This window comes from Buchnera aphidicola (Macrosiphum gaurae) (assembly GCF_005080965.1).
Taxonomy (GTDB): Bacteria; Pseudomonadota; Gammaproteobacteria; order Enterobacterales; family Enterobacteriaceae; genus Buchnera; species Buchnera aphidicola_S.
This window is the reverse complement of record NZ_CP034867.1, coordinates 173,014-230,684: the sequence shown is the minus strand read 5'-3', so window position 1 is coordinate 230,684 and position 57,671 is coordinate 173,014. Positions and strand designations below refer to the sequence as shown.

At 25.7% G+C, this 57,671-nt stretch carries 48 protein-coding genes, 1 other RNA gene and 2 pseudogenes (2 of these 51 only partly in view); 20 read left to right on the top strand and 31 right to left on the bottom strand.

Translation table 11 applies throughout. The features are described 5' to 3' along the window. Together speE and speD are read left to right on the top strand one after the other, a co-directional pair. On the top strand, positions 1 to 108 hold the final stretch of the coding sequence (gene speE, locus D9V72_RS01055) for a polyamine aminopropyltransferase (protein WP_158354718.1). Its footprint begins 753 nt before the window's first position; the window shows 108 of its 861 coding nt (coding positions 754-861); its start codon lies off the left edge, out of view; its stop codon occupies positions 106 to 108. A 27-nt stretch (positions 109 to 135) separates the two neighbouring features. Next, complete coding sequence (gene speD, locus D9V72_RS01050; RefSeq protein ID WP_187308303.1) at positions 136 to 939, top strand: adenosylmethionine decarboxylase; 804 nt, start codon at positions 136 to 138, stop codon at positions 937 to 939. Positions 940 to 1,054: 115 nt separating this feature from the next. Here the strand turns inward: speD and lpdA are convergent, their stop codons facing one another. The 4 genes from lpdA to D9V72_RS01030 all read right to left on the bottom strand — a co-directional run bounded on the left by lpdA (position 1,055) and on the right by D9V72_RS01030 (position 7,668). Next, positions 1,055 to 2,476: a dihydrolipoyl dehydrogenase gene (gene lpdA, locus D9V72_RS01045; RefSeq protein WP_158354714.1), complete on the bottom strand. Its 1,422-nt coding sequence runs from the start codon at positions 2,474 to 2,476 to the stop codon at positions 1,055 to 1,057. A 51-nt stretch (positions 2,477 to 2,527) separates the two neighbouring features. Then, positions 2,528 to 3,745, bottom strand: coding sequence for a 2-oxo acid dehydrogenase subunit E2 (locus D9V72_RS01040; RefSeq protein ID WP_261979226.1), 1,218 nt, complete (start codon positions 3,743 to 3,745; stop codon positions 2,528 to 2,530). Between the two features lie 13 nt (positions 3,746 to 3,758). Then, on the bottom strand, positions 3,759 to 6,428 hold the full coding sequence (aceE, locus tag D9V72_RS01035) for a pyruvate dehydrogenase (acetyl-transferring), homodimeric type (RefSeq protein WP_158354712.1): 2,670 nt from the start codon (positions 6,426 to 6,428) through the stop codon (positions 3,759 to 3,761). Positions 6,429 to 6,621: 193 nt separating this feature from the next. Beyond that, a complete protein-coding gene (locus D9V72_RS01030; RefSeq protein ID WP_158354709.1) occupies positions 6,622 to 7,668 on the bottom strand; it encodes a GMP reductase in 1,047 nt (348 codons plus the stop codon). 54 nt (positions 7,669 to 7,722) lie between these two features. On the opposite strand from D9V72_RS01030, the gene coaE reads away from it, so the two are divergent. Beyond that, complete coding sequence (gene coaE / locus D9V72_RS01025) at positions 7,723 to 8,373, top strand: dephospho-CoA kinase (RefSeq protein WP_158354707.1); 651 nt, start codon at positions 7,723 to 7,725, stop codon at positions 8,371 to 8,373. A 25-nt stretch (positions 8,374 to 8,398) separates the two neighbouring features. Here coaE and D9V72_RS01020 read toward each other — a convergent pair whose 3' ends face one another. From D9V72_RS01020 to truA, 4 genes are all read right to left on the bottom strand, one after another. Then, positions 8,399 to 8,779, bottom strand: coding sequence for an NUDIX domain-containing protein (locus tag D9V72_RS01020; protein WP_158354705.1), 381 nt, complete (start codon positions 8,777 to 8,779; stop codon positions 8,399 to 8,401). 48 nt (positions 8,780 to 8,827) lie between these two features. Next, the gene (gene secA, locus D9V72_RS01015) at positions 8,828 to 11,452 is read right to left on the bottom strand and encodes a preprotein translocase subunit SecA (RefSeq protein ID WP_158354703.1); all 2,625 of its coding nucleotides are present in this window, start codon (positions 11,450 to 11,452) and stop codon (positions 8,828 to 8,830) included. 221 nt (positions 11,453 to 11,673) lie between these two features. Then, complete coding sequence (gene mrcB, locus D9V72_RS01010) at positions 11,674 to 13,941, bottom strand: penicillin-binding protein 1B (protein ID WP_315984296.1); 2,268 nt, start codon at positions 13,939 to 13,941, stop codon at positions 11,674 to 11,676. Between the two features lie 95 nt (positions 13,942 to 14,036). Further along, a complete protein-coding gene (gene truA, locus D9V72_RS01005; protein WP_158354699.1) occupies positions 14,037 to 14,837 on the bottom strand; it encodes a tRNA pseudouridine(38-40) synthase TruA in 801 nt (266 codons plus the stop codon). Between the two features lie 403 nt (positions 14,838 to 15,240). Between truA and dksA the strand changes: the two genes are divergently transcribed. From dksA to panC, 3 genes are all read left to right on the top strand, one after another. Beyond that, on the top strand, positions 15,241 to 15,696 hold the full coding sequence (gene dksA, locus D9V72_RS01000) for an RNA polymerase-binding protein DksA (protein WP_158354697.1): 456 nt from the start codon (positions 15,241 to 15,243) through the stop codon (positions 15,694 to 15,696). Between the two features lie 117 nt (positions 15,697 to 15,813). Beyond that, positions 15,814 to 16,605 carry a 3-methyl-2-oxobutanoate hydroxymethyltransferase gene (gene panB / locus D9V72_RS00995; protein ID WP_158354695.1) on the top strand — a complete coding sequence of 264 codons (792 nt, stop codon included), beginning with the start codon at positions 15,814 to 15,816 and terminating at the stop codon, positions 16,603 to 16,605. Between the two features lie 15 nt (positions 16,606 to 16,620). Beyond that, a complete protein-coding gene (panC, locus tag D9V72_RS00990; protein WP_158354692.1) occupies positions 16,621 to 17,478 on the top strand; it encodes a pantoate--beta-alanine ligase in 858 nt (285 codons plus the stop codon). 24 nt (positions 17,479 to 17,502) lie between these two features. On the opposite strand, the gene hpt is transcribed toward panC, so the two are convergent. Next, positions 17,503 to 18,039, bottom strand: a complete 537-nt coding sequence (hpt, locus tag D9V72_RS00985; protein WP_158354690.1) for a hypoxanthine phosphoribosyltransferase — start codon at positions 18,037 to 18,039, stop codon at positions 17,503 to 17,505. 649 nt (positions 18,040 to 18,688) lie between these two features. On the opposite strand from hpt, the gene thrA reads away from it, so the two are divergent. From thrA to thrC, 3 genes are read left to right on the top strand one after another with little or no spacing between them, the layout of a single operon-like run. After that, on the top strand, positions 18,689 to 21,139 hold the full coding sequence (gene thrA, locus D9V72_RS00980) for a bifunctional aspartate kinase/homoserine dehydrogenase I (protein WP_158354688.1): 2,451 nt from the start codon (positions 18,689 to 18,691) through the stop codon (positions 21,137 to 21,139). Positions 21,140 to 21,156: 17 nt separating this feature from the next. Then, the gene (gene thrB / locus D9V72_RS00975) at positions 21,157 to 22,086 is read left to right on the top strand and encodes a homoserine kinase (protein WP_158354686.1); all 930 of its coding nucleotides are present in this window, start codon (positions 21,157 to 21,159) and stop codon (positions 22,084 to 22,086) included. Between the two features lie 3 nt (positions 22,087 to 22,089). Further along, on the top strand, positions 22,090 to 23,379 hold the full coding sequence (gene thrC / locus D9V72_RS00970) for a threonine synthase (RefSeq protein ID WP_158354684.1): 1,290 nt from the start codon (positions 22,090 to 22,092) through the stop codon (positions 23,377 to 23,379). A gap of 77 nt (positions 23,380 to 23,456) precedes the next feature. Here thrC and ychF read toward each other — a convergent pair whose 3' ends face one another. From ychF to D9V72_RS00955, 3 genes are all read right to left on the bottom strand, one after another. Next, positions 23,457 to 24,545, bottom strand: coding sequence for a redox-regulated ATPase YchF (ychF, locus tag D9V72_RS00965; RefSeq protein WP_158354682.1), 1,089 nt, complete (start codon positions 24,543 to 24,545; stop codon positions 23,457 to 23,459). Positions 24,546 to 24,591: 46 nt separating this feature from the next. Then, positions 24,592 to 25,122, bottom strand: a complete 531-nt coding sequence (gene pth / locus D9V72_RS00960) for an aminoacyl-tRNA hydrolase (RefSeq protein WP_158355415.1) — start codon at positions 25,120 to 25,122, stop codon at positions 24,592 to 24,594. Between the two features lie 183 nt (positions 25,123 to 25,305). Beyond that, entirely contained in the window at positions 25,306 to 25,917 is a 612-nt protein-coding gene (locus D9V72_RS00955) for a Fe-Mn family superoxide dismutase (RefSeq protein ID WP_158354680.1), read from the bottom strand. Positions 25,918 to 26,136: 219 nt separating this feature from the next. Between D9V72_RS00955 and rnt the strand changes: the two genes are divergently transcribed. After that, positions 26,137 to 26,784, top strand: coding sequence for a ribonuclease T (gene rnt / locus D9V72_RS00950; RefSeq protein WP_158354678.1), 648 nt, complete (start codon positions 26,137 to 26,139; stop codon positions 26,782 to 26,784). 161 nt (positions 26,785 to 26,945) lie between these two features. On the opposite strand, the gene grxD is transcribed toward rnt, so the two are convergent. Then, positions 26,946 to 27,272 carry a Grx4 family monothiol glutaredoxin gene (grxD, locus tag D9V72_RS00945; RefSeq protein ID WP_158354676.1) on the bottom strand — a complete coding sequence of 109 codons (327 nt, stop codon included), beginning with the start codon at positions 27,270 to 27,272 and terminating at the stop codon, positions 26,946 to 26,948. A 131-nt stretch (positions 27,273 to 27,403) separates the two neighbouring features. On the opposite strand from grxD, the gene ssrA reads away from it, so the two are divergent. Next, positions 27,404 to 27,770: a transfer-messenger RNA gene (gene ssrA, locus D9V72_RS00940) on the top strand. Positions 27,771 to 27,808: 38 nt separating this feature from the next. On the opposite strand, the gene D9V72_RS00935 is transcribed toward ssrA, so the two are convergent. Together D9V72_RS00935 and nadK are read right to left on the bottom strand one after the other, a co-directional pair. After that, on the bottom strand, positions 27,809 to 28,117 hold the full coding sequence (locus D9V72_RS00935) for an outer membrane protein assembly factor BamE (RefSeq protein ID WP_158354674.1): 309 nt from the start codon (positions 28,115 to 28,117) through the stop codon (positions 27,809 to 27,811). Positions 28,118 to 28,256: 139 nt separating this feature from the next. Next, entirely contained in the window at positions 28,257 to 29,135 is an 879-nt protein-coding gene (nadK, locus tag D9V72_RS00930; RefSeq protein WP_158354672.1) for an NAD(+) kinase, read from the bottom strand. A gap of 116 nt (positions 29,136 to 29,251) precedes the next feature. On the opposite strand from nadK, the gene grpE reads away from it, so the two are divergent. Further along, positions 29,252 to 29,821 (top strand): nucleotide exchange factor GrpE, encoded by a 570-nt coding sequence (grpE, locus tag D9V72_RS00925; RefSeq protein WP_158354670.1) that lies wholly within the window; start codon positions 29,252 to 29,254, stop codon positions 29,819 to 29,821. 74 nt (positions 29,822 to 29,895) lie between these two features. Here the strand turns inward: grpE and ung are convergent. Further along, positions 29,896 to 30,556, bottom strand: a pseudogene (ung, locus tag D9V72_RS00920) (uracil-DNA glycosylase). A gap of 77 nt (positions 30,557 to 30,633) precedes the next feature. Here ung and D9V72_RS00915 point away from each other — a divergent pair. Further along, complete coding sequence (locus D9V72_RS00915; protein ID WP_158354667.1) at positions 30,634 to 31,227, top strand: peroxiredoxin; 594 nt, start codon at positions 30,634 to 30,636, stop codon at positions 31,225 to 31,227. A 110-nt stretch (positions 31,228 to 31,337) separates the two neighbouring features. On the opposite strand, the gene D9V72_RS00910 is transcribed toward D9V72_RS00915, so the two are convergent. Beyond that, positions 31,338 to 32,072, bottom strand: coding sequence for a DUF2076 domain-containing protein (locus D9V72_RS00910; protein WP_158354665.1), 735 nt, complete (start codon positions 32,070 to 32,072; stop codon positions 31,338 to 31,340). Positions 32,073 to 32,328: 256 nt separating this feature from the next. On the opposite strand from D9V72_RS00910, the gene gyrA reads away from it, so the two are divergent. From gyrA to yfaE, 4 genes and pseudogenes are all read left to right on the top strand, one after another. Next, positions 32,329 to 34,833, top strand: a complete 2,505-nt coding sequence (gene gyrA / locus D9V72_RS00905) for a DNA topoisomerase (ATP-hydrolyzing) subunit A (RefSeq protein ID WP_158354663.1) — start codon at positions 32,329 to 32,331, stop codon at positions 34,831 to 34,833. Between the two features lie 98 nt (positions 34,834 to 34,931). Then, complete coding sequence (nrdA, locus tag D9V72_RS00900; RefSeq protein ID WP_158354661.1) at positions 34,932 to 37,217, top strand: class 1a ribonucleoside-diphosphate reductase subunit alpha; 2,286 nt, start codon at positions 34,932 to 34,934, stop codon at positions 37,215 to 37,217. 68 nt (positions 37,218 to 37,285) lie between these two features. Beyond that, entirely contained in the window at positions 37,286 to 38,416 is a 1,131-nt protein-coding gene (nrdB, locus tag D9V72_RS00895) for a class Ia ribonucleoside-diphosphate reductase subunit beta (RefSeq protein ID WP_158354659.1), read from the top strand. A 1-nt stretch (position 38,417) separates the two neighbouring features. Continuing rightward, positions 38,418 to 38,680 (top strand): annotated as a pseudogene (gene yfaE / locus D9V72_RS00890) (class I ribonucleotide reductase maintenance protein YfaE). Positions 38,681 to 38,717: 37 nt separating this feature from the next. Here yfaE and pta read toward each other — a convergent pair. Both pta and D9V72_RS00880 read right to left on the bottom strand, forming a co-directional pair. Beyond that, the gene (pta, locus tag D9V72_RS00885) at positions 38,718 to 40,847 is read right to left on the bottom strand and encodes a phosphate acetyltransferase (RefSeq protein ID WP_158354657.1); all 2,130 of its coding nucleotides are present in this window, start codon (positions 40,845 to 40,847) and stop codon (positions 38,718 to 38,720) included. A gap of 47 nt (positions 40,848 to 40,894) precedes the next feature. Beyond that, entirely contained in the window at positions 40,895 to 42,112 is a 1,218-nt protein-coding gene (locus D9V72_RS00880; RefSeq protein WP_158354655.1) for an acetate kinase, read from the bottom strand. Positions 42,113 to 42,194: 82 nt separating this feature from the next. Here D9V72_RS00880 and nadE point away from each other — a divergent pair, with 82 nt between their 5' ends. Next, entirely contained in the window at positions 42,195 to 43,001 is an 807-nt protein-coding gene (gene nadE / locus D9V72_RS00875; protein WP_158354653.1) for an ammonia-dependent NAD(+) synthetase, read from the top strand. A gap of 6 nt (positions 43,002 to 43,007) precedes the next feature. Here the strand turns inward: nadE and sirB1 are convergent, their stop codons facing one another. The 3 genes from sirB1 to prfA form a co-directional block, all read right to left on the bottom strand. Further along, positions 43,008 to 43,817, bottom strand: a complete 810-nt coding sequence (gene sirB1, locus D9V72_RS00870) for an invasion regulator SirB1 (RefSeq protein WP_158354651.1) — start codon at positions 43,815 to 43,817, stop codon at positions 43,008 to 43,010. 144 nt (positions 43,818 to 43,961) lie between these two features. Next, positions 43,962 to 44,795, bottom strand: coding sequence for a peptide chain release factor N(5)-glutamine methyltransferase (gene prmC, locus D9V72_RS00865; RefSeq protein WP_158354649.1), 834 nt, complete (start codon positions 44,793 to 44,795; stop codon positions 43,962 to 43,964). Then, complete coding sequence (gene prfA, locus D9V72_RS00860) at positions 44,792 to 45,877, bottom strand: peptide chain release factor 1 (RefSeq protein ID WP_158354647.1); 1,086 nt, start codon at positions 45,875 to 45,877, stop codon at positions 44,792 to 44,794. The genes prmC and prfA overlap by 4 nt, the downstream gene beginning before the upstream one ends. A 234-nt stretch (positions 45,878 to 46,111) precedes the next feature. On the opposite strand from prfA, the gene ispE reads away from it, so the two are divergent. Together ispE and D9V72_RS00850 are read left to right on the top strand one after the other, a co-directional pair. After that, positions 46,112 to 46,984, top strand: a complete 873-nt coding sequence (gene ispE, locus D9V72_RS00855; RefSeq protein WP_158354645.1) for a 4-(cytidine 5'-diphospho)-2-C-methyl-D-erythritol kinase — start codon at positions 46,112 to 46,114, stop codon at positions 46,982 to 46,984. A gap of 65 nt (positions 46,985 to 47,049) precedes the next feature. Then, positions 47,050 to 47,997, top strand: a complete 948-nt coding sequence (locus D9V72_RS00850; RefSeq protein WP_158354643.1) for a ribose-phosphate pyrophosphokinase — start codon at positions 47,050 to 47,052, stop codon at positions 47,995 to 47,997. 74 nt (positions 47,998 to 48,071) lie between these two features. Here D9V72_RS00850 and D9V72_RS00845 read toward each other — a convergent pair whose 3' ends face one another. The 9 genes from D9V72_RS00845 to nuoH form a co-directional block, all read right to left on the bottom strand. Further along, positions 48,072 to 48,290, bottom strand: coding sequence for a CvpA family protein (locus D9V72_RS00845; RefSeq protein ID WP_158354641.1), 219 nt, complete (start codon positions 48,288 to 48,290; stop codon positions 48,072 to 48,074). Between the two features lie 287 nt (positions 48,291 to 48,577). Beyond that, positions 48,578 to 49,819, bottom strand: a complete 1,242-nt coding sequence (gene folC / locus D9V72_RS00835) for a bifunctional tetrahydrofolate synthase/dihydrofolate synthase (RefSeq protein WP_158354637.1) — start codon at positions 49,817 to 49,819, stop codon at positions 48,578 to 48,580. A gap of 766 nt (positions 49,820 to 50,585) precedes the next feature. Continuing rightward, positions 50,586 to 52,049, bottom strand: coding sequence for an NADH-quinone oxidoreductase subunit N (locus D9V72_RS00830; RefSeq protein ID WP_158354636.1), 1,464 nt, complete (start codon positions 52,047 to 52,049; stop codon positions 50,586 to 50,588). 6 nt (positions 52,050 to 52,055) lie between these two features. Continuing rightward, positions 52,056 to 53,573 carry an NADH-quinone oxidoreductase subunit M gene (nuoM, locus tag D9V72_RS00825; RefSeq protein ID WP_158354635.1) on the bottom strand — a complete coding sequence of 506 codons (1,518 nt, stop codon included), beginning with the start codon at positions 53,571 to 53,573 and terminating at the stop codon, positions 52,056 to 52,058. 100 nt (positions 53,574 to 53,673) lie between these two features. Continuing rightward, entirely contained in the window at positions 53,674 to 55,509 is a 1,836-nt protein-coding gene (nuoL, locus tag D9V72_RS00820) for an NADH-quinone oxidoreductase subunit L (protein WP_158354634.1), read from the bottom strand. After that, positions 55,506 to 55,808, bottom strand: coding sequence for an NADH-quinone oxidoreductase subunit NuoK (gene nuoK / locus D9V72_RS00815; RefSeq protein WP_158354633.1), 303 nt, complete (start codon positions 55,806 to 55,808; stop codon positions 55,506 to 55,508). The genes nuoL and nuoK overlap by 4 nt, the downstream gene beginning before the upstream one ends. Positions 55,809 to 55,838: 30 nt before the next feature. After that, positions 55,839 to 56,354, bottom strand: a complete 516-nt coding sequence (gene nuoJ, locus D9V72_RS00810; protein WP_158354632.1) for an NADH-quinone oxidoreductase subunit J — start codon at positions 56,352 to 56,354, stop codon at positions 55,839 to 55,841. A gap of 10 nt (positions 56,355 to 56,364) precedes the next feature. Beyond that, positions 56,365 to 56,907 carry an NADH-quinone oxidoreductase subunit NuoI gene (nuoI, locus tag D9V72_RS00805; RefSeq protein WP_158340496.1) on the bottom strand — a complete coding sequence of 181 codons (543 nt, stop codon included), beginning with the start codon at positions 56,905 to 56,907 and terminating at the stop codon, positions 56,365 to 56,367. 23 nt (positions 56,908 to 56,930) lie between these two features. Further along, positions 56,931 to 57,671, bottom strand: the 3' portion of a protein-coding gene (gene nuoH, locus D9V72_RS00800; protein ID WP_158354631.1) for an NADH-quinone oxidoreductase subunit NuoH. 228 nt of this gene lie beyond the right edge of the window; 741 of the gene's 969 nt are visible here — the last part of the coding sequence; the start codon falls outside the window, past its right edge; its stop codon occupies positions 56,931 to 56,933.

Here is a 57,671-nt window from a genome sequence, read left to right as displayed (position 1 = left end):
ACACGCATAAAATATACGAAATTAACTTTTAATTACTATAATGCTAAAATTCACATAAGTAGTTTTCATTTACCTCAATACATTCTTAATGCATTAAATAAAATTTAAAAATCCTTTCATAGGAGAGCAATTAAATTGCAAAAACTAAAATTATATGGCTTTAATAATTTAACTAAAAGCCTAAGTTTTTGTATCTATGATATTTGCTATGCGAATACTAACGATTCACGTAATAGTTATATTGCTTATATTGATGAACAATATAATGCTATTCGATTAACTAAAATTTTAAAAGAAACTTGTTCAATTATTGGTGCTAATGTTTTAAACATATTTCATCAAGATTATGAACCTCAAGGCGCAAGTGTTACAATTCTGGTATGTGAAGAACCTATTAATATAGAAAAAATTAATGTTTTAAACAGTAATATTATATCATCTTCTGTACTTGCACATTTAGATAAAAGTCATATTTGTGTACATACATATCCAGAGAGTCATCCTCAAAGCGGTATTTGTACTTTTCGAGCTGATATAGAAGTTTCAACATGTGGAATTATATCACCTCTCAATGCTTTGAATTATCTTATACATCAATTAGAGTCAGATATTGTTACAATTGAATATCGTGTTCGAGGATTTACTAGAGATATTTACGGTATAAAACATTTCATTGACCATAAAATAAATTCGATTCAAAATTTTATGTCAAATGATATAAAATCCATGTATGATATGGTTGATGTAAACATATCTCAAGAAAATATTTTCCATACTCGAATGTTATTAAGAGAATTTGATTTAAAAAATTATTTATTTAACATTCATCTAGAAGATTTAGAAAAAGAAGAACGTTCTTATATTGTTAACTTACTCTGGAGGGAAATGCGTGAAATCTATTATGGGAGAAATATATCTATGATAGATTCTTCAGAATAACATATTTTTTTAGAAAAAGAAAAGATTATAGAAGCTTAATTTCTATAATCTTTTCTTTTTCTAAGAGAAATTTATTAATGCAAAATAAAAATAGAATATTTTAAAAAATCAATAATTATTTGTGAAACTTAGAATTTAATACATCTGTTGCTGTGCCTTGAAAAATTTCTGAAGATAATCCGATAGATTCATATAAAGTAGGATGAGCATGAATAGTCAATGCAATATCTTCAGCATCGCACCCCATTTCAATAGCTAGTGCAACTTCACCAATTAGTTCACCGGCATTTGTGCCTACTATAGAACCACCAATAATTTTATTATTATCTTTATTAAAAATTAACTTTGTTATACCTATACTAGAATTTGAAGCAATAGCTCTACCTGATACGCTCCAAGGAACAATTGCAACTTTATAATTTATATTTTCTTTTTTAGCTTGCGTTTCATTCAATCCTACCCAAGCAATTTCCGGTTCTGTATATGCTATCGATGGAATAACTACAGGTTCAAAATAATGTCTTTTACCAGCAATAACTTCTGCGGCGATATGACCCTCATGTACTCCTTTATGAGCTAACATAGGTGTACCAGTAACATCACCAACAGCATAGATATTAGGTATGTTTGTTTTTAACTGATTATCTACTTCAATAAAACCAAAACTATTGATTTTCAATCCTATTTTATCTAATTTTAATCCGTCAATGTTAGGAATCCTTCCTATCGCTACTAGCACAGCATCATAAAACATATTTTTTTTAGTAATATTTTCCTGAACAATGTCTACTTTCAATCCTATTTTTTTAAGTTCGACTTTATCTATATGAGTATTTAACATTAAGTTAAATCTCTGCTTAATAGATTTTATATATACATCAGTAATATCTTTATCTACTGAAGGAAGAAAATGATTAAATCGATCAATAACGTCAACTTGTGAACCTAATGCACTGTATATTGTAGCCATTTCTAAACCAATAATTCCACTACCTATAATTAAAAAACGATTTGGTATCATTTTAAGTGATAAAGCATCAGTTGAATCCCAAATTCTCGTGTCATCATTCGGTATTGAAGAAATTTTAATCGGCTTGGAACCTGTTGCAATAATTGCATTATCAAAGAAAATAGTAAATTGATCTTCTTTATTCGTAACAAAAATACTTTTTTTAGTCTCAAAAACAGCATTTCCTTCGAAAATTCTTATTTTCCTTTTTTTTCTCATATTGGACAAACCATTAGTTAGTTTGTTTATGACATTTTCCTTCCAATTTTTAATTTTTTCAATATCAATTACTGGTTCACTAAAAAAAACACCTGCTTTATGTAATTCTTTTGCTTCTTTAATTACTTTAGCTATATGCAATAATGTTTTTGAGGGAATACAACCAACATTTAAACAAACACCTCCTAATTTGTTATAACGTTCTATTAAAATAGTATCTAAACCTAAATCTGCACAACGAAAAGCTGCAGAATAACCCGAGGGACCTGATCCAATAATTACAACTTGTGTATAAATTTTTTGATGCATTATAACCCCCTATAAATTAATTTAAAAAATAATATTGAATATATTTAAAAACTACATAATTAATAAGCGTATATCAGATAACAGCTTGCCAATAAATGTAATAAAACGCGCAGCATAAGCTCCGTTTATTACGCGATGATCATAAGATAAAGATAATGGCAACATTAAAGATGGGACAAATTCTTTTCCATTCCATAATGGTTTGATTTGAGATTTTGAAACACCAAGAATCGCTATCTCAGGTGCATTGATAATTGGAGAAAACCAACTACCTCCAATACCTCCTAAATTAGATACAGTAAAACATCCTTCTGTCATATCTGAAGTATTTAATTTTCTCTTTCGAGTTTTTTCTGACAACAACTGCAATTCAAAAGATAATTGTTCAATATTTTTTTTATTAACATCTTTTAATACAGGGACAAATAGATCATTATTTACATCTACAGCAAATCCGATATTAATATATTTTTTTAAAATAATTTTCTTATTATTCAAAATAAAAGAACTATTAAAAATAGGAAATTTTTCTAATGCATGTGCTACTACTTTGATTATAAAAACTAATATCGTAATATTATTACTTATTTTATTGTGAATTTTCTTTTCATTATTATATTTTTGACGAAATTTTTCTAATACAGTAATATCAACTTCATCAAATTGTGTGACATGAGGTATAGTTGTCCAATTCCGATGTAAATTCTCACCTGTTATTTTTTGAATACTACTTAATTCTAATTCTTCTGTGTTGAATTTATTATAATTGTTGATATTAATTGTATTGTTTTCTTCTAAAATGTTTTCTTTTAAATGATTTTGATACAATTCTATATCTTCTTTTAAAATCCGATTTTTAGGACCGGTGGGAATCACACTAGATAAATTAATATTTAAATTTCGTGCTAAACGTCTTATAACTGGGGTTGCATGAAATAAAATGTCTGTTTTGATTTTTTTTTTAAAATTTATATTGATATCTTTTTCTAAATAATTTTCTAAATAATTTTCTTTTTTCTTGCTTAAGGAATCGATTCGATCAACTTCGAACATCATTAAAAGCGAATTAGTTGTAATTTTTTCACCAATTTTTATGTAAATATTTTTTACTACACCTGATATGGGTGAGGGTATTTCCATAGAAGCTTTGTCTCCTTCTACAGTTATTAATCCTTGTTCTAATTTTACTTTTTCATTAATATCAACTAATATTTCTATTACCTCTACTTTATCTAAACCAATGTCAGGCATTTTGACTTCTATATCCACTGTTTTTTACCTCTTAAGCTAAACGCGGATTAATTTTATTAGGATTGATATTAAACTTAAAAATTGCATCTTCTACTACTTTTTTCTCAATATTATTTATATTAGCTAATAAATTTAAAGCAGCTATAACAATATAATGTGCATTAACTTCAAAATGATTGCGTAATTTTTCACGACTATCTGAACGACCAAAACCATCAGTTCCTAATACATGATATTCTGAAGATGGAATATAACGACGAATTTGCTCAGCAAATAATTTCATATAATCAGTAGCTGCAACAGTGGGATTTTTGTTCATGACTTGTTTAACATATGCTATTTTATTTTTTTTGTTAGGATTTAACATGTTCCATCGTTCACAATCTTCACCATTTCTTGCTAATTCTGTAAAAGAAGTAACACTATATATATCTGTTGTAATAGAATACTCTTTTAATAAAATTTCTGCAGCTTCGCAAACAGAACGGAGAATAGCACCAGAACCTAATAACTGTACTTTTAACACAGTGCTATTACCATGTAAGGTTTTTAATTTATAAATTCCTTTACAAATACCTTCTTCTACACCGATAGGCATAGCAGGCATATAATAATTTTCATTAACTGTAGTGATATAGTAATATATATTTTCTTGAGAAGGACCATACATACGCCTTAATCCATCTTGTATAATTACAGCAACTTCATAAGCAAAAGCGGGATCATAAGATATACAATTAGGAATTGTTAAAGATTGTATATGACTATGTCCGTCTTCATGTTGCAATCCTTCGCCATTCAAAGTAGTTCTTCCTGAAGTTCCACCAATTAAAAAACCTCTTGCTTGCTGATCTCCAGCAGCCCAAAATAAATCTCCTATTCTTTGAAATCCAAATATTGAATAATAAATATAAAAAGGAATCATAGGAAAATTATTTGTACTATAAGAAGTTGCAGCAGCTAACCAAGATGAAGCTGCACCTAATTCATTTATCCCTTCCTGTAATATTTGACCTTTTTTTTCTTCTTTATAATATGCTAATTGTTCTCGATCTTGAGGAATGTACTTTTGACCACTAGAGCTGTAAATACCAATTTTACGAAATAGTCCTTCCATTCCAAAAGTTCGTGCTTCATCAGCAATAATGGGTACTATAAGATTTTTTATAGAATTATTTTTTAAGATAATATTTAAAACACGTATAAAAGCTATAGTTGTAGAAATATACTTTTTTTGTTCGCCTAACAATAGTTGAAAATCTGTTAACTCTGGTAAAACTAATTGATTAGTAAAACGAGATAAACGAAAAGGAATATAACCATCTAATTTTTTCCGTTGTAAATGCATATAACAATATTCTTCAGAATTTTTTTTAAAAGTCATATATGGCAATTTATTTATATCTTCATTTTTTATGGGAATATTAAAACGATCTCGAATATGCATTATTCCATTGATATCTATTTTTTTTATTTGATGAGCAATATTTTTACCTTCTGCAGTTATTCCCATACCATATCCTTTCACAGTATGTGCTAAAATAACTGTTGGTTTGTATTTTGTTTCTTTTGCTTTTTTTAATGCATTAAACATTTTTTTAGGATCATGTCCTCCCCTATTTAATTTCCATATTTCTTCATCAGTCATATCTTTAACTAACTCATATGTTTCCTTGTATCTACCAAAAAAATATTTTCGAACATATGCACCATCTTTAGATTTAAAAGTTTGATAGTCTCCATCTATTGTTTCATTCATTAATTGAACTAATTTTCCAGTTTTATCTTTTTTTAATAAACAATCCCATCTGCTTCCCCATATAACTTTAATAACTTTCCATCCTGCACCATAAAAAAAACTTTCTAATTCATTTACAATTTTTCCGTTTCCTACTACTGGACCATCTAGTCTTTGCAAATTACAATTTATTATAAATATTAGATTATCTAATTTTTCACGAACAGCAATAGAAATAGCACCTTTAGATTCTGGTTCATCCATTTCACCATCACCTAAAAAAGCATAAACTATTTGTTTTGAAGTATTTTTTAGTTCTCGATTTTGCAAATACTTTAAAAATTTTGCTTGATAAATAGCACAAATTGGTCCTAGACCCATAGATACAGTAGGAAATTGCCAAAAATTTGGCATTAATTTAGGATGAGGATAAGAAGACAATCCTGTTCCATCAACTTCTTGTCTAAAATTGTTGAGTTGTGCTTCAGATAAACGTCCTTCTAAAAAAGAACGGGCATAAATACCTGGAGAAATATGGCCTTGGAAATAAACTAAATCGCCTCCATCATTATCATTTTTAGCTCTAAAAAAATGATTAAAACATACTTCATATATTGTGGCAGAAGACTGAAAAGATGATAAATGTCCACCTAATTCTAAATTTTTTTTTGACGCACGCAATACCATCATTATAGCATTCCAGCGAATTGCTGAGCGAATACGCTTTTCTAAAATAAGATTTCCAGGATATTCAAATTCGTCTTCACTAGAAATAGTATTAACATAATCACTAGTAAAAAAACATCTAAAGAATTCTACTCTATCAATTTTAGATTTTTTTAAAACTTGTTCAATTAAAAAATGAGCTCTTTTGCGACCTTCTTGACGAACAACAGATTCAATAGCTTGCACCCAATCACTAGTTTCAATTGGATCCACGTCATTATATAAACGTTCTGACATGGTACAAATTCCTTATACATTATATGTATTTAACAATTAAATTAAATTCAGTCTAAAAAATTTTATTTTTATACACTATTCTCTTGATTGAGGAATCAATCATGAATATCTAAAAAAAATCAATAAAATTAATTATATTTATATATATTTAATTTTATTGATTTTAAAATATAAAAAATCTTTTAAACGAATATTATTTAAAAATATTAAAAATGCAATTTTCTTGTTCAGTAACTCGTATAAATGTAGTTCTTTTTGTTAATTCTTTTAATTTCTCTGCACCAACATAGGTACAAGAAGAACGTAATCCTCCCAGAATATCACGTATAGTACCGTCCACACTTCCACGAAAAGGTATTTTAACTGTTTTACCTTCAGATGCGCGATATCCAGCAATTTTCCCTTGATGACGTTTCATAGCAGAAATAGAACTCATACCATAAAACAACATATATTTTTTTGATTTTTCTTCGACTATATCTCCTGAACATTCTTTATGACCTGAAAGCATGCCTCCTAACATAACAAAATCTGCACCCCCTCCAAAAGCTTTAGCAATATCTCCGGAAACAGTACACCCTCCATCACTAATAATTTGTCCACTTAAACCATGTGCTGCATCAGCACATTCTATAATCGCTGAAAGTTGAGGATAACCGACTCCAGTTTTTACTCGTGTAGTACATACTGAACCTGGACCAATACCAACTTTAACTATATCTGCTCCAGAAAGTATCAATTCCTCAACCATTTCCCCAGTAACAACATTACCAGCACAAATAATTTTATCTGGAAAATAATCTCTTACTAATTTCAAAAAAGAAACAACATGTTCAGAATAGCCATTTGCAACATCAATACAAATATATTTTAACTCCGAAGATAATAAAAATATTTTTTTAATTTTTAAAAAATCTATTTTAGAAATTCCAATTGACACAATTACATGGTTCAATACTTCTTTAGAAGATGAATTAACAAAAATTTTCCATTCTTCAAAAGAATAATACTTATGAACCGCTGTTAGTATATTAAAATTTGATAAAGATTTCACCATCTCAAATGTACCTATAGTGTCCATATTTGCTGCAATAATAGGAATACCTGACCAGATAATAGAAGAATATTTAAAAGAAAAACAACGAATAAGATCAACTTGAGCACGACTTTTTAATATAGAACGTTTTGGTCTAATCAATACATCTTTAAAACCTAATTTGATATCTTCTTCAATTCTCATAAAATTATTGTCCTGATTTAAAATATAGCACTGATAATGGAGATCTAAAATATTATGACTTATATTGTAGCACTTACTGGAGGGATTGGTAGTGGAAAAACTACTGTCTCTAATGGATTTAAAAAAATAGGTATCAATGTTATTGATACAGATGTTATTGCAAGAAATATTATAGAGTATAATTCACAAATATTTTGTTCTATTAAAAAAAAATTTGGAGAAAAAATATTAAATAAAGAAAACTCAATTAATCGAATTTTACTTAGAAAATATATTTTCAATGATAAAAATCATCGTTTATGGCTAGAAAATCTATTATATCCTAAAATTTATCAAGAAAGTAAAACTCAAATAAAACTTACGAAATCAAATTGGTGTTTATGGGTAGTACCATTACTAATTGAAAAAAAATTAGAAAAACAAGCTCACAGGATTCTTTTAGTTGACACACCAGTAAAAGAACAAATAAAACGTATAATTAAAAGAGATAAAATCAGTTTTCTAGAAGCAAAAAAAATCATTGCACTACAGACTACCAGAAAAAAAAGAATTTCTATATCAGATGATATTATTTTTAATAAAAAAAATGTTAAAAAAATAAATACATATGTTTGTTATTTTAATTCACTTTACTTATATTTATCAAAAAAAAACGATAAGAAAATTACAGAAATTAAAAAAAACTATTTGACAAAATTTTATTAATATTTTTTTATGAAACATAAAAATGTTAAAATTTATTTTTAAGAGAAGTTATAACATTATGATTTGCAGGTGGAAAATCAAGAGTTTTTAAATGATATAAAAATTTCCAATAATATGAGTATCCTTCAATACTATAAGGTTGGTTTTGCCATTTTTTTATTAAAAAAAAATATAACTTTAATTTTTTTTTAGAATTTATATATTTTATATATTGAAAGAAATTAAATTTTAATATAGTAATTCCGACTTCTTCCAATAATTCTCTTTTTAATGCATGTATTATGTTTTCATGTTTCTTGATTTTTCCACCTGGAAACTCCCAAGTATTTTCTTTATATTTCCCCTTAGTTATATAAACTTTTTTTTTATTTATAATAATTCCAATTGCTGCATATATATAATTCATTGAATTTACCTTGAATAAAAAATATCTTTTTTTTCATGAAAAATACAGTTATAAACTACCATGACAATACTTGTATTTTTTTCCTGAACCACATATACAAAGTGCATTTCGACTAATTTTAGTATTATTAGGATCAACTACAAATTTTTTGTTTAAATTTATATATTTTTTTGCATAAGATAAATTCATCTTACTAAGAAATGATATTACTTCATATTTTAATAATTCTAGCATGCTAGAAAACATATTAAAAGATTCTCTTTTATATTCTTGTTTAGGATCTTTTTGAGCATAACCACGCAAATGGATACCTTGTCTTAAATAATCTATAGCTGATAAATGTTCTTTCCAAAGTGAATCCAATGTTTGTAACATAATCATTTTTTCTATTACACGCATATTATTTGAACCAATTAATTTTTCTTTGTTTTTATAATTAATTTTTGCAAAATCAATTATTTTGCTTATAATTTTTTCATATTTTAAATTAGGTTCTATAGTTAACCAAGATGAAATTGGTACGTTTAAATGAAAATCAAAATTGAATTTATTTTCTAAATCAATAATGTTCCATTTATCTTTCATTGTGTTTTTAGGCATGTATAAAATAATATTTTTTTTTAAAACATCTTTTAAAATATCATAAATCATTGATCTTATATTTTTGGCATCAATTAGTTTATTACGTTGAGAATAAATCGCACTGCGTTGTTCATTAATAACATCATCATATTCTAATAATTGTTTTCTAATATCAAAATTACGATTTTCTACTTTTTTTTGAGCATTTTCTATAGCTTTAGTTACCCAGGGATGTTCAATAGCTTCATTTGAAGATAATCCTAATTTACGCATCATATAAATAATTTTATCAGATGCAAAAATCCGCATTAATGAATCTTCCATAGAAAGATAAAAACGTGAAGAACCACTATCTCCTTGACGACCAGCACGACCTCTCAATTGATTATCAATACGACGCGACTCATGACGTTCGGTACCAATTATGTGTAATCCTCCAACAGAAACAACTAAATCATGTTCTTTTTTCCATTTCTTTTTAATACTTTTAATTTCATCTAAAGTTAGATTTTTATGTCGATTTAATTCGACTTCTAAATTACCCCCAAGAACGATATCTGTTCCTCTTCCAGCCATATTAGTAGCAATGGTAATAGATTTAGGTTTACCTGCTTGTGCTATAATTTCAGCTTCTTTAGCATGAAATTTAGCATTTAAAACACTATGATTAATATTTAATTTTAATAATTTTTTAGAAATGATTTCTGATTTTTCAATAGATACTGTACCAACTAATACAGGTTTATTCAATTTTATACATTCTTGTATATCTTTAATAATAGCATTAATTTTTTCTTTTTTAGTGATATACACTAAATCAGGCAAATCTTTACGTATCATCTTTCTATTGGTTGGTATTACAATAGTATCAAGATTATAAATAGAACTAAATTCAAAAGATTCAGTTTCAGCAGTCCCTGTCATACCTGATAATTTTTTATACAAACGAAAATAATTTTGAAAAGTAATAGATGCAAGAGTTTGATTCTCATTTTTTATAGGAACATTTTCTTTAGCTTCTATTGCCTGATGTAGTCCATCTGACCATCTTCTTCCTGGCATGGTACGACCTGTATGCTCATCTACAATAACTACACTATTATCTTTTACAAGATAATCAACATCTCGAATAAATAATTTATGAGCACGCAGCGCAGATAGGACATGATGCATTAATATTATATTATTAGAGGAATATAATGATTCGCCTGTATTCATTAATTTCCTGTCGAGTAATATTTTTTCAATTTCAATTAATCCTCTTTCTGTTAAATGTACTTGTTTTGATTGTTCATCAACAGTAAAATGTCCTGTTCCACTAAAAATATCTGAATCTTCTTTTTTTTGAGAGACTAAGAAAGGCACGATTTTATCAATTTCTTTATATAGTTCGGAACTATCTTCTGATGGTCCTGAAATAATTAAAGGTGTTCTAGCTTCATCTATCAGGATTGAATCTACTTCATCAACTAATGCATAATTTAATTCTCTTTGTACTCTTTCCTCAGCAGAAAAAATCATATTATCACGCAAATAGTCAAATCCATATTCATTATTTGTACCATAAGTAATATCAGATAAGTAAGCTTTTTTTTTAGCAAAAAAAGACATTTCAGATAAGTTTAATCCTACTGTCAAATCAAGAAATGCAAATAATGGAGTATTTTTTTCAGCATCTCGTTGAGCTAAATAATCATTCATAGTTACTATGTGTACACCTTTTCCACTTAATGCATTTAAATAAGCTGGTAAAGTTGATGTTAAAGTTTTTCCTTCTCCTGTCCGCATTTCTGCAATACATTGTTGATTTAAAACTATTCCCCCAAGAATTTGCACATCAAAATGGCGCATATTAAACACGCGTTTACTCGCTTCTCGCACTGTAGCAAAAGCTTCTGGTAATATATCATCTAAAGTTTCACCATTGCTTAATCGTAAACGAAAAAGTTTTGTTTGTTCTTTTAATTTTTTATCTGATAAACATTGAAATTTCTCTTCTAACTCATTAATAGATAAAACTATTTTTTTAAACTTTTTTAAAATGCGATTGTTCCGATTACTAAATATTTTAGTTAGAAATTTCATTAACATACTATACATTCTCATATTTGCAATCTTTAAATTAGGTAATAGTCAAAAATTTTTTATTATTCTCTTGAATGATTTTAAAATTATTTCAATTCAGTACATATGAAATATAATAAAAAAACTTCATTAATAAAACATTTTAAAATTAATATCAATAGTGTATATCTGATAAAAACTCAAATAATCATGTAGATTGAAACCACATCTTCTCTAATAAAAATTTTCTATTTTTTAAAAAAATCTTGTAATCGAAATAAAAAATTCTTTTTTTCTTTTATTACAAAATTTTCTGATAATTTATCATTATTACAAATTTTTTGGTTTTTTGTAGACCATACAGGTAAAATTCGATTATGTTTATCATTTTTTTCACAAAATAATTGACCCATATTATCAATATAAAACATATTAATATTTTTTGGAGGCTTCAATACTAATGGTATTGGACGTTGATATTGAAGATATCTTCTGTAAATTTGCATTGCTCCAGAAGCACTATATAATTTTGTTGTTTTATTATTATCTCTTCCTATCCAAGTAATTGCAATTTGTTTTCCATCAATACCCACAAACCAATTATCGACTAAATTGTTTGTAGTACCAGTTTTTCCTGCTAAAGAAAATTCTTTAAAAATTACTCCCAATGATTTTGCCGTGCCACTATTAACTACTTGTTGCATAGAATATAATGTTAAATAAGAAGCTTCAGAAGATTCTACATGTTTCGATTGAGGTAAAGTTTGATAAAATACTTGACCATCATCAGAAATAATCGATTTAACTGATGATAATGATGATTTATAACCACCATTTGCAATTATTTGAAATACTTGAGCTATTTCAATAGGTGTTAGATTAATAGCTCCTAAAGATATTGATGGAAAAGGAGTAATTCTATTTTTAGAAATTCCTAAATGTAACCAACTATCAACTAATTTTTTTAATCCTATATCCATGCTGAGATTAACTGTAGGGATATTAATCGAATGAATTAATGCATCTAATAACATTACTTTTCCACTAAAAGAAAAGTTATTATTTTTTGGTATCCAATATTTACCATTATCTAATTTAATAGAAATAGGACGATCAGAAATCCAGCTATTTAAACGATATTTATTTGGTTGTGATAAAGCAGTTAAATATGTTATTGGTTTAGATAAAGAACCAATAGAACGACGAGCTTTTAAAGCACGATTGTAACCATTAAATTCTGGTTTAGAACTTCCAATAATTGCTTGAACTTCTCCAGTAAATCTATCTATAACTATCATGGCAACTTCTAAATCCTTTAGTCTTTTTTTTCTTTTTAATAGAAGCATTTCTATTTTTACAGCTTTTTCCATTGCATTTTGCGAAGTAGGATCAAGAGTTGTAAATATCTTTATTCCCGGAAAATTCTCAATTGGACTGTGAATTTTTTTTTTGAATTCTTGATAGACAAGTTGTACGAAAGAAGGATGGGGTGAAATAATATTACCTTTAGGTTGAACATTTAAAGATCGTTTACATAAATCTTCATAAATATTTTTAGTAATATATTTCTGTTCATACAATGAAAATAGCACCAAGTTTCTTCTTTTTAATGCAGATTTAGGATGAGTCCAAGGATTATATAAAGATGCACCTTTTACCATTCCAACTAATAAAGCGTATTGTTCTAAAGTTAATTCATCTATTGGCCTACCAAAATAATAAATACTAGCAAGAGGAAATCCTCTAATTTGTTCATCACCATCTTGTCCTAAATAAACTTCATTTAAATAAAGCTCTAAAATTCGGTCTTTTGTATAAAAACCGTCTAAAATTAAAGCCATATACATTTCATTTATTTTTCTTAAAATTGAACGAGTATTTGTTAAAAACAAATTTTTTATTAATTGCTGAGTAAGAGTACTTCCGCCTTGTATTGTACGACCGGCCATGATATTTACTAAAAAAGCTCGACCTATAGAAGATATATGAATGCCATCATGCTGATAAAAATACTTATCTTCAATTGCTAAAAGTGTTTTAACTAACATTTCGGGATACTTATTACGAGAAATAAATATACGTTTCTTTTTTTCAGGAGACTTCAACATAGCAATTAATTTAGGTTCTAAACGGAAAAAACTAAAATTACGATTATTTTCAATGTTTTTAATTTCTATTAAAATATTTTTATTAAAAGATAAGCGTGTATGAAACTCACCTTCTTTAATATCAGGAAAATCAAAAGAACGTCGTATAAATTCTATAGTATTGTCTTTTATGCTGTATTCCCCGGGCAACATAACTGAATCTACTTTTCTATACATGGTATTTTCTAAAAGATTTGAGATCTCCTTTTGAGAATACAAATTGCCTGGTTCTAAATTAACTATACGTCCATACAATAAAGTAGGGAGAATCCATACTTTTCCTTTGATTGATCGATTTATTTTAATATACAAATAAAAACCATAAAAAATAATTAAAACCAACATAAAAAAAAATATTTTTATTAATATTTTTCTTTTTTTTTTATATTTTTATACATTAATAATTCTCGCTAATTTTATTAGATATATTTTTTATAAAAATTAATAAACCAATAATAATCTTTTTATTTAAAAAATATAGTTCTATATGCTGATTGTGGTAAGTCAAAATGCGAAGGATATTCTACACATACCAAATATAAACCTTTAGCTGGCGCAGTTGCTCCTGCATAATTTCTATCTTTTTTTTTTAATAACTCTTGAATCCAATCTTCCTTTTTTTTAGAAATACCAACTTCAATTAAAGAACCAACAATATTCCGAACCATGTGGTGCAAAAAAGAATTAGCTGTAATATCAATTACTACCCAATTATTAAAACGGAAAACGTTTAATTTTGTAATTTTTCTATATGGAGAATATGATTGACATCCAAGTGCTCTAAAAGATGTAAAATCGTGTTCTCCTAATAAAAATTGAGATTGAGAATACATTTTTTTTACATTTAATTCTTTATAAATATGATTTAATTTAGTCTGAAAAATAGCAGAACGAACAATGCAATTATATATTATATAACGATAAGAACGTGTTATAGCACTATAACGAGCATGAAAATTTTCCGGAACTTCTTTTACCCATACAATAGAAATATTTTTAGATAAATAACTATTTACCCCTATTAACCAAGACAATTTTTTTCTAATAGCTGTAGTATTAAAATGTACAACCTGTCCCACACTATGAACTCCAGCGTCAGTACGACCTGCACATATAACATTTATCTTATGATTAGCAATTATAGACAAGGCTCTTTCTATTTCTTCTTGAATACTAGGCACATTTTTTTGACGTTGCCATCCATGATGTAAACTTCCATCATATTCAACTCCTAAAGCAAACTTCTTAACATTATTTGATGCCATTTAAAAAAATCCTATTATAAATAGTAATAGAAATAATAAATTTATTTTTTATAAAAACAGTATATCTTTAAAAACTAATCTAATCATATAAAAAAATATTTAATTATAGTTTATGTTAACATAGTTTATTATAATGATTCATTTATCCATAACATAAGAAGAAATTATATTTAATATATACACATAGCATTTTAAAATATTTTTTTAAAAAAATTAAGCAAGTTTTTTATAATTTAAATTATTTGAATTAAAATCTAAATAGTACATTAAGAAAAGCATAAATTTAATATATCTTAAAAAAATGTTTGCTAAATTTAAATTTATAAAATTAATATAATAAATATTATATTGATAATTTTATTTATTTTTAATATTTATTAAAAATATTATCTCGGAGAGAGCTATGGAAAAAGAAAAAAATAAAAAAACATCATCTTTAAATGTTCTTTCTATTGCAGGTTTGCAGCCTTATCAAAAAAAAATAGATGAACAATACATGAATGAAGATCAAATGTTACACTTTCATAAAATTCTTGAAACATGGAAAAACCAATTAAAAGATGAAATTAACCATACTCTACTCTATATACAAGATAAAGCTACAAATTTTCCAGATCCTATTGATCGCGCCACACAAGAAGAAGAATTTAGTTTAGATTTACGAAATCGTGATCGCAGTCGAAAACTAATTAAAAAAATCGAAATTACTTTAAAAAAAATTAAAGAAAAAGATTTTGGTTATTGCAATTCTTGTGGTATTGAGATTGGAATTCGTCGTTTAGAAGCTAGACCTACTGCTAATCTTTGTATTGATTGCAAAACACTAGCAGAAATTAGAGAAAAGCAAATGACTGGTTAATTTAACAGATTAAAATATTTAGATGGGAAGGATGTTCAATTGATTTAAAAATTAATTCGAATATCCTTTCAACATTGAATTCACATTGTTATCTAAATATATTCAACCGGAGCAAATATGGAATCTATTACAATTTCTCAATTAAAAAATTGGAAAAAAAATAAAAAAAAATTCGCAGCTATCACAGCTTATGACTTTAGCTTTGCTAAATTATTTTCTAATCAAGGTGTTCCAGTTATACTTATAGGTGATTCTCTTGGAATGACTATACAGGGTCAAAGTTCTACATTATCAGTAAGAATTAAAGACATTGAATATCATACAAAAGCAGTTAGAAAAGGAGCACCAAAGACATTTTTGTTATCTGATTTACCATTTATGTCTTATTACAATACTAAACAAGCGCTTAAAAACACAGCAAAAATTTTAAGATCCGGTGCTAATATGATAAAAGTAGAAGGTGGAAAATGGTTAGTAGAAATTATTAAAGAATTATCTGATAGATCAATATTAGTATGTGGTCATATAGGTTTAACACCCCAATCTTTTAACTATTTAAGCGGATATAAAGTTCAAGGAAAACACCCACATGATGCAAAAAAAATAATAGATGATGCCTTATTATTAGAGGAATCTGGAATTCAAATGCTTGTCGTAGAATGTATTCCAGAAAAATTAGCAAAAAAAATAACTGAAAATTTATCTATTCCAGTTATTGGAATAGGATCAGGAAAATATACTGATGGACAAATTCTGGTAATGCATGACTTATTAGGAATTACTGAAGGCAAAAAAACGAGTTTTACAAAAAATTTTCTTTCTGAAAGTGGTAGTGTTCAAAAAGCAATTCAAAAATATATATACGAAGTTAAAAAAGGCATTTTTCCTAATAAAAAATATAGTTTCTAAAAATATGGAGTTAAATTGTATATTATAAAAAAAATAGAAATATTACACAAAAAAATAATACTTCTAAAAAAAACAAACAAAAAAATAGGTCTAGTTCCTACAATGGGTAATTTACATGATGGTCATGTAAAATTAATACTTTTAGCAAAAAAATATGCAGATATTATTATAGTAAGTATTTTTGTTAATCCAATGCAATTTAATAATTTATCAGATCTAAAAAATTACCCAAAAACCTTTATACAAGATTGTGCAATATTAAAAGAAAAACATGTAGATATAGTTTTTTTTCCTCATATTGATCAAATTTATCCTAATGGTATAAAAAATCAAACATTTGTTAAAGTCCCAAAATTATCTAAAATTTTAGAAGGTCAAGCACGACCAGGACATTTTAAAGGTGTAACAACAATTATTGCTAAATTCTTTAATTTTATACAACCAGATTTCGCTTTCTTTGGAGAAAAAGATTATCAGCAATTGTTAATTGTAAAAATTCTTGTAAAAGAATTAAATTATATGATAAAGATAATTAGCTTACCTATAATACGACTAAAAAATGGACTGGCTCTAAGCTCAAGAAATAGCAATTTAAATTCTGAAGAAAATAAAATAGCACCTTATTTGTATAAAATTATAAAAGAAACATGTCGAAAAATTGCAAAAGAAAAAAGTCATGTTAGAAAAAAAATCATTAATGAATCTAAAAATTTATTAATTAAAAAAGGATTTTCTATTGATATATTTAATATATACGATTCTCAAACATTAAAAAATCCATCCAAAAAAGTTAAAAAAGTGATTCTTCTAGCATCTGTATGGTTAGGAAAAACTCGTTTAATTGATAATAAGAAATTTTTTTTAATTAATTAAAAAAGCTATATCTTTTATATTATTTTATTTTTTAAAAACTACTTTTCCTATATACGGTAGATGACGATAAGATTGAGCATAATCAATACCATAACCTACTATAAAAAAATTCTCTAGAATAGAGAATCCTATAAAATCAACATTAATATCTACTTCACGACACTCAGGTTTATCTAAAAGAGTACAAATTGATAATGATTTTGGATTTCTAAGTTTTAAAATACCTAATACTTTACTTAAAGTTTTTCCTGAATCAATAATATCTTCTACAATTAAAACATTTTTATTATAAATGTCTTCATCTAAATCTTTTATAATTTTTACGTCACCACTAGATAGCATTCCTCGACCATAACTAGAAGTTGTCATAAAATCTATTTCGTGTTTAATATGAATTCTCCGACATAAATCTGCTATAAAAACAAATGAACCGCGTAGTAACGCTATTAATATCATTTTATTTTTACTATTTTTATACTTCTTAGTAATTTCTTGACCTAATTCTCGAACGCGAATATCAAGTTCTTTTTCAGTAATAATAACTTGAATAATATGTTTCATAATATTAAATAAATGGTTAATGTAAAATGAGTTATATTAAAAATTTAAACTAGTAGACTGATATTTTTTGAGAAAAATAAAATATGTTAAACATATTAACTTTTAATATAAAATTAAAAATAAAATATTTATCTTTTAAACTATTGCACTAATAATGATCATTATGTTATAAAAATTAATTCAATGAAAAAAATTCTTAATAAAAATAGTAATTGCACAAATTAAAAAATTAAAAAACATCTATTCTATCTATATCAAAATGTAATTCATGTTATATTTTATATTTAATTATAAAAAATAACATTTTATAAACAAATAATTTTTTATTGTAATATTTTTTTATAAACATAAACATGTCTAATTTGTGATAAAATCAAAAAATACTGCTTTTACAGCATTCTAAATAAATAAAATATTTTTCATTAATAATATAAATTATATATTAAAAGATATTACTTAATAAAATTAATTAACACGCTATATGCATTCACAAAAAAATATTAATATCTATTTATAGCCTCTTCACTAGAATAGCTGTTCTAATTATTATAACTAGTCATGATGTGGGCTCAGATGATATTTTAAAAACCTGCCCATACTAAAAGGCGGGTTTTTTTATGATATAAAAAACATCAAGGAATTATGAAATATGAAATTATTAAAATTTGGCGGAACTTCATTGGCTAATGCAGAAAAATTTTTATGTGTAGCTAATATTATAGAAAAAAATATTAAAAAAGATCAAATTGCAGTAGTTCTTTCAGCACCAGCTAAAATTACTAACTACCTCGTTAAAGTTGTAGAAAAAACAGTTGAAAACAATCAAATTTTAGAAAGTATAAATCTTGCAGAAAATATATTTATTGAATTAATAAATAATCTTTTAAAAATACAATCTGATTTTCCTTATCAGGAAATAAAAAAAGTTATAAAAAAAGAATTTGATAAATTAAAAAATATAATACATGGAATAATGTTATTAAAACAATGTCCAGATAATATTCGTGCCATTATAATTTCTCGTGGAGAAATACTTTCAGTTTTCATTATGAAAAGTATATTAGAATCTAACAATCATAATGTAACTATTATCGATCCTGTTAAGAATTTTGTTTCTATAGGTAACAACTACTTAGATTCAAGAATCGATATATCTAAATCTAAAGAATGCATTCATAATATAAATATTGATAAAAATGATATTATTTTGATGCCTGGTTTTATTTCAGGTAATAAAGATAAAGAATTAGTAGTATTGGGACGAAATGGTTCTGATTATTCTGCTGCAGTTTTAGCTGCTTGTCTCGATGCGAATTGCTGTGAAATTTGGACTGATGTTGACGGAGTTTTTACTTCTGATCCAAGAAAAATTCCAAATGCTTATTTATTAAAATCAATATCATATCAAGAGGCAATGGAATTATCTTATTTTGGTGCTAAGGTATTACATCCTCGTACTATTGAACCAATTTCTCAGTTTAAAATCCCATGTTTTATTAAAAATACTGATAAAATTGAATCTATTGGAACTTTAATTTGTCAAAAAAATGATTCTAAAGAAGATTTCTTGAAAGGTGTTACTTATCTTGATGACATAGTAATGTTTAATATATCTGGACCTTGTATCAAAGATGTAGGAAATATTATTCCACGCGCATTTTCTATAATATCAAGAGATAATATTAAAATATTATTAATTACTCAATCATCTTCAGAATATAAAATAAATTTTTGTATTTTCCAACATGATGTTGACAAAGTTCTCAACTCATTAAACAAAGAATTTCAATTAGAATTAAAAAATGGATTGCTAAATTCCTTTAAAACAAAAGAAAATCTATCTATTCTTTCAGTCATTGGATCAAATATTTATAAAAAATATGATATTGCATCAAAAATATTTTCTACTTTAGGAGCTTCAAAAATTAATATTCTTGCCATTGCACAAGGTTCTTCAAAACATTCTATTTCACTAGTAATAAAAAAAGAACATATTTTAAAAGCTGTTCAAAACGTTCATAATGTATTGTTTTGCAATAAAAAAATTATTCATGTTTTTTTAATGGGAATAGGTGGAGTTGGTTGCACGCTATTGAATCAAATATTAAAACAAAAAAAAGTTTTAGAAGAAAAAAATATAGAAATTAAAATTTGCACTATTGCAAATTCTAAAAAAATATTTTTTTTAAATGATAAACATGATTTATCTAATTGGAAAAGCGATTTTAAAAAATTCAGTCAGAACTTTAATTTAGAATTATTAAATAATTTAATAAAAAATAATAATTTTTCAAATTCAGTAATTGTTGACTGTACATCTAATCAATTATTATCAGAACAATATGTAAATTTTATTTATAATGATTTTCATGTGGTTACTTCAAATAAAAAAGCTAATACTAGTGAATGGAGCTACTATAAAAAAATAAGAAATGCTACTACTGAAACAAACAAAAAATTTTTGTATGAAACTAACGTTGGAGCAGGATTGCCAGTAATAGAAACTCTTCAGAATCTATTCAGAACAGGTGATACTTTAATACGGTTTCAAGGTATATTGTCTGGTTCATTATCTTTTATTTTCGGGAGATTAGAAGAAGGTGTTTTATTGTCACAGGCTACTAAAGAAGCTAAAGAATTAGGTTTTACTGAACCAAATCCATGCGATGATTTATCTGGCATAGATGTTGCAAGAAAACTTCTAATTTTAGCACGCGAATCTGGATATGATATAGAACTAAAAGATATCAAAATTGAACCTTTATTACCAGACAATTTTAAAATGTACGAAGATGTTGATAAATTTTTGTTAAAATTAAAAGAATTAGATTTGTATTTTTTAGAAAAAACTAATCAAGCACGCAATGCAGGAAATGTATTACGATTTGTTGCAACTATAGAACAAAAAAAGCAATTTTTTATAAAACTTGAAGAAGTCAAAATTAATGATCCATTATATAAAGTAAAAAATGGTGAAAATGCACTAGCATTTTATACTGATTATTATCAACCTATTCCTTTAGTACTACGAGGCTACGGTGCCGGTAATAATGTTACAGCGTCTGGAGTATTTTCCGACTTACTACGTACACTATCATAAACGTCAGGAGCATGGTAATGATTAAAATTTATGCGCCAGCTTCTATTGGTAATGTTGGAGTGGGATTTGATATTTTAGGTGCAGCACTTATACCTATAAGTGGTGATTTATTAGGTGATTTTGTAACAGTAAAATTATCAAAGAAATTCAACTTAATTAACAAAGGTTTATTTTCTAATAAATTACCCCAAAATATTGAAAAAAATATTGTTTGGAAATGCTGGGTAAAATTTTGTAATGTCATCAAAAAAAATATCCCTGTTTCTATTCTGCTGGAAAAAAATATGCCTATTGGATCAGGACTAGGTTCCAGTGCTTGTTCAGTAGTCGCTACTTTAGTTGCAATGAATGAATTATGCAATAAACCCTTAAATTCAAAAGAGTTATTATTTCTTATGGGAGAAATAGAAGGTGAAATATCAGGAAGCATACACTATGATAATGTTGCTCCATCTTATCTTGGAGGATTACAGTTAATATTAGAAGATTCTGAAACAATAAGCCAAACAATACCAAATTTTAAAAATTGGTTTTGGATAATAGCTTGGCCAGGAATAAAAGTTCCTACTTCAAAAGCAAGAGAAATACTACCCAAAAAATACAAAAAAGAAATATGCATTAAAAATAGTCGTTATTTAGCTGGTTTTATTCATGCCTCATATAGTCAACAACCTTATTTAGCAGCACGATTAATGCAAGATTTTATAGCAGAACCATATCGCATAAAATTACTACCTGATTTTTTAAAAGCTAAAGAAAATATTAAAAAAATTGGAGCTATTAGTTGTGGCATATCTGGTTCAGGTCCTACTATTTTTTCTATTTCTGATAATATACATACAGCTCAAAAAATATCTTCATGGCTAACAAAAAATTATTTACAAAATGAAACAGGATTTGTTCACATTTGTTTTTTAGATTCAAAAGGTGCACGTAAAATAGGATAAAAAATGAGACTTTATAATTTAAAAGATCATAGCGAACAAGTAAATTTTGAAACAGCTGTAAAACTAGGATTAGGAAAAAAACAGGGATTATTTTTTCCAGTAGAACTACCTACTATTACACCTATCGAATTACCAAAAATATTGGAAATGGATTTTATTACTCGGAGTACGGAAATACTTTCTAAGTTTATTTATCGCGAGATGTCTAAAGAAAAATTATATGAAAATGTTAAACAAGCTTTTTTATTTAAACACCCATTAAAAATAAAAATCACAGAAGATATACATTGTTTTGAGCTATTTCATGGACCAACATTAGCATTTAAAGATTTTGGAGCACGTTTTATGGCTCAAATGATACTATCGCTGAATAAAGAACATGAGTCAGTGACTATTTTAACTGCCACATCAGGTGATACAGGTGCAGCAGTAGCACATGCATTCTATAAAATGAAGAATGTAAGAGTAATTATTTTATACCCTAAAGGAAAGATTAGTGAATTACAAGAAAAATTATTTTGTACTTTGGGAAAAAATATAAAAACTGTATCAATCAACGGCAGTTTTGACGATTGTCAAAAACTAGTAAAAGAAGCTTTTAATGATAAAAAACTTAAAGAATCTATAGGATTAAATTCAGCTAACTCTATTAATATAAGTAGATTATTAGCGCAAATTTGTTATTATTTTGAAGCTTTTTCTTTAATTTCAGAGCAACAAAGAAGAAATTTAGTTATAGCAGTACCATGTGGTAATTTTGGCAATTTAACTGCTGGATTATTATCTAAATCTCTTGGCTTACCGATTAAATCATTTATAGCGTGCACCAATGCTAATGATACTGTTCCAAGATTCCTTGATAATGGAAAATGGAATCCTAAAAAAACTGTATCTACAATCTCGAATGCTATGGACATTAGCCAACCTAATAATTGGCCTCGAATTGAAGAATTATTTTATCGAAAAAAATGGGATTTAAAAGAACTTAGATTTGGTAGCGTCTCAGATACTACAACCAAAGAATCATTAAACGAATTATTTGAGTTGGGTTATATTTCTGAACCTCATGCTGCAATAGCATATCGATTACTACGAGATCAATTAAAAAAAAATGAATTTGGTCTATTCCTAGGTACCGCTCATCCAGCGAAATTTAAAAATACCATAGAAAAAATATTAAAAACTAAAATTTCATTGCCTAATGAACTGAAAGATAGAATTGCTCTTCCACTATTATCTCATAATATTGATCCTATTTTTAGTAAATTAAAAACATTCTTATTAGAAAAATAAAAATTATTACATTAGAGAGGATAAATAATATTTTCCTCTCTAACAAATAAATATATAAATTTAAAAATTAATTAGTTTTACACATTAAATAAAAAATGAACAATATCACCATCTTGAATACAATATTTTTTCCCTTCTATTCTCAATTTACCCATTTCTTTAATTTTCACTTCACTTTTATATTTTATAAAATCTACATATTTAATAATTTCTACTCTAATAAAACCCCTACTAAAATCACTATGTATTTTATGAGCAGCTTGAATGCTAGTACTTCCATTAAGAATTTCCCAAGCACGAATTTCTTTTATCCCAACACTGAAAAAAGTTATTAAATTTAATAATTTATAACCAGAAGAAATGATGCTATTCAAACCTAAAGCTTTTATATTAAATTCTTTCATAAAATCTTTTTGTTCTTCATTATTCATTTTAATTAATTCTGATTCTAAATTTGCATAAATTGGAATAACTATAGAATCTTCTTTTTTAGCAATATTATTTAATTTATCTAAAAAATAATAAGATTCTTTTTCTTCATTCATATTAGCAACATACATCATTGGTTTTAAAGTTACAAAGCGTAAATAGCTAACTAATTCTTTTTCATCTTTATTTAAATTAAGCGTTTTTAGCATTAAAAATTTTTTTAAATGATTAATACATTTTTTTAAAACATAAATTTTTTTTTCTACTTCGTTATTTTTTAACGATATTTTTTTTTGTAATTGTAATATATTTTTTTCACAAAGATCAAAATCAGATAGTATAAGTTCAGTATTAATAATATCTATATCTTCTTCTGGTTGAACTTTATTATAAATATGAGTAATATTGTCATTTTTAAAACAACGCACAACATGTACTACAGCATCTGTTTCTCGTATATTAGATAAAAATTGATTACCTAATCCTTCACCTTGAGATGCTCCTTTAACCAAGCCTGCAATATCTATAAATTCTATAAATGCATTAACTATTTTTTTAGGAGAAACAATTTTTACAAGATGATCAATACGTTCATCAATAACCGGAACAATACCTATATTTGGTTTAATAGTACAAAATGGAAAATTAGCAACTGCTGAATTTCCTTTAGTTAAAAGATTAAATAAAGTAGATTTACCAACGTTAGGCAAACCTATAATGCCACATTTAAAACCCATATCTTATGCGCCTTGAAAAATAGAAGATATTTTGATTTAATTAACATTATAAAATTTTTAAAATAAAATTCTCTTCTATTGCATGTATAATTGATCTTTGAATTAACATTTTTTCTTTTTTTGTCGGAATTGATAATACGAAAGAAGCTATTTGATCACGATTTATTGGACGACCAATTCCAATTCTTAATCGATGAAAATTAATACTTTTATTATTAAAAACACTAATAATATTTCTTAATCCATTATGTCCATTATGTCCATAACTGTATTTTAATTTTATGATTCCAGGATCAAGTTCTAAATCATCATGAACTATTAATATTTCACTTAAATGAATATTATAAAACGATGCCATTTTAAATACTGACTGACCATTTATATTCATAAAGATATCAGGTACAAGTAATCGAACATGATGCGAATCTATATAAAAAGAAGCAGTAAAACCAAAAAATTTTTCTTCTTTTTTAAAATTGTTTAAGTAACTTTTTGATAAAGAATAAACATACCAAGAACCTGCATTATGACGTGTATTATGATATTCTGCTTTTGGATTAGATAATCCAACTATCATTTTAATAGTATTCAAAAAACATCCTTTAATATTGAAATAATTATTTTAATATTTTATAAAGTAAATTAAAAAAACATATAATATATATTATATGTTTTTTAATAATTACATAAAACGTCATAAGAAAACAATTATATAATATGAATTCTATGTAAATCATACTATTTCAATACAGTTCATAAATTACTTCTGTAAACGATTAGAAGCTTCTTCCCAATTAACAACGTTCCAAAAAGCTTTAATATAATCTAACCGTCTATTTTGATATTTTAAATAATAAGCATGTTCCCAGACATCTAAAGCAATTATAGGATCACCATAAGTATTAGATATTGATTTCCCCATCAAAGGATTATCCTGATTAATAGTAGAAACTATTGATAAAATACCATTTTGGTTCACTAACCATACCCAACCAGAACCAAAATGATTAAGTGCTACTGACTCAAATTTATCTTTGAAGCTATCAATAGTACCAAATTGTTTTTCTATTTCTATTTTTAGATCCTTTGTTAAAACTGTTCCTAATTTTAGACTTTTCCAAAAAAAACTATGATTTATATGACCACCTGCGTTATTACGTAATACGTGTTTCTTTTCTAAAATAATTTCATTGAAAATAGATATTAATTCATCAATAGATAATGAGGAAAAAGCTGTATTTTCTAAAATAGAATTAGTGTTATTGATATAATTTTGATGGTGTTTGGTATGATGAATTTTCATAGTCTGTTCATCAAAAAATGGTTCTAACGCATCATATGAATAAGGTAGAGAAGGTAGAATATAACTCATTTTATTTTCCTAGATATGATTGTAATAAAATTGTCGTATTATTTTTAAAAATTATTAAATTAATAATTTAATCTTAAATATTTTTATAAATTATAGTACACTTATTAAATTATTAACAAGAATCATAATACATATTTTTAAAGTATCTAGAACTAAAATTATAAAAATATACAAGATTAACTATATTCAACAAAAAATATTTTAAAAAATGAGATTTTGATGTCTATAACTCAAGAATTCAATTTGCTAAGTAATCGGTTTCGTACTTTTTATCCTGTTGTTATAGATATTGAAACAGCAGGATTCAATGCAAATACTGATGCAGTATTAGAAATTGCTATAATTACATTAAAAATGGATGAATTAGGATGGTTACGCAAAGAAAATACATTACATTTTCATATAGAACCCTTTAAAGGTTCTATAATAAACTCTGATGCAATAGCTTTTAACAAAATTGATCCATTTAACCCATTACGTGGTGCTATTAGCGAAAAAATAGCAATTCAATCTATATTAAAAATGGTGCGTAAAGGAATTAAAATACAAGGATGTAGTCGAGGAATTGTTGTAGCACATAATGCTAATTTTGATCATAATTTTTTAATGGCTGCAATTCAAAGAGTGAAAATAAAAAATAATCCTTTTCATCCATTTGTTACGTTTGACACAGCCGCATTAAGTGCATTAGTAGTTGGCCAAACTGTCTTATCTAAAGCATGTAAAGCTATTGGCTTATCATTTGATAACCATCAAGCACATTCTGCACTTTATGATACTTTACAGACTGCTGAACTTTTTTGTGAATTAGTAAATCGTTGGAAACGTTTGGGTGGTTGGCCTCTTAATTTAGAAAAAAAAATTTAATAGTATTAAAAATATTAACAAGATAATTATCTTATATATTTTACAGTATTCTTAATAAGAAAAAGATATGACATTAGTAATAAAGATCAAAATTCAATACTCTTTATTTAATGTCATATCTAATCTAGATATTATCTATATAATATAGGTTTTCTTAAAAATTACGTTTTATATTTTTTTACTGTTTTGGATATGAGTTCTTTTAATTGACCATTTTCTAACATTTCAAGTATAATACTACAACCGCCAATGAGTTCACCATCTATCCACAACTGAGGGAATGTTGGCCAATTAGCATATTCTGGAAGTTTGTTCCTAATTTCTGTATTTTCTAAAACATCTACATAAGCAAATTTTTCACCACAAACTGACAAAGCCTTGACTGCTTGTGCAGAAAAACCACAACTAGGAGCTTCCGGAGTTCCTTTCATATAAATTAAAATAATATTATCTTTAATTTGTTTCTTAATCTTTTCAATAATACTCATGTTAATTTCCATTTTTAAAATTTATGTAAAATATCTGTTTAAACAATTTATATAAAAATTTTCTCAAAATACTATAAAATAATTAATAGACAAACTTATTTTTTTTTGCAATACTACATTTTTAGAAAAAAGGGGCTGTTTTTGGATTTGACAAAATTATCAACAAAGTAAAGTGCATGCCGAGGAACGGTTTGCCTCGATAAAAGCCGTAAAACAATAATTGCAAATAATACACAAAAATACGCTTTAGCAGCTTAAAAAACTGTATCAAGCCCTTCCTTCTTAGCCTTTTTCTCTTAGGATGAGAAATTCGGGAGGTCATAAAAAAGAGAAAAACGTGAACATCAAGCTTGATGATGACACGAAGAAATTTTTCAAGCTATAAACCTAAAATGCGTTTTTCCAAATTAGGTAATGAATTGAATAAAGAAAAAACTAAGCATGTAGTACTTTATTCGTAGAGATTTTGGACGCGGGTTCAAATCCCGCCAGCTCCAAAAATATGTATACTAACATTAAAAAAATTTTTTAAAAAACTATGTGATATTAAATTTTAAAACTTTATTTTCTTTAAAATACAAATTTAAAATTCTTTTTTCAAACTTATTATTCATTTCGAAATTATATAAACAATAATGATACACATCATTAAAAGAATCAGAAAAAATTGGCATGCCAAAAATATAAACTACTTGTTGTCTTGTCATACCAACATAATTTTTATTTAACATACTCTGGTTGAAATATGCTTTTTCTAAAAAATCTGATCTGAATTTTCTTTTTTCTAAATCAGAACAGCCAGAAAATAACATAACTATCAATAACATCTTGATATAATTATTCATAATAATATCTTATTATAGTTTACATAAAAATAATTAACACTCTTTATTAGTATTTTACTATAATTTATATTAATAAAAAATATCAATTTTTCAAAAATATTTTAATTAAATTAATCTTTTCTTATATTTGTTAAATCACCTAAAAAAATTTTTTAGACCAACTTAACTTAGAAGTTAAAGTTTTAAAATAATTATAACTTTTAGGGTGTACAAGGTTTAAATAATAACAACTTTTACGAATAAATACACATTCATCTTTTTTGATTGTTAAAATAGTTTGACTATCACAGCTTATTTTTAAATTAGTTTGAATATTAGAAAATTTCAAACAAATTATACTGTCACTATGAATTACTAAAGGACGCGCAGATAAAGTATGTGGAAACATTGGCACTAATACAATAGCATCTAAAGATGCTGCTATAATTGGTCCACCAGCTGATAGTGAATAACCAGTCGAACCCGTAGGCGTTGAAACAATCAATCCATCTGCACGCTGAGAAAAAGAAAATTTATTATCGATGTACACTTCAAATTCTATCATATGAGCTAAATGTTTTGCATGTAAGACAACTTCATTAATAGCTATGCTAGATCTTGAAATTATTTTTTTTTGACAAACTTGTGCATCCAATAAAAACCTATTTTCTAGCAAATAATCTCCCGACAAAACCTTTGATAAATTTTTTAAACCAGTATCTGGGTTTAAATCAGTAAGAAAACCTAAATTACCTCTGTTGATCCCGATAATTTTAATATTATAAAGTGATAAAACACGCGCTGCACATAATAAATTACCATCTCCACCTATAACGACTGCTAAATCACAAGATTCGCCAATTTCAATTAATGTAGCAGTATGAGGATTATTTAATTTTAATTCTTTAGCAACAGTGTATTCAATAAACACTTTATAACCATTTTTTATTAACCACTTATAAAGAGTCTTATGTGTTATTAATGCACTCGCATGACGCGGACGCCCAACAATACCTATACAAGTGAAATGTTGCTTCATTACATAAAAATTCCCAAAAAAATAATGCACATTATATTATAATACTAAACAGTCTTGAAAGATTAATTATAAGGTTTATAATAGCTTAATTATTAATATAATTAATGGTAACTTTTATGAAAAATCAAGAAAAAAAAATATATGAAGAAAATATTTTTAAAAATAATGATACTGTAAAAGAAAACAAAGATAATTCAATTGATGTACTCAAGCTTCAAAGCAAAAAAATAGAAGATTTAAAATTAGAAATAATTCAGAATCAAAAAAAAATTAGTGACATTGAGTTACGAAAACTAGCAAATATAGAAAATATAAAAAAAAATACTGAAGAAAAAATAAAAACAATAAAAAAAACAGAAACTGAAAGATTTTTAAAGGAAATAATTCCTATAATAGATTGTTTAGAAGAAATCTTGATATTATCTGATAAATTAAACACAAAAGACGAACCTTTAATAAAAGGTATCGAACTTACATTGCAATCTTTGTTAAACATATTACATAAATTAGGAGTGAAAATTGAAGGTAAAAAAAATGAACTCTTTAATCCTGATATTCACATATCAATATCAGAAGAATTGTCCGAAAACACACTTCCTAATCATATCATTTCTACTAATAAAAAGGGATTTACTTTCAATAAAGTATTATTAAGAAAAGCAATAGTCAAAGTGGCTAAAAATTAACGTTTTTCTATTTTTTAAAATTCTTACTTAAATAATAATTTTATATTATTTTAGCATAGAAAATTCTTTATTTTTTAAATACAAAACCAATTAATCGGTTTTTTTTTATTTTCAATTAATATTTTGTTAGCTAAAGAAAAATGTTTACATCCGAAAAAACCTCGATGTGCTGATAAAGGAGAAGGATGAGATGTTTTTAATATATAATGCTTATCTTCATTAATTAAATGAGATTTTTTTTGTGCATCATGCCCCCATAGCAAAAAAACAATAGAACTTCTATATAAATTAATTGTAGAAATTACTTTATCAGTAAAAATAGTCCATCCAATATTACTGTGTGATTTTGGTTTTCCTGATTCAACTGTTAAAATAGTATTTAATAAAAAAACACCTTGATGAGCCCAGTTTTCAAGACATCCATGATTAAAACTATGTTTTTTTTTAAAATCACTATTTAACTCTTTGTATATATTCTTTAAAGAAGGTGGTATAGTAGAATTTTTCGGTACAGAAAATGATAAACCATGTGCTTGATTCTCAGAAAAATATGGATCTTGTCCAAGAATAACAACTTTTATATCATTAAAATGAGTTAAAAAAAATGCATTAAATATATTTTTCTGTTCTGGGTAAATTATTTTATTTAAACGTTCTTGTTTAAGAAATTTGATTATATCAATAAAATATCTTTTTTTTTTCTTGAAATAGAACATTTTTCCAAGTTCGAATCATATTCATTTTTAATTACCGTTTTTAATAAAAATTTAATAAAAATCTTCTTTTCACAATATAACATAATAGGAAAAAAAATGGTTCTAGTAACACAAAATGCTCCTAACTTTATAGCTCCAGCAATTTTAAAAAATAATGAAATTGTTGAACAGTTTGATCTTAAAAAATATTCTAATGGTAAATCAATTATACTATTTTTCTGGCCAATGGATTTTACTTTTGTATGTCCATCTGAAATTATAGAATTTAATACGCTATATTCAGAATTCAAAAAAAGAAATGTTAAAATTGTAGGTGTGTCAATTGATAGTATTTTTGTTCATCAGGCATGGCAAAAAATACTACCTAAAAATGGTGGAATTGGAAAAATAAAATTTCCTATGGTATCTGATATAAAACATAGCATTCAGAAATCTTATGGCATTGAACATCCAAATCTTGGTGTAGCACTGAGAGCCTCATTTTTAATTGATTCTAATTGGATTGTACGTCACCAAGTTGTAAATGATCTACCATTTGGAAGAAACATAAAAGAAATGATACGCATGGTAGACGCTATAGATTTTCATAATAAATTTGGTGAAGTGTGCCCTGCTAATTGGAACAAGGGAGAAAAAGGTATTGCGCCTTCTTCAGAAGGAGTTGCTAAATATTTAAGTAAATATTCTTAAAAAAACTTAAAGTCAGCAAAAAAAATATTTTATGCTGGCTTTATTTTTCGATCTATATTTTATATTATAACAGATGCAGTCAGTTTTAATAATTAAAGTAATAAACACGTTTAAATAAAGTTATCATCATCAATATCGTCGTCTGTATTATAGATATCATCATTAACGTTTTCTGAAATTAGTTCATTTCTATTGATATCTGATTGATCATATTCATAATTGATTAGATCATTGTTATGAGAGTTATTATTGAAAAAGTTATCTTCAGCATGGTGATCTAAAGATGATTCATTAACAGTATCAAATATATCTTGTTCTGGTTTCGTATGGTTAAAAACGTTCATTAACATGTTACCTAAAATCATACCACCTGCTACGCCTGTTGCTGTTTGTAATGCACTACTAAGAAAACTACCGCTTCTACTACTATTACCATTACTATTTGTTGTCGGAAATGATTGATTAACAGGTAAACTAGTTGTATTCGAATAATTATTTGGCAGTATATCTGTTTTTTTTTGCCATATATTGCTATCATTAGATGATAGTTGAGAAGAAGGATTCTTTTTGAAAAAACCAGATAAAAAACTTGGTTTTTTATTTAATTCTTCTCTATTCAATGCTTTTATTTTTGTTTTTAATTCTTCAATTTTCATGCTCATTTTTTTTATAGCTGTTTCTTGAACCAATATTGTTTGAGTCATATAATAAGAAGAAGCTGGTTGTTTTTTCACTAAATTTTGAATTAAATGATCTGCTGATTCATCTCTTTCAGAAGAGTTTAATTCAGTTTCTTTTAAACGATGAAATAAATTTTCTATTAAATTTTTTTCTTCATCTTTCATAATAAGATCTCATTTTTAAGTCAAGTTAATAAACTATTATATTTTTAATATTATTAATAATTTTTATTATAAAACTATAATTATTTTATCATAATACTTTCGTTTCAAATAAACAATATAAAAAAAAATATTTTTTATGACAAGTAGGATTACTTTGCCCTAAAGAATGATTTTGTTTATATGCATCTAATAGTTTAATTATGTTATACTTTTTAACTTAATTTGATTGTTTTTCATGAAAGAGATAAAAGTTTATATGAAAGATCCGGCACGAGAAATCATACAAGTCGATATTGAAGAAGAGTTAAAAAGCTCTTACTTAGACTATTCTATGTCTGTAATAGTTGGCCGAGCTTTACCAGATGTTCGAGATGGTTTGAAACCTGTTCACCGAAGAATACTTTTTGCAATGTATATATTAAATAATGATTGGAATAAAACATATAAAAAATCTGCTCGTGTAGTAGGCGATGTTATAGGAAAATATCATCCACATGGAGATTCTGCTGTATATGATGCCATAGTGCGTATGGCTCAAAAATTTTCATTACGTTATGTGCTTATAGATGGTCAAGGAAATTTTGGTTCTGTAGATGGAGATTCGGCAGCAGCAATGCGATATACAGAGATTCGGATGTCTAAAATAGCTCATGAACTATTAAGTGATTTAGAAAAAAATACTGTTGAATTTTTACCAAACTACGATGGAACTGAATATATTCCAGAAATACTACCGTCAAAAATACCTAATCTTTTAATAAATGGATCATCAGGTATAGCTGTAGGAATGGCCACAAATATTCCACCTCATAATTTACATGAAGTCATTGATGGATGCTTAGCTTATATTGATAACAATGATATTACTCTAAATGAATTAATTAAGTATATTCCAGGACCAGATTTTCCAACTGCAGGGATTATAAATGGAAAATCAGGTATCGAAGAAGCTTATCGCACAGGAAAAGGAAAAATTTATATTCGAGCACGAAATAAAATTGAAAAAAATAATAAAAATAAAAAAGAATCTATTATATTTGACGAAATACCTTATCAAGTAAACAAATCACGTTTAATTGAAAAAATAGCAGAATTAGTAAAAGACAAAAGAATTGATGGAATTACTGCTTTACGTGATGAATCTGATAAAGATGGAATGAGAATTGTTATAGAAATTAAAAAAGAAGCAGTATCTGAAATAATTTTAAATCAATTATATACTTTAACTCAATTGCAAATATCTTTTGGGATTAATATGGTTGCCTTATGTCAAGGACAACCAAAAACATTATCTTTAAAAGAAATATTAAAACATTTTTTATTTCATAGACAAGAAATTATTACAAGACGTAGTATTTTTGAATTAAATAAAATACGTAATCGTATACATATCCTTGAAGGATTAAACACTGCTGTAATAAATATTAATGTAATTATTGAAATAATAAAACAATCAGGAAATCCGGCAGATGCAAAAAATTTTTTAATCAAAAAAAAATGGATATCTGAAACGATAAAAAAACATGATTATTTACAAGAAGAAAATTATGTAGATAAAAAAAAACCTGAATACTTTTTTACTGAACAACAAGCACAAGCTATATTAGATTTACGTTTACATAAATTAACTAATTTAGAAAAGAAAAAAATTATTGCTGAACATAGTGATTTAATAAGAAAAACTAAGGAATTAAAAGAAATACTTGAAAATCCAAAGCGTATGTTTAATGTTATTAAATCGGAATTATTGTCTATAAAAAATAATTTTAGTGATACAAGACGTACAGAAATTATTGAAAATCATGCTGATATTGATATTGAAGATTTAATTAATCAAGAAGATGTAGTAGTCACACTGTCTCATTCGGGATACGTAAAATATCAACCTCTTTCTGATTATAATGCTCAAAGACGGGGTGGAAAAGGAAAATCAGCTGCAAAAATAAAAGAAGAAGATTTTATAGAAAGTTTAGTAATAGCAAACACACACGACACCATATTATGTTTTTCTAGTCGTGGTATTCTATATTGGATGAAAGTTTACCAATTACCAGAATCTAGTAGACATGCAAGAGGAAGACCTATAGTTAATTTATTACCTTTAAGTCCCAAAGAAAGAATTACAGCTATATTACCAGTTCATGAATACAAAGATGATCTTAATATTTTTATGACTACAGCACATGGAATAGTAAAAAAAAGTTCTTTGAACCAATTTAAAAAACCTAGACTTGCAGGAATTATCGCTATTAATTTACATGCAAACGATGAACTGATTGGAGTAGCTTTAACTGATGGAAACAATAATATCATGTTATTTACACAAAATGGTAAAGTAGTACAATTTTTAGAAAAAAGTGTTCGAACTATGGGCAGAACTGCATCTGGCGTGAAAGGTATTAAAATTAAAAAAAATGATAAAGTTGTTTCTTTAATCGTACCAAAAAATAAAGGAAGTATTTTAATAGCAACTAAAAATGGTTATGGAAAACGTACAAAAATTAGTGATTTTCCTATAAAATCACGTGCTACTCAAGGCGTTATCTCCATTAAAATCACAAAAAAAAATGGCAAAATCATTGGAGCAATTCAGGTTGTAGAAAAAGATCAAATCATGATGATTACTAATGCAGGAACATTAGTTAGAATTAGGGTTTCTGAAGTAGGAGTATTAGGAAGAAACACACAAGGTGTAATATTGATAAGAACTTCAAAAAATGAAAAAGTTGTTGCTTTACAAAAAATTGTAGAACCTATATAAAAAAAAAAATATATTTATCTCTTAAAACATCTAATATATATTAATAATTAAATAAAAACAAAAATTTTTTATACTCTTTACAATAAGTTAAATTCATTATGAAAAAAAGTCTGTTTGTTACTAAGCGTGATGGAAGAAAAGAAAAAATTAATTTAGATAAAATTCATAAAGTATTAAATTGGGCATCTGAAGGATTAAATAATATATCTGTGTCACAAGTTGAATTATGTTCTCGTATTCAGTTTTATAATAATATCACTACTATTAATATTCATGAAACTATCATAAAGGCTGCAGCTGATCTCATTTCACAAGATACACCAGACTATCAATATATGGCTGCAAGATTAGCTATTTTTCATCTTAGAAAAAAAGCTTACGGTCAATTTGAACCACCTCAACTATATGATCATGTAAAAAAAATGGTTCTTTTAGGGAAATATGATAAAAATTTATTAAAGAACTATTCTTATGAAGAATTTTTACAAATGAATTCTTTCATTGATCATTGGCGAGATATGAATTTTTCATATGCAGCAGTAAAACAGTTAGAAGGAAAATATTTAATACAGAATCGCATAAGTGGAAAAATATATGAAAGTGCACAATTTTTATATATTTTAATAGCTGCATGTTTATTTGCTCAATATGCCAAAAATATTCGAATGAATTACATCCATCGCTTTTATAATGCCATATCCACTTTTAAAATTTCACTACCAACACCCATTATGTCTGGAGTTAGAACACCTACTCGTCAATTTAGTTCCTGTGTTTTAATTGAATGTGCTGATAATTTAAATTCTATTAATGCTACAACAAGTTCTATTGTCAAATATGTTTCTCAACGTGCTGGTATTGGAATTAATGCTGGACAAATTCGGGCGTTAGGAAGCCCTATTAGAAATGGAGAAGCATTTCATACTGGTTGTATACCTTTTTATAAACATTTTCAAAGTGCTGTAAAATCCTGTTCTCAAGGAGGTGTTAGAGGCGGAGCTGCAACTATTTTTTATCCAATATGGCATTTTGAAGTTGAAAGTTTATTGGTTTTAAAAAATAACAGAGGAATTGAAGAAAACAGAGTACGTCATATCGACTATGCTATTCAAATTAATAAATTAATGTATCAAAGGATGTTATCAGGAGATCAAATAACATTATTTAGCCCCTCTGATGTTCCTGACTTATATGAAGCATTTTTTTCTGATCAAAAGAAATTTGAAGAAATATATCTGCAGTATGAAAAAAACAAAAAAATAAGAAAAAAAACAATCAAAGCATTAGATCTATTTTCATTGATGATGCAAGAAAGAACTTCTACTGGACGTATTTACATACAAAATGTAGATCACTGCAATTCACACAGTGCATTTAATCCAAAACTATCTCCAATAAGACAATCTAATTTATGTCTAGAAATTACATTACCTACTAAAGCGTTAAATGATATCTATGATGTAGATGGAGAAATAGCACTGTGTACATTGTCAGCTTTTAATTTAGGAACAATTAAAGATCTTAATGAATTTAAAGAATTATCTATATTATCTGTACGTGCATTAGATGAAATATTAGAATATCAAAATTATCCAATACTAGCAGCGAAAAAGTCAGCTATTTCTAGACGTTCCTTAGGCATTGGTGTAATTAATTTTGCATATTATTTAGCTAAAAATAAAGTACGTTATTCAGATGGTAGCGCAAAAAATTTAACACATAAAACTTTTGAAGCAATGCAGTATTATTTATTAGAAGCATCTTGTGAATTAGCAAAAGAAAAAGGAGCATGTTCTTTATTTCATCATACTAACTATTATTTAGGGAAATTACCTATAGATACATATAAAAAAGATATTGATGCTATATGTAATGAACCGCTACATTTAGACTGGAATGTATTACGTTATAAAATTAAAAAATATGGTCTAAGAAATTCAACATTATCTGCTTTGATGCCTTCAGAAACATCTTCTCAAATATCTAATGCAACAAATGGCATTGAACCACCAAGAGGTTTTGTTAGCATTAAAGTATCAAAAGATGGAATATTGCGTCAAGTTGTTCCTGAATATAAAAAATTAAAATCACAATATGAATTGCTTTGGGATATACCAAATAACACAGGATATCTTCAACTCACAGGTATTATGCAAAAATTTATCGATCAATCTATTTCAGTAAATACTCATTATGATCCAAAAAGATTTTTAAATAATAAAATCCCTATGAAGCAACTTATTTACGACCTTCTATTATCTTATAAACTTGGTTTAAAAACACTATATTATCAAAATACTCGAGATGGTTCTGAAGAACATCAAAACATTATGTCTGAATCTATAACAGAAAATACTTGCGAAAGTGGTTCATGTATTATATAAAAATAAAAAATATAGGTATTTAAAAAAATACGTGCTAAAACATTTAATTTATCATTAGGTATAATAATATGTCTTATACAATTTTTTCAAAAAAAAAAAATAATCAACTTAAAGAACCTATGTTTTTTGGACAATCTGTAAATATTGCTAGATATGATCAACAAAAGTATAATATTTTTGAACAATTGATTGAAAAACAATTATCATTTTTCTGGAGACCTGAAGAAATAGATCTTTCTCGAGATAGAATAGATTTTCAAAACTTGCCTAATAATGAACAACATATTTTTATTAGTAATTTAAAGTATCAAACCTTACTTGATTCTATTCAAGGAAGAAGCCCTAATATAGCTTTTTTGCCAATTATCTCTATTCCTGAACTAGAAACATGGATTGAAACATGGTCTTTTTCAGAAACCATCCATTCACGTTCTTATACTCATATAATTAGAAATATTGTCAATTCTCCATCTTTAGTATTTGATGATATTATTTCAAATAAAAATATTAATGACCGTGCTCAAAATATTTCTATATATTATGATGAACTAATAAAAATAACTAGCTATTGGCATTTATTTGGTGAAGGTATGCATTCGGTAAATAGAAAAAAGATTGATATCAATTTACGTTTGCTCAAAAAAAAATTATATTTATGCTTAATCAGTGTAAATGTTTTAGAAGCAATTAGATTTTATGTTAGTTTTGCATGTTCATTTGCATTTGCAGAAAGAGAGATAATGGAAGGTAATGCAAAAATTATAAGATTGATAGCACGTGATGAAGCGTTACATTTAACAGGAACTCAACATATTTTAAATATTTTAAGTAATATAAAAAATAACGAGGATATGAAAGATATAATTTTAGAATCTAAAGAAGAAGCTATTAATATCTTTATTTCAGCTGCACAACAAGAAAAAAAATGGGCAGAATATTTATTTCAGAATGGTTCGATGCTAGGATTAAATAAAGATATTCTTTGTCAATATATAGAATATATTACAAATATGCGTATGCATGCAATAGGTTTTCCAATGCCTTTTACAAAACAATCTAATCCTATTCCTTGGATTAATAATTGGTTAACTTCTGATAATATACAAACTGCTCCTCAAGAAACAGAAATCAGTTCTTATTTAGTTGGTCAGATTGATTCAGAAATATCTAATAATGAATTTAAAAAATTTAAATTATAAAATGACTTATACTATTATTGAAATAATAAATATCCAAAAAAAAATTATTTATAAAAAAAAAAATCTTTATTATTTGTTTTAGAATTAAACAATATAAATATAGAATATCAGTGCCGATCTGGATATTGCGGAATGTGCAGAATTGAATTAATTAAAGGAAAAATATTCTACTTTAAAAAACAACCTATAGCTGCTTTATTTAAAGAAAGAGAAATATTTCCATGTTGTTGTCAACCAAATGGAAATATTGTAATTAAAATATGAAAAATGTATTTGTTTTATTTCATAAAATATATTTTTATTAAGATTGAATTGATGTTAATGCAATAGTGTAAACAATATCTTCTACCGAAGCACCTCGTGATAAATCATTTACCGGTTGTCTTAATCCTTGCAACATCGGACCAATAGAAACTATTTTTGAAGAACGCTGAACAGCTTTATAAGCTATATTACCGGAATTTAAATCTGGAAAAATAAATACATTTGCAGATCCTTTAATTGGTGAACAAGGGGCTTTTAATTTAGAAACGTTTTTTGAAACTGCTGCATCATACTGTATAGGACCATCAATAATTAAATCAGGTCTTTTATTTTTAACGATAAAAGTAGCTTCTTTTACTTTGTCAACTTGATATCCGAATCCAGAACAACCAGTTGAATAAGATAGCATAGCAACACGTGGTTCTATTCCAAAAATTTTTGCTGAATCTGCAGATTGAATTGCAATTTCCGCTAATTCTTCTGCAGTAGGATTAACATTAATAGCACAATCGCCATAAATAAAAACTTGATTTGGTAGTAACATAAAAAAAATAGATGACACTAATAAACTCTCAGGATTAGTTTTAATGATTTGTAATGCTGGACGTATAGTGTTAGATGTTGTATTTACTGATCCAGAAACTAATCCGTCTACTTGTTTAGATTCCAATATTAGAGTAGCTAAAACAGTATTGTCTTGTAATTGTTTTTTTGCGGAAAATTCACTTATACCTTTGTCTCTGCGAATTTCTAAAAGACGAGGAACATATTTTTGCCTTATTGAAACAGGATTAATTATTTCAATATCTTTATTTAAATGTATACCTTGTTCATTTGCTATACTATATATTTTTTTGGGATCTCCTAATAATACACATTGAGCAATATTAGAATCACAACATATTGCAGCAGCTTTTAGTATTCTTATTTCATATGATTCAGGTAGTATAATACGTTTATTTCTTTTTTTTGATAACGTTTTTAAAGTATAACAAAATTCTTTTGGTGAATACATCACGCTGCAATTATACTTTTTTTTAGAAACCATAATGGAAGTATGACAAAAAAAACTAGAAATATATTTTTGTAACTTTTTAATATATATTAAATCTTTTACCTTAATATTAAAGTTAAATTTTTGCAATTGCGATAAAATATCTATTGTACTACTTTCTGTAAAAAGAACAGAAATAGATTTTTTAATTAAAACCTCGCATAAAGAAATAATATATTTTCTTGATTTTAATACTCCTGTCAAAATAATACATTTAATCTTATTACTGTACAAATTGGAATTTAAATTTAAAATATCTATAAAAATATCTATACGACTAAAAGAAATTATTATTAAAGCATTTAAATAATTCTTATTTAACATGTTTAGAAAACTTTCATCAAATATAATTATTTCTTCTATAATGTGAGTTTTTTTTTGCGTTAAATTAATCTGTTTCACATTTAAAAAATTAAAAAGATCTATTACATGTGTTTTTATAATATTTTTATTCCAAGGAATACAAGCTATAATTGGAAAAAAAATATTTCTAAATACTGCTTTCAGACCAACTATTTTTTTTTTACATTTTATTTTTTTTAAAAATTTTAGTTTTTCTGTAAAATCATATTTTTTTTCTATAAAAGGAGAATTAATCTTATTAAAGATTACACCTAAAATATTTTTATATTTTTTTTGTTTTAAAAGTAAATTTATTTGTTTTTCTTTTTTTTCAATACATGCTGAAGAAGAATTTTCTAAATTTGATACCAATATCACTTCTGCATTTAAATTTTGAGAAATGTCATGATTAATTTCTTTAAAATTAACGTTATGATTATTATTAATACCTTCAATTAAAATAAATTGATATAAAAACTTATTTTTATAACATTCTTCTATGATCTTATTTGATAACAATAAATATTCAGAAGAGTTAAAAAAAATTTCAGAAAAATCTATATCGTCTAGTACATGAACAATTTTTGAAAAATATCTTTTAATAATTAATGATGTATCGTCTAATAAATTTTTTACAAAAGAAAAATATAATATAGATGGAATAGATTTTTTTTCAGATTTGTTTTTATTGAAAAAATCAATCATACTCAAACTTATTGAAGTCAAACTAATATCTGAATCTAGAGGAGTTAACATTATAATACGTGACATAATTATCCTGTTATGACATATAAACATAATAAAATACTAGAAAATAACTATTTTATATTAATTATATTATTAGTTTCTTGAGCTATTGCTAACTCTTCGTCTGTCGGAACTACAAAAACTGGACGAGAAGTGCATTTAGTTATTATTCCCGATCTACCAGCTGTCATAGATAAATTTAGTTCTAAATCAATTTTAAAACCTAATATAGATAATCTGGAAAGAGTTAATTCTCTAATTAAAGGCACGTTTTCACCAATTCCACCAGTAAAAACAACAGCATCTAAACGATTTTCCATTAAGATTATATAAGAAGCAATATATTTTGATAAACGATGACAAAAAATATCTACAGCTCTTGTAGCATCTTTTTTATAATTATAATTTTTCTCAAAATAGCGAAAATCACTGCTAATACCACTTAAGCCTAATAGTCCTGATTTTTTATTTAAAATTATTTCAATTTCATCAATACTCAAATCAAGTATTTTGTTCATGAAAAAAATAATTGAAGGATCTAAATCCCCGCTTCGAGTTCCCATCACTAATCCTTCTAGAGGAGTTAATCCCATTGAAGTATCTACACATATTCCATTGCATATAGCAGAAATAGAAGTTCCATTACCTAAATGACATGTTATAATATTTAAAGATTTGAATTCTTTATTTAATATGACAGAAGTTTTATGAGCAATATAATTATGACTAGTACCATGAGCACCATAACGTCTAATACCGTATTTCTTATAAAAATTGTACGGAATTGCATATAGAAAAGAAGTTTCAGGCATATTTTGATAAAAAGATGTGTCAAAAACCGCTACATTTTTTCTTGATAAACTAGGATATTTTTCTATAATTGTTTTAATACCAATTAAATTAGCTGGATTATGCAATGGAGCAAAGCAAACTGCATCCTGAATACATTGTATAATATTATTATCAATCAAAGTTGATTTTTTTATTTTAGTTCCCCCATGAACTACTCTATGTCCTATACCTATTAAATTTTTTAAAATATCTTTTTTTTCTGATAAAACTTGATCTATAATAAAATTTAAGGCGGCTTCATGATTAATTTTTGAACCTATTTTTTTTTTATATGTTACACCTAGACACTGCCACGTAATATATGTCTCTGACAAAAACAAACACTCCACTAAACCAGATAAATATTTTTTTTCATTATTAGGATTTAATATTGCAAATTTTATAGAAGAACTACCACAATTTAATACAAAAATTAAACTATTCAATTTTTTATCCATTTTTCTGTTTTAATAAAATTAAAAAATACATTTAGTATTTCATATAAAATATTTACACTTCTTTAAAAAATAGGAGAACCAAATGACACTTCAAAAAAAAATTATTAAATCATTAGGAGTAAAATCAGTAATTATACCAGAAATAGAAATCAAAAATTGTGTTGATTTTTTAAAAAAATATTTACTTGATCATGTTTACCTAAAATCTTTAATAGTCGGTATTAGTGGAGGACAAGACTCTACATTAACTGCTAAATTGTGTCAAATAACTGCTGAAACATTAAGAAATGAAAGAAAAGACATTAATTATCAATTTATCGCATTACGTTTGCCATATGGCATTCAATCTGACGAAATAGATTGTCAAGATGCAATTAATTTTATAAAACCAGATCAAGTATTTAATATTAATATCAAACAAGCAGTTTTAAGCAGTGAAAATTCTTTAAAAAAAGCAGGTATTATTATCTCAGATTATATAAGAGGTAATGAAAAAGCCAGAGAAAGAATGAAAGTACAATATAGCGTTGCTGCAGTAAAAAAGGGTCTGGTAGTCGGAACAGGACATGCAGCAGAAAGCATAACCGGATTTTTTACAAAATATGGAGATAACGGAACAGATATAAATCCTATTGCCAAATTAAATAAACGACAAATTCAATTATTATTAAAAAAATTAAATTGTCCAAAGCATTTGTATTTAAAAAAACCAATGGCAGATTTGGAAGATGAACATCCTCAACAAGATGACGAATCTATTTTAGGTGTTACATATAATATGATTGATTCTTATTTAGAAGGAAAAAAAATAAACCTCGAAAATCAAAAAATTATTGAAAAATTATACTTTGATACGTTACATAAACGTAATTTGCCAGTTACACCATAAATTATTTTAATGCAATACAATTTTTTTTTGTTCAATAGAATGAATTTGAATTTTAATTATTTCACTAATTGGATCTTCAGGACAATGTTCTACAAAATAGATTAAATCTGTTAAAGCAACATGATTACATTCTAATTGTGCATATATTAGACCTCTATCACGAATTTCATATGGATCATTCGGATCAATTTTAAGTAATAAATTAGTAACATTTAATGCTAATTCCATTTTTTTTTCTTCCATTAATGCGGATTTTAATGTATCTAACATTTTTCGGATAACAGTAATAGATTCAGATTTGTATAAATCATTTTCATATAATTCTGCCGTGGGACTAATATTGCCTTTTAACCAGACTTCTAATGTATGTTGATCTAACATCTCTCCGTTAAAAGGATTAATAAGCCATTTTTTCTTATTAATCCAATCTGCTCTTAAAATAAGTTGAGTAGGAAATACAACAGGATTTAAAGGCAATTTTAATTCTTGAGCAATATGTAAAAAAAGAATACCTAAGGATACTGCAGTACCTTTTCGTGTTTTAAGAACATTATCAATCCATAGTGCATCTGAAAGATTATAAACACCACTTGCACCACCAAAGTTCCAGTGAATATAAAATAATTCCAATAATTTTTCTAATTGTCGATCAGGTTCATTTTCAGATGAAATATAAGACTCGGCTTCTTTTATTCTATTTTTTAATTCAGATAGAACACAATTTGAAGGAAAATCTTCTCGAATAGCTTGAGAAGCAATAATAATAGATTCAAAAAGTGATAATTTAGAAAAATCAATATTAGAAATGGCTTTCATATTATTAGTAATAGTAGTATTTTTTTAAATTAGTAAATAAATTTAAATGGTATAATTTTATATGTAATTAATACATATTTTATATTAAAATATAACATTTTTTTTTATTTTTGTTAATAAAACATTTTTTTATTTTATAAAATTTTATTTATCATATTTTTTACCGATTGTCACACGATCGTTGCCTCCATAATCTTGATAAGATTCTATTTCAACAAAATTATATTGTCTAAATAAATCTTGTACCTGTAATTTTTGTTTCCATCCATGCTCTATTAATAACCAACCTCCATGAAATAAATAATTTTTTGCGTTTTTTACTATATTTTTGATATCTGATAATCCATTATCATCAGATATCAAAGCATTCAACGGCTCAAAAAAAATATCTTTTTTAAAAAATTTTATTTCTTTTTTACTAATATATGGTGGATTACTTACAATAATATTAAATTTATTTTTTACATTTGAAAACCAATTACTACAAAAAAAAGTAACATTTTTAATATTTAATTTAGCTGCATTCATTCTAGCTACTGTAAGAGCTTTTTCTGATTTATCAATACCAATAACATTCCAACTAGAACATGTACTTGCTAAAGCTAAAGAAATAGCTCCGCATCCAGTACCTAAATCAAGAATTAAAACAGAACTACTCTTAATTTTAGATAATACTTTTTCTACTAAAATTTCTGTATCAGGTCTTGGAATAAGAGTATCATATGAAACATATAAAGACAAAGACCAAAATTCTTTTTCTTTTATTATATAAGCTATAGGTTCTCCTAAAGATCTGCGATAAATTAAATAATTTAAATATTTATATTGTTTCTGAGTCAATTCGATATCATCAGAACCAATAATAAAACTACGTGTGCATTTTGAAACATAACTCAATAAAAATTCAGATTCATATTTTGGATTATCAACAGAAGATAATCTATTAATAGATTTTTCTAACCATTTTTTAATATTCATAGCTCTGATTGAGATAAAGAAGCAAGCATATCTGCTTGATGTTCTTGAGTTATTGGATCAATAAGCAAATCTAATTTTCCTTGTAACACTTCATCTAATTTATAGATAGTCAAATTAATTCTATGATCTGTAATTCTATTTTGAGGAAAATTATATGTTCTATTTCTATCTGATCGTTGACCTGTTCCCAACAAAACTCTTCTCATAGAAGATTTTTCTTGATGTTTTTTTTCTAATTGGGCGGCATAAATACGTGCTGATAAAATAGACAAGGCTTTCGCTTTATTTTTATGTTGTGAACGTTCATCTTGACATTCTACTACATTACCAGTAGGAATATGAGTTATTCTAATAGCAGAATCAGTTGTATTAACGTGTTGCCCTCCTGCACCAGAAGAACGAAAAGTATCTATTTTTAAATCCGAAGGATTAATTTCTTCTTTTTCAGTTTCAGGAATAACTGGCATAACTGCAACAGTACAAGTAGATGTATGAATTCTCCCCTGTGATTCTGTTTCTGGGACTCTTTGTACACGATGACCACCTGATTCAAATTTTAAACGACCACATGCACCTTTCCCTGTAATTTTTATAATGATTTCCTTAAATCCTCCTTTTTCACTTTCACTGACATTCATTATGTCTACTTTCCATGAATGATATTCAGCGTATCGAAAATACATTCTAAATAATTCGCCAGCAAAAATAGAAGATTCGTCTCCACCTGTTGCTGATCTAATTTCAATAAAACAACTATGTTCGTCATTAGGATCTTCAGGTAATAATAATTGACTAATTTTTTTTTCTAATTTTTTCTTTTTTTTATTAAAAAGAAATAATTCTTCTTCAGCTATGTCTTGAATTTCTATATCCTTTAATAAAACATTAACATTCTTAATCTCATCTTCTAATTGTTCCCATTGAACAAAACATTTTATAATTTTAGAAAGTTTTAAATATTCTTTAGATAAACTTTTTAAGTTATCTCGATCGGATATAATCTTTTTCTGAGTTAACATTAGTTCAATTTCTTGATAACGATCTCGTAAAGATTTTAATTTGTTTAAAATAGAATTATTCATAAAATCCTTCTTCTGTTAGACAGAATATTTTAAAAATAATTTTTAATTAATATCAAATAATGTATTATTAATATTATTAAAATTATAAAAAATATTTTTTTATTTAATAAATTTTAAAAACGATAAAAATTAAAATATCTATACTAGAACAAGTATATCATTTTAAATTTTTTCATGTAATTTTAATAAAAACTAATATAAAAAAATATTTTAAATTAATAAATAAAACTTCAAATGATTCATACATGGTTATCTCCTGCAAAAATTAATCTATTTCTTTATGTAACAGGAATGCGTAAAGATGGGTATCATGATATACAAACATTATTTCAATTTCTCAATTATGGTGATACATTGAAAATAATTGCTAATAAAACAGGTTGTATTCAATTGTTTACCGAAAAAAAAAACCTTCTAAATGTAAAAAATAGTATTATTATCGCTGCTAATTTACTAAAAGAAAAAGCACTATTTGATGGAAAATTACGTAATTTTAGTTATGGAGCAAAAATAATTCTAAAAAAGAAAATACCTATAGGAAGTGGACTAGGTGGAGGTTCGTCTAATGCTGCAACTACTTTAATTGTTTTAAACAAGTTATGGAATACAAAATATACATTAAAAGAACTAGCCTTATTAAGTGTTAAAATAGGAGCAGATGTACCTGGTTTTATTGCAGGCAAAACAGCTATTATTGAAGGAATAGGAGATATATTATCTCCTGTTATACGAGAAGAAAAATGGTATTTAGTTGTATATCCTCATATTCATATTTCAACAAAAAAGATGTTTTCTAGTCCATTATTAAAAAAGGATAAACCTAAAAAATCAATTCAAGCATTATTAATGCTACCATTTAGGAACGATTTTGAAAATATAGCGAAAAAAAAATTCACTAAAATAAAAAAATTAATTTCCATGTTATCTTCACATGCCCCTTCACGGATGACTGGAACAGGTTCTTGCGTTTTCTCTGAATTTAATAATAAGAAATCTGCAGAAAAAATTTTTTCTTTATTACCTAAAAATATGCAAGGATTTATAGCAAAAAGTGTTAATATTTCACCATTACATAAAACTCTTCATAAAAAAAAATATATATATTAAATAAAAAATATATTTTGTAATTAAATATGTAAAAGATTACTAATTCAAAACAAAAAAGGTTCTTTATGCCTGAAATGAAACTTTTTTCTGGAAATTCTATTCCCAAACTAGCAAAATTTATCGCAAATCGATTATATATTAATTTAGGAAAAGCATCTGTAGGCCGATTTAGTGATGGTGAAATAAGTGTTCAAATAAATGAGAATGTAAGAGGTGGGGATGTTTTTATCATTCAGTCTACTTGTTCGCCTACCAATGATAACATCATGGAATTAGTTGTAATGGTAGATGCTTTAAGAAGAGCTTCTGCTGGTAGGATTACTGCAGTAATACCATATTTTGGATATGCTCGTCAAGACCGTAGAGTTAGATCAGCACGAGTTCCTATAACAGCAAAAGTAGTAGCTGACTTTCTATCCAGTATTGGAGTAGATCGTGTATTAACAGTAGATCTTCATGCAGAACAAATACAAGGTTTTTTTGATGTTCCTGTCGATAATGTTTTTGGTAGTTTAATTCTTTTAGAAGATATGCTCCAAAGAGAACTAAAAAATCCAATTGTTGTATCTCCTGATATTGGCGGGGTAGTGAGAGCTAGAGCAATTGCTAAACTTCTGTATGATACTGACATGGCAATTATCGATAAAAGAAGACCTCGTGCTAATGTATCTCAAATTATGCATATTATTGGGGATGTAGCTAATCGTGATTGTATTTTAGTAGATGATATGATAGATACAGGGGGTACTCTTTGTAAAGCCGCAGAAGCACTTAAAGAAAGAGGAGCAAAAAGAGTTTTTGCGTATGCAACACATCCGGTTTTTTCTGGTGACGCATCAATAAACTTAAAAAATTCTGTTATTGATGAAGTTGTTGTATGTGATACTATTCCATTATCAAAAAAAATTGAATTACTACCAAATGTACGAACACTAACCTTAGCAGGCATGTTAGCAGAAGCAATAAGACGTATTAGTAATGAAGAATCTATTTCTGCTATGTTTGAACATTAAATGTACTTTATTAAAACCTCTGCAATTCTAAGCACACTATAATTTTATGCTAATATGAATAATGTGCTTAGTTTTTAAAACAAACTGAAAAATAATAAAAAATACTTTTTAAACATTACAAGAATAGAGATTAGCATAGAATGATGTATATAATATATATAACCGTTCTGATTAAAATAATTAAAAATAAAAAGAAACAAAAATATCAATAATATACTACGCAATACTCCAAAAAACCCTCCTAAAATAATATTATAATAAGACAATTTAATTTTTTTAATAATTTTTTTCATAAAAAAATTTAAAATATATCTTATAACAAAAAAAAAATAATCATAACGAATATTAAAATCTTATCTTTTAAAAAAACATTTTGAATTGCATTTTTAAAAAAAGAACTAAAATAATTATATTTATTAAAAAAATAAAAATTAAAAAACCAAAAAAAAACGGAGAATACTTCTTGACAAAAACCACGTAACAAGCCAAAAAAAACCGAAACAATAACAGTAGCAATAATAATATAATCTAGTAGAAACATAGATTTTTCCAAAACCATATTTTTTATCTATTATGTTACTTAAACTTGTATATTTAAAGAAAGAAATTCTGAAACAGTCCAAAAAGAACCGAACACTATAATAGCATCTTGTTTTTTTGCTAATATCAACGCTTTTTTATAAGCTTCATTAATATCATTTAAAACAGATGTATTATAAATGGGAAAAATATCTTTTAATTGCTTTTTAGTGGCAGTCCGAATTGTTTTTAAAGGTGCAGCAAACCAATAATGAATTTTACTTTTTAAAGGATTGATAATACCTGAAATATCTTTATCGTTTAATATACCTACTACTGCATATATTTTCCCTTTTATATCAATTTCATCTATTTTTTTAGATAAATAAAAAGCAGCATCAGGATTATGAGCTACATCAATAATAATGTAAGGACGAGTAGAAATTATCTGAAATCTACCTAACAATTGAACATTAGAAATAGATTCTCTTATAATTTTTTCATCAATTTTAATACCTGAATAATAAAGAGCAGCTAATGCAATAGCTGCATTTGATAATGGTATTTGAGTAATAGGCAAATTATATAACTTAATATCTGAATGAAAAAAATTCCAATAACAATCTTGTTTTTCCCAGGACCAATCTACATTATTTTTTTTTAATATTGTTTTTTTTTCTTTAGCTATTTGATACATAGAATCAGGAATATTTACCTCGCCGATTACAGAAATTTTATTTTTTCTAAAAATACCAGATTTTTCACGCGCAATGCTTGCACGATCAGTTCCTAAAAAAGAAGTATGATCTATACCTATATTAGTTATTATAGATATATCAGAATCTACAATATTGGTAGCATCTAATCTACCTCCTAATCCTACTTCTAATATAAGAATATCTAATGAATATCTTTTAAATAAAATCAATGCAGCAAGTGTAATAAATTCAAAATAAGTTAGTAAAATACCATTTCTTTCTGATTCTACATTCTGAAAGGCGGAGATATAATCTTCTTCATTGAGAAAAAATCCATTAATCCGTATTCTTTCGATAAATTTTATAAGATGAGGAGAAGTGTATAATCCTACTTGATAACCTGCATTTAATAGTAATCTTTCCAACATCGCGCAAGTTGTTCCTTTTCCATTAGTCCCTGCAACAGTAAAAATAAAAGCTTTTGAATCTAATACATCTAACTTTTTTGCAAGAGACTTTATTTCAGAAAGATCATATATTATTTTTCTATCTGATTTTTCTAAATATTTAAGCCACATAGATAAAGAATAATTTTTATTAAACATATCGCTTTTAGCATCTTTTATATCAAATAAAATTGAAAATTTTTATGTATAACTATATCGTTGAGTAAAAATATTAATATATTAATATTTTTTATAATACGGAATGCTACTAATTATAGATGTTATTATTATAACAATTAATATTATTATAAAGTTTTTAATATTTCAGAATTTCTCAAGCATTATTTTTATAAAAATAAAAATTAAAAAACTAGTAATCTATATTTAATTTTAATGTTTTTTTATAATAATAATAGATATGAAAAAACATATTTAATCGAAATACAATATAGAAAAAATAATACAGAAAATATGGTAAAAAAAATTATTATAGAACGTAGTACTAATTTTTTTTATATACTAAACAGACAATAATATTTTTAAAAATTTATTAATGTTTTAAAATTTAAAAAATAAAACGTCATAAGAACATTATTTATTAAAAACAATGTTTCTAATGAATAACTAATAGAAAATAATATAACTTTTGAATTAGAAATTTTACTAACTTCATTTTACAAAACCATATGCCACAATAATGAAAAAATAATCAAGATAAAAAAACTAAAAAAAATCATAAAGAAAATAATACTTTAAATATTATTAATTTTTTTCTTATAAATACAATTATATACTTTATATGTTATCAAAAATGAGAAAAAATACTCTAAAGTTACGAAATATGAAAAACTATATTCTAAACATATCTTTTTTATCAGTAACAATTTTGACAATATAATATTTACACGTATTTTAAAAATGAATATTATATAGTTAATTTCATCAAGCTAATTAATGGACTTGGATATATCCCTAATATTAATAATATTATTCCTGAAATACATATTACTACTCCGGAAGGAGTATAAAACCAATTTTTATATATTTTCGAATCTATTTGAAATAATTTCTTTTGCTTTAAATACAAATTCAGAATCATTCTTAAATAACAATATAAACCTAAAACAGTTCCAATCAGAAAAGAAAAACCTATTATCCATAAATGTTCTTGCATAATAATTGATAAAATATAAAATTTTCCAATAAACCCTAAAGTCATTGGAATACCTGCTAAAGAAAGGAGTGATAAAGTAAATATAGTAGATAAAAGTGGTTGTGACCAAAATAGTCCTTGATATAAATGTATTGATGAATCAATATTATATTTTTTATCTGAATTTGAAATTAAATTAATAATACCAAAACATGCTATATTGCTGAATAAATAACTACACAAATATATTGTACTAGCTTCTAAAGAAAATAAATGATTCTTCTTAGATGTAAATAATACTATTAAAAGATATCCTAATTGAGATATTGATGTATATCCAAAAAATCTTTTAATATTTTTCTGGAAAAGAGCCATTAAGTTACCAATTACTATAGAAAAAATAGTAATTAATAATAATATAAAATGTAATGTTTCACTATTAAAATTAGAGATACGTAAAAAAAAGTGTAATAATCCAATAAAAACAGCAATTTTACTGGTAGTGGAAAAAAAAGATAATACCGATGTAGGTGTTCCTTGATAAATATCAGGAGTCCATAAATGAAATGGTACAATTGATAATTTAAAAAATAAAGATACAAGAACCATACAAGTACCAAATAAAACTACTAGTTTTTCATTTTTAGAAACAATATCAAAAACTTGATGTATTGATAAAAAATCAAGACTTCCAGAAATAGAATAAATCCATGCAATTCCAAGCAGTAAAAAACTAGATGAAATACCAGATAAAATAATGTATTTGAATGAAGCTTCTAAAGAATGTTTTTGATAACTAGAATAAGCAATTAAACCAAAAATTGGTAAAGATATAAGTTCAGTACTAATAAAAAATGCCGCCATATGATTTGATATAATTAATGAAATGGCGCCTAAATTTGAAATTATTATTAACAAATAAAATTCTTCTTTATTAAACGGATATTTTAACAACCATGGATATGCGAAAATACATGTACACAAACTAGAAATCATAATCATTCCAATATATAAAATAGAATAACTATCAATATAAAATAGAAAAGTTATGTCTATAGGAACAATCTTAGTCAATAAATATAGAGAACAAAATGCAGATATAAAACCTAATATACTAAAAACAGCAATAAAGAAATGATTTCGATTATAAGAAATAGATAACATGACTGTTAATGCAGTGAATATTATAATCAACAAAGGAAGTAATGCTGTTAATTGTTGTAAGTTTATTGTCATTATTGATTACAACCTTATTTTTAGAAGAGAATTATTAAATTCTTTTTCAATATTGTGTATAAAATTATATGAAAGATCTATAATTTTTTGTGGATATAAACCTAAAAAAACTAACATAAATATCAATACTATTATTATCCATAATTCTTGTTTTTTTATAAAAAAATTTGAAAATTTTTTTTTGTATGGACCATAAAAAATTTTTTGAATCATGTTCAAAGAATAAATAGAAGAAAAAACAATACCTATTGTTGCTAATATAGAAACAAATGGAAAAAATTGAAATACGCCGGACAAAATTAAAAATTCACCAATAAAATTTCCTGTTCCAGGAATTCCTAAATTTGCAAGGGAAAAAAACAAAGAAAAACCTGGAATCCAATAAAGACAAGACCACAAACCCCCCATTTCTTTCATATCTTGAGTTTGAAAACGTCTATAGATTTGACCAGATAAAATACATAAAGCAGCAGTAGTCAAACTATTTGATAACATCTGAACAACTACTCCTTGAAGTGCTATTTCATTATTGCTATAAATAGCTATTAAAATTAAACCCATATGAGAAATAGAAGAATAAGCAATGAATCGTTTTATGTTAGTTTGAGAAAAAGCAAGCCAAGCTCCATAAAAAATACTCAGCAGACCTAAAAACATCGCAATGAAAGAAAACTTTTCTGTTGAATGGGGAAATAAAACTAAATTATATCGTAAAAGAGCATAAGGAGCAGTTTTTAGCAAAACACCAATAATTTCTACTGAACCACAAGAAATTGATTGGGAATGTATATCTGGTAACCATCCATGAAATGGAACAATAGGCATTTTTATAGCAAATGATAAGAAAAAACCTATCATAACTATATATTCTATATATCGATTAATTGGTGTATCAAGCAATAAATTATAATTGAAAGTTAATATATTAGTACTTTGATAATAACTAAAAACTAATAATAAAATAGACGATAAGAGTATTAAGCCAGAAACTTGTCCATATAAAAAAAACTTGTTAGCGGCAAGAAAATTTTTATTTTTTTCAGTTTGATCACTCCATAATGCAATTAAAAAATACATTGGAAGTAACATGATTTCCCAAAAACAAAAAAATAAAAATAGATCACAAGAAATAAAAACACCAATAATACAAGTTAAAACAAGCATGAAATTAAAATAAAAAAATCCTTCGTTTTTTTTTATTTCATGCCATGAACATAAAACTGCTATTATCGATAAAACAGAAGCGAAAATAAGCATGATGATAGAAAAACCATCAATTGCAATGTTAAATTCAATGCCAAACCTTGATATCCAAGGTATAATTAATTGATGATCCCAGTGAAAATCATGTCTTTTTTGAAAAAAATTACCATCTTCTTGAATAAATATTTGAATGACAATTAATAATGTGAGAATTATTCCCGATAATGCAATCCAACGAGGAAAATTTTTATGCAGTCTATAAGAGAAAAAAGAAAAAAAACTACTAAAAAATGGAATGATAATTAACAAAGAGAGTAACATTACACGTATATTCCTATTATTCACTATAACTATTTAATTAATGGAATTATTTTTTTAGAAAATATAAATTTATTAATAGAACATACTATTTTAAATGAAACTAATAAAATAAAATTAATAAAAAAATTAAATTTATACCTAATATCATTGAAGTTACATACCATCTTGTATAACCATTACTAGTTTTCAACAAATAAAAATTGAATATGTGAATGATTTTCAGAAAACAATTAACAACTTTATTGAATGGATCAGAAGATAAAATTTTAGATACATATAAATAAAAATTTACTAAGGACATATTATAGAACCAATCAAAACCCCATCCTTTTAAAAAAAAATAATACACAAATCTTATTAATCTAAATTTAAAAATTTTATTAATCCAATATGGATTTTGAATCCAGAAATAATAAGAGAAACATATTCCAGAAATAGATAATATACTGCATATTATTTCAAATATTAATTTTTTATCTATCAATAAATGAGATAAAGGAAATACATATAATAATGGTGGTGATATGTAAGAACCAAATACAGTAGAAAAAAACAAAAGAATAAACAATGGAACATTATGTCCTAAATTTTTAGATGTACTAACTGCATGAATATTTTTTCCATGAAAAATAATAAAAATCATTCTAAATGTATAAATAGCTGTTAAAAAAGAGCAAAATAACGCGATTAAAAATAAATACATATAGCCACTCTGTAAAACATTAAATAAAATGTTACCTTTGCTGTAAAATCCAGCGGTAACTAAAGGAAAAGAAATTAAAGATGCACCTCCTACTATGAAATTAATGTATAAAAAAGGTAACTTTTTACGTAAACCACCCATTTTAAATATATTTTTTTCATTTTTACATGATAGAATTAATGAACCTGCAGATAAAAATAATAATGCTTTAAAAATAGCATGTACAATCAAATGTGTAATCGCTGCACTCCACGCCTTAACTCCTAGAGCTAAAAACATATATCCTATTTGACTCATAGTAGAATAAGCTAAAATACGTTTTATATCATTTTGAACTAAAGCAGAACAACTAGCAATTAATATTGTTAGTGTACCAATAAACGCTACAAAATATAATATTTCAGGAGTTAATAAAAATAAAAAATGTGTTCTAGCTATTAAGTAAACACCTGCTGTTACCATGGTAGCAGCATGTATTAAAGCAGAAACAGGACTTGGACCAACCATTGCATCAGACAACCAAGTTTGTAAAGGTAATTGAGCTGATTTTCCAATCACACCTAATAATAAAAAAAGTGTAATAATATTTAAATCAGAAAAATCTTCTATATTTAAAAAACTTAATAAAAATTTAATTTCTTTAAAATTGAAAGTATTGTATTTTTTATATATTAAAAATATTGCAATAATTAAAAAAATATCAGAAATTCGAGTTAAAATAAAAGCTTTAAAAGCACAAAGATTATTTTTATATTCAGTGTAATAAAAACCAATTAATAAATAAGAACATACACTAACTCCTTCCCATCCTAAATACATAAACAAAAAATTATCAGCTAACACTAAAACTGACATACTTGCTATAAATAAATTAGTATATGCAAAAAAACGTGAATAACCTTCTTTGTGTCTCATATACCAAGAAGCAAAAATATGTATCAATAACCCTACTCCTGTAATTACAAATAACATACTTAAAGATAGTCCATCTAAAGATAGAGAAAAATCAATATTTAATTCATTAATACATAACCATTTCCACAATATCTGAGTAAAAATTTGATCATTATTTTTAATAATACTTGTACCATAAAAACAGGTTATAATAAATGATATAAATATAGAAAATATACCTATTTTTAATGTACTTTTTCTAGAAATAACACCTTGAATAGAAGATAAAAATAAAAACCCGATTAGTGGAAATAAAGTTATGAAAAAAATAATATTCATCCATTCATCTCACTTAAAATATCAATATTTAATGTTTTTTTACGTCTATAAATTTGAAGTAATAATGCCAAAGCTATACTAGCTTCCGATGCAGCTAAAGTAATAGCAAATATATACATTATTTGACCATCTGTTTGATGCCAGTAACTACTAACTACAATCAATGCTAATCCAGCAGCATTGATCATTATTTCTAAACCAATTAATATAAATAATATATTACGTCGAACAATTAAAGAGGTTAAACCTAAAATAAATAATATTAATGATACAAATAATCCGTGAAATAAAGAAATCATGCATTATTATCCTCAATAAAAATTAACTGATTACAGAATTTTATTTTTATTTACATATTTCTTTTCTTTTCCAATATGAAATACAACAACTAAAGCAGATAATAAAAGAATAGAGGATAATTCAACTAATAGCATATACGGACCAAATAAATTCATCCCTACCATTTTCGAATCAATTAGAATACTATCTATTCTTTTTTCTTTTAAAAAAAATATTGTATAAGTCATAGATAAAAATAATATTAATGATAAAATACTGGGCCCAAGCCAAAAAATAGGTTTTAAGTAATTTTTTTCTTGTAAATCATGTTCATTACTGATGTTAAGAGTCATAATAACGAAAACAAACAATACTATAATGGCTCCAGCATATACAATAACTTCTAAAGCACCAGCAAAAAAAGCTCCGAGTGAAAAAAAAATGCCAGATATGGATAAGAGAGAAATGATTAAGTACAACAAGGAATATACTGCATTTTTTTGTATAATCACAAAAAAAGTAGAAATAACTGCTGAAAACGAACATATATAAAAAACAAATTCCATAAAAATCTCCTTATGGTAATAAATCTTTTACATCAACAGGCTTGGATTCGATATTTAAATCACCTGGTTTTTTTCCTTTTATAGCTACACCAGAAAAATTATAAAAATCATAATTTGGATATTTACCAGGACCTGAAACTAATAAATCTTTTTTTTCATATATTAAATCTTTTCTTTTAAAATCAGATAGCTCAAAATCAGGAATTAATTGTATTGCTGCTGTAGGACAAGCTTCTTCACACAAACCACAAAATATACAACGAGAAAAATTGATTCTAAAAAATTTTGGATACCAACGACCGCTAGTTTTTTCAGATTTTTGTAAAGAAATACAATCAACAGGACAAACTGCAGCACATAAATTGCAAGCAACACAGCGTTCTTGTCCATCTATATTACGGGTTAATATAATCCGACCTCTATAACGAGGAGCTAGATATACTTTTTCTTCTGGATATAATTTAGTTTCAGATTTAGAAAAAATATTCATACCAACCATTAAAATACTTCTTATTTGAGTAAAAAATCCAACAATAATATTTTTTAATATCATAAATAACAAATCTCTTATAAAATTCATAACAAAATAAAAAAAGCAGTTAAAAACAAATTACATAATGTTAAAGGTAAACAAAATTGCCATCCAAATAGTAAAACTTGATCATACCGTGGTCTTGGTAAAGATGCCCGGATCAAAATAAAAATAATAATAAAAAAAATAGTTTTTAAAGCAAACCAAATAAATCCAGGAATCCAAGGACCAAGCCAACCACCAAAAAAAATTGTTACTATTAATGAAGAAATCGTAATAATAGAAATATATTCACCAATAAAAAACAGACCAAATTTCATCCCCGAATATTCAATGTGATAACCATCAGCTAATTCCTGTTCAGATTCAGGTTGATCAAATGGATGTCTATGACACACCGCCAAACCTGCTATAAAAAATGTTAAAAAACCAAAAAACTGTGGGAAAATATTCCACATGTCTCTTTGACTGTTTATAATATCAGATATTTTAAAAGATCCTGATTGAGCTACTACACCCATCAATGATAAACCTAAAAATACTTCATAACTTAATGTTTGAACACAAGCACGCATAGACCCTAACAATGCATACTTATTATTACTAGACCAACCAGCAAATAATACGGAATAAACAGACAAACTAGCCATCATTAAAAAAAATAAAACTCCTATATTTAAATCAATAATAACAAAATTTGAAGTAAACGGGATAATTGGAATTACACATAATAATGAAGTAAAAGCTATTATTGGTGATAAAACAAAAATAAACTTTCTACTAAA

Coding starts and splice junctions, on each gene's coding strand:
- lpdA (WP_158354714.1), bottom strand. CDS start 2,476: ATGCATCAAAAAATTTATACACAAGTTGTAATTATTGGATCAGGTCCC.
- aceE (WP_158354712.1), bottom strand. CDS start 6,428: ATGTCAGAACGTTTATATAATGACGTGGATCCAATTGAAACTAGTGAT.
- D9V72_RS01030 (WP_158354709.1), bottom strand. CDS start 7,668: ATGAGAATTGAAGAAGATATCAAATTAGGTTTTAAAGATGTATTGATT.
- coaE (WP_158354707.1), top strand. CDS start 7,723: ATGACTTATATTGTAGCACTTACTGGAGGGATTGGTAGTGGAAAAACT.
- D9V72_RS01020 (WP_158354705.1), bottom strand. CDS start 8,779: ATGAATTATATATATGCAGCAATTGGAATTATTATAAATAAAAAAAAA.
- secA (WP_158354703.1), bottom strand. CDS start 11,452: ATGTTAATGAAATTTCTAACTAAAATATTTAGTAATCGGAACAATCGC.
- truA (WP_158354699.1), bottom strand. CDS start 14,837: ATGGCATCAAATAATGTTAAGAAGTTTGCTTTAGGAGTTGAATATGAT.
- dksA (WP_158354697.1), top strand. CDS start 15,241: ATGGAAAAAGAAAAAAATAAAAAAACATCATCTTTAAATGTTCTTTCT.
- panB (WP_158354695.1), top strand. CDS start 15,814: ATGGAATCTATTACAATTTCTCAATTAAAAAATTGGAAAAAAAATAAA.
- hpt (WP_158354690.1), bottom strand. CDS start 18,039: ATGAAACATATTATTCAAGTTATTATTACTGAAAAAGAACTTGATATT.
- thrA (WP_158354688.1), top strand. CDS start 18,689: ATGAAATTATTAAAATTTGGCGGAACTTCATTGGCTAATGCAGAAAAA.
- thrB (WP_158354686.1), top strand. CDS start 21,157: ATGATTAAAATTTATGCGCCAGCTTCTATTGGTAATGTTGGAGTGGGA.
- thrC (WP_158354684.1), top strand. CDS start 22,090: ATGAGACTTTATAATTTAAAAGATCATAGCGAACAAGTAAATTTTGAA.
- ychF (WP_158354682.1), bottom strand. CDS start 24,545: ATGGGTTTTAAATGTGGCATTATAGGTTTGCCTAACGTTGGTAAATCT.
- pth (WP_158355415.1), bottom strand. CDS start 25,122: ATGATAGTTGGATTATCTAATCCAAAAGCAGAATATCATAATACACGT.
- D9V72_RS00955 (WP_158354680.1), bottom strand. CDS start 25,917: ATGAGTTATATTCTACCTTCTCTACCTTATTCATATGATGCGTTAGAA.
- rnt (WP_158354678.1), top strand. CDS start 26,137: ATGTCTATAACTCAAGAATTCAATTTGCTAAGTAATCGGTTTCGTACT.
- grxD (WP_158354676.1), bottom strand. CDS start 27,272: ATGAGTATTATTGAAAAGATTAAGAAACAAATTAAAGATAATATTATT.
- D9V72_RS00935 (WP_158354674.1), bottom strand. CDS start 28,117: ATGAATAATTATATCAAGATGTTATTGATAGTTATGTTATTTTCTGGC.
- nadK (WP_158354672.1), bottom strand. CDS start 29,135: ATGAAGCAACATTTCACTTGTATAGGTATTGTTGGGCGTCCGCGTCAT.
- grpE (WP_158354670.1), top strand. CDS start 29,252: ATGAAAAATCAAGAAAAAAAAATATATGAAGAAAATATTTTTAAAAAT.
- D9V72_RS00915 (WP_158354667.1), top strand. CDS start 30,634: ATGGTTCTAGTAACACAAAATGCTCCTAACTTTATAGCTCCAGCAATT.
- D9V72_RS00910 (WP_158354665.1), bottom strand. CDS start 32,072: ATGAAAGATGAAGAAAAAAATTTAATAGAAAATTTATTTCATCGTTTA.
- gyrA (WP_158354663.1), top strand. CDS start 32,329: ATGAAAGATCCGGCACGAGAAATCATACAAGTCGATATTGAAGAAGAG.
- nrdA (WP_158354661.1), top strand. CDS start 34,932: ATGAAAAAAAGTCTGTTTGTTACTAAGCGTGATGGAAGAAAAGAAAAA.
- nrdB (WP_158354659.1), top strand. CDS start 37,286: ATGTCTTATACAATTTTTTCAAAAAAAAAAAATAATCAACTTAAAGAA.
- pta (WP_158354657.1), bottom strand. CDS start 40,847: ATGTCACGTATTATAATGTTAACTCCTCTAGATTCAGATATTAGTTTG.
- D9V72_RS00880 (WP_158354655.1), bottom strand. CDS start 42,112: ATGGATAAAAAATTGAATAGTTTAATTTTTGTATTAAATTGTGGTAGT.
- nadE (WP_158354653.1), top strand. CDS start 42,195: ATGACACTTCAAAAAAAAATTATTAAATCATTAGGAGTAAAATCAGTA.
- sirB1 (WP_158354651.1), bottom strand. CDS start 43,817: ATGAAAGCCATTTCTAATATTGATTTTTCTAAATTATCACTTTTTGAA.
- prmC (WP_158354649.1), bottom strand. CDS start 44,795: ATGAATATTAAAAAATGGTTAGAAAAATCTATTAATAGATTATCTTCT.
- prfA (WP_158354647.1), bottom strand. CDS start 45,877: ATGAATAATTCTATTTTAAACAAATTAAAATCTTTACGAGATCGTTAT.
- ispE (WP_158354645.1), top strand. CDS start 46,112: ATGATTCATACATGGTTATCTCCTGCAAAAATTAATCTATTTCTTTAT.
- D9V72_RS00850 (WP_158354643.1), top strand. CDS start 47,050: ATGCCTGAAATGAAACTTTTTTCTGGAAATTCTATTCCCAAACTAGCA.
- D9V72_RS00845 (WP_158354641.1), bottom strand. CDS start 48,290: ATGAAAAAAATTATTAAAAAAATTAAATTGTCTTATTATAATATTATT.
- folC (WP_158354637.1), bottom strand. CDS start 49,819: ATGTTTAATAAAAATTATTCTTTATCTATGTGGCTTAAATATTTAGAA.
- D9V72_RS00830 (WP_158354636.1), bottom strand. CDS start 52,049: ATGACAATAAACTTACAACAATTAACAGCATTACTTCCTTTGTTGATT.
- nuoM (WP_158354635.1), bottom strand. CDS start 53,573: ATGTTACTCTCTTTGTTAATTATCATTCCATTTTTTAGTAGTTTTTTT.
- nuoL (WP_158354634.1), bottom strand. CDS start 55,509: ATGAATATTATTTTTTTCATAACTTTATTTCCACTAATCGGGTTTTTA.
- nuoK (WP_158354633.1), bottom strand. CDS start 55,808: ATGATTTCTTTATTTCACGGATTATTTGTATCATTAATATTATTTATT.
- nuoJ (WP_158354632.1), bottom strand. CDS start 56,354: ATGGAATTTGTTTTTTATATATGTTCGTTTTCAGCAGTTATTTCTACT.
- nuoI (WP_158340496.1), bottom strand. CDS start 56,907: ATGATATTAAAAAATATTATTGTTGGATTTTTTACTCAAATAAGAAGT.